Here is a 57246-nt window from a genome sequence, read left to right as displayed (position 1 = left end):
GCCCCCCTCGTACCGGGAATTCCTCAAGGTCAGCGACGGGTGGCGGCACGCCGGCGGATTCGTGTGGCTGCTCGCCGGGACCGAGGCCGCGCGCTGGCACGAGAACGAGTCCGGCCTCGCCGACATCCTCGGCGAGTACCTCGACGACGACGCCACCCCCGAGGAGCGGGACGAGGTGGAGATCTGGCACCGCGGCCTGCAACTGGACGTGGAGTCCGACGCCACCCACGTCCTGATGGACCCCGAGGACGTGGACGAGCACGGCGAGTGGGCCGTGTACACGTGGGCGAGCTGGCGCGCCGCACCGCCCGAGCGGCACCCGAACTTCCTGGAGTTCATGCGGGAGATGCACCGCGAGTTCCACAGCCTGCGGGCAGACCCGGGCGAAGACGAGCCGGAGTTCACCAACGACACCACCCGGGAGCTGGACGCCCTGGTCGAACAGGCCCGCCGGGACGCGCTGCGCGGCGAGTGGGAGCAGTCCCTCCGAGCCCTGGACGAGGCCGCCAGGTACGGCAGGCCGCGAGCCACCGGACTGGGCGACCAGTTGCGCCACCTGCTCGGGCAGACCCACACGGCGTACTTCGAGGGCCTGGCGACGGACCCGCGCTACGCCCCCGAACTGCTCCCCCCGCTGACGGCCGAGCACGCCGCCCACTCCCACGGGGACGACTCCGTGCTCTCCTTCCACCTGCGCGGCGCCTCCGACGACCTGATGGCGCACGCCCGCACCACACTGGAGCAGGTACGCCGCGGCACCTACCGCTACACGCCGCCCGGCCCCTTCGGCGAGGCCGTCGAACAGGCCCGGGACCTGGCCCGCTGGGCCGACACCGACACCGCCTGGCGCACCCTGCTGGACGCCCTGCCCGTGTGGCAGCCCCTGGGCCCCGACCACCTGGCCCCCCTCGGCTGGCTGGCCGACCCCCTCCTCGGGCCCCTGCTCACCCCCGAGCGCGGCCGCGAACTCCTCTCCACCCCGAGAGGCGGGCACCCGGCAGCACCCCCGCCCGCGACTCCCGCCCTCAACCCACCCGGCCTCACCTGGCTCGCCGAGCCCGACCCCTTCAGCGACCGCACCTCATACCGCTTCGTCCTGCTGGAAGGCGTCGAGCCGCACGACGTCCCCGCCCGCCTCGCCGACGCCCCCGACACGCCCCTCAACGCCCCCATGACCCTCTGGGAGGCGCAAAGCAGCCTGCGGCACAACCGCACCGAGTCCTCCTCCTACGACGACAAGGCCCTCATGGCGGTAGGCCGAGCCGGCCCCCACTGGTCCTTCGCCTTCGACGACGACCCCGCCCCCTTCGACGCCCAGCGTTTCGTCTCCCCCGCCGCCCCCGCCTCCACCGGCACCCGCGCGGTCGTCCTCTGGAGCGGCCTGCGCTCCTGGCACGGCGACCCCTTCTTCCACCTCTCAGTCGCCGAGAACGGCACCGAGCAGTACGCCTTCACCCACCTCAACGGCAGAACGCACCGCACCGGCGACATACCCGACTCCCTGAACCCGACCCGCTTCTTCCCCCACCCCAACCCGGAACCCCTCCTCCTGGAAGCGGTCACCCAGCAGTTCAACGTCACCCTCCCCCACCACGCCCTCACCCACGGCCGCCTCCACACCTTCACCACCCGCTCCTGGACCCGCCCGCCGAGGGACGGCGAGACGTACGCGGTGATACGGCTGGAGTTCGGCGGACCGCAGGGGGACTGAGGACCGGACGGTGGACGGGGCGTGGCCCGGGGCTCAGTCGTCGTCCTCTGCCCCGACCGCTGCGAGGAGCCGCTCGGCGATGTCGTCGCGGCACAGCCGCCGGTGAGAACGAAGGGACCCCGGCGCACGCCACAGCCCCGAGGGGGGAACGAGGGACGCCCTGCCGGTGCAGCGACCCGGCCCGCGTCTCGGCGAGCTCCCGCAGACGTGGCGGGGCCGCAGGCAGTCGTGCCTGCGGCCCCGTTCGGGCGTTGGGGTCAGGACGGGTCGCCGTACTGGAGGCCGCGTCCGTTGGTGCCGACGTACACGCGGCCGTAGGTATCGGGGTCGCCGGTGATGACACCGGTGCCGCCGATACCGCCCCACTGGTGGGCGTCGTCGTTGACGCGGAGCCAGGTGGCGCCCTTGTCGGTGGAGCGGAAGACTCCGGTGACGTCCTTGACCGTACCGATCATGTACATGGCCTGGTAGGAGGCGCCCGGTGCGGCCTTGCCGAAGCCGAGGGCGGAGGCGGACTGCACCGACTTGAGTGTGGTGAAGGTGCGGCCGCCGTCGGTGGAGTGCAGCAGCCCCTTGGCGCCGCCGGCGATCCACAGGTCGCCGGTGCTGCCGGGGACGGCCGTGAGCCGGCCGGTGGGCAGGTTGGTGGCGCGGGCGGTGAAGGTCGCACCGCCGTCGGTGCTGGCGTAGAGCGTGCCGTTGGCCAGTGAGTAGAAGGTCTTGGCCGAGGAGCGGTCGGCGACGACCACGGCATCGGTGCCCAGGCCCCTGACCTTCGACCAGCTCGCCCCCTTGTCGGTCGAGCGGTACGGGGCCTGGCCCGCCTGGGTCCAGACGATCGCGGAGCCGTCCGCCGAGAGCGCGACCCGGCCGGTGTCGGCGCTGCCCACCGGCTCCGACTTGAAGCCGGTCCAGGTGCTGCCGCCGTCGGTGGAGTAGGCACCGTCCTGCTCGCCGCCACGGCCGACGCGGACCATCATCGCGGGCTTGGACTGGGCGAAATCAATGTCGGTGCTGTTGGTCATCATCGGGTTCTTCAGCCGCCCGGCGGGCACCTTCGTCAGGGAGTCGTGGCGGAAACCGCCCAGGTCACCCATGGAGGAGATGACGGTGGCGCCGCCGGGCGGGGCGATCGCGTCCAGCAGCGCGGTCTCCTCCAGCCCTCGGGACCCCACGACCCAGTGGCTGGTGCCGCCGCTGTCGGTGGCGGAGGCGTCCGTGCTGCGCCAGATGCCGCTGCCGGTGCCGTACAGCACGTGCCCGGAGTCGAAGGGGTCGATGGCCAGGGCGGTCATCCAGTGCCCGGTGCCGGTACCGACGTAGGGAGCGGCGGAGGCGTCCCGCTTCGATATCGCGGCCTGTGCCTTCCAGGTCCTGCCGCCGTCGGTGGACCGGTAGATCTCGTCCTCGGGCCACCAGCGGCCGAGGGTGGTGACCATCACCGTGGACGGCTTCCGCGGGTCGACGGCCAGACCGGAGAACCCGTAGTTGCCCTGGGATGGAGAAACGTTTTTCCACGCCCCGTCGGCCGGCGTGTACTTCCACACCGAGCCCGCGGTCACGCCGTTGGGTCCGAGGGTGTTGGTGTACGTCAGGTACAGCGAGCCGTCACCGGAGAGCACGCCGTGCTGCGGCAGCTCGCCGGTGGGCTGACCGGAGACGGCCTGCCAGGTGCCGCCGCCGTCGGTGGAGCGGTAGAGGGAGGTGGACTTGTCGGCGACGCCGACGTAGACCGTCTTGCTTCCGGCCGGGCCGTACGTCACGAAGGAGATGCCCCCGCCGCTGCTCGCCCCGTCCTTGACGGGGAACGAGGAGACCTGACTCCAGGTCACGCCGTGGTCGGTGCTGCGCCACAGGCCGTTCTTGCGGGTGCCCAGCAGCAGGGTGCCGTTCTCCGCGGGGTTGATCGCGAGCCGTTCGCCCGCCCCGCGGCCGTCCTCGTTGGCGCCCAGCTTGAAGGGCAGGTCGGTGCGCTTGAAGGTGCGGCCCCGGTCGGTGGAGCGCAGGATCGCGCCGTTGCCCGCCCAGTCGTTGGTGTAGGTGCCCGTCGCGAGGTAGAGCCGGGCGGGGTCGACGGGGTCGGTCGCCACCGAGTCGATGCCCAGCAGGTTCCAGTCCTTCTCACCGAGCCAGTCGGTCAGCGGGACCCACTGCTTGGCCGCGGTGTCCCAGCGGTAGGCGCCGCCCATGTCGGTGCGCGCGTACAGCAGGCCCTTCTCGCGCGGGTTGAACACCAGCCCGGTGACGTAACCACCCCCCACCACCTGGACGTTCTTCCACACATACGGTCCGGCCGCGGCCGTGCTCTGCGCCCCGCCGGCCCCTCCCGCCTGGGTCGCGCCCATCTTCACCAGCTTCCACTGCTGGTTGGCGGTGCCACTGCCGGGCCACTGGATGATCTTCCCGCCGTCGGCCTTGGAGCCCCCGGAGACATCCAGGACCAGGCCGCTCTTGCGGGAGGTGAAGGTGACGGCGCCGGAACCGCCCACCTCGTCGATCCGCCACTCCTGGGAGGCGGAGGAGCTGTCGGTCTGCTGCTCGGCGGCGGCTGCCCGGGCGGTCGAACCACCCGCTATGCCCAGCACTTTGCCGCTGTTGCGGTTCACCAGCTCGTAGTAGCCGTTCCCGGCGGGCTTCAGCTTCCACTGCTGGTTGGCGGTGCTCTGGTCGGTCCACTGCTGGATACGGGTGCCGTCGGCGGTGGAGAAGGCGTTGACGTCCATCACCTTGCCGCTGTGCACGGAAACCAGCCGGTAGTAGGCACTCCCGTCGACCGTCACGGCGGCCTGCGAGTCCTCCTGCACGAACAGGAAGTACGGTACGACGATGGCCGGAACACCGAGCATCAGACCGGTGGCGGTCCAGCGGCGGCGGTGACGCCCGCGGCGTCTGCCGTTGGTGGGGTTGTTCATGAGGGGGATGTTCTCCTTGCACGCCGTTCACCGGAGGAGAGCCGGCTCCCGGCCCAAGGCCGTCGGCAACAGCACCTCCGGCAGCTCGCGGTCGGTGACGCCGACCGGCTTCCTCGCCTCGGACAAAGTGAGTCGTTCGCCCCCCCGGCGCTGTTGCAGCCGCGCGGTCACCGTGGCCGCCCACCGGACCGCCGAGGTGACGGTCGGCCCGGTGGCGTGGAACCTCGGCTTCACCGTGCTGGTGGCCGAACGCGCCCTACCGTGCCGAGTACCGCGCCCGGATGCACCAGCGGTCGGTGCGCACATCCACCGACGACGGCCACACCGGCGACGCCGAGTACCGGTCCGGTACCCGGGGCGCCACCCAGAGCGGCGAGTACTGCGAACCAGACGGCGTCCGGGGTGAACTTCCGCGGTGGCAGCGTACATGGCGTGGATTACGAGCGCATCGGTGAGCACGGCGAGCGCTCCCCTCCCCGGCCGGCCGGCCCGACGGTGAGGGCGAGCACGTCCGGGCCCTGACGCGCCGCCGTACCGCCGGTCCGCGACGCTGGGTTGCTCACCGTCCGGCCGGTGTTCACCCCGCCGCAACCGGCCCGGCCCACGCCACCCTCGTCGGCGTCGGCTGCCCGGCGCGGGATGCCGCGCACCGGCTCGCCGGCATGCCGCGTCGACGAGCGGGTGGGTCGGGTGGCCAGGACGCGGTGTCCACCGGCGGGCGACGAATCGCGACCCGGTACGAGAAGACCGCGACCATCCACCTGGCCGGACTCCATGGCGCAGGCATCTGCCTCGGGCCGGCCCGTCCGTCGCCTGAAGCACCTCACCCCCGGTGCCCGCCGGGGCACGGCCACCTGGTGTCAGGCACAGGTCGTGGCCCGGCGTCACAGCACGCGTGTGGCCGGTGAACGGCGCGGGTGGAGGGGGCTACAGTCGTGCGAAGCCGTTCCGCGCAGGCCGTCTCGCGCCGTCGGGACCCACCCCCGACGGCGTGAGAGGCGTTCGGCGGTGGGAAGGGGGGATCGTGCAGCCGCTACAACCGGGCGACCCGGACCGCGTGGGCGACTACCGGCTGCTGGGCCGCCTGGGATCGGGCGGGATGGGCGTCGTCTACCTCGGTCGCTCGCCGGGTGGTCGGATGGTCGCGGTCAAGACGATGTTCGGAGGCTTCGCCCGGGACGCCCGCTACCGCGCCCGCTTCCGCCGCGAGGTGGCGGCCGCCCGCACGGTGACCGGCGCGTTCACTGCCCCGCTGCTGGAGGCCGACCCGGAGGCCGAGACGCCGTGGCTCGTCATGGACTACCTGCCGGGGCTGTCCCTGCGCGAGGCGGTCGGGGCCTCCGGCGGGCTGCCTCCGGACACGGTGCGCCTCCTGGCCGCCGCCCTGGCCGAGGCACTGGCCGGCATCCACCGGGCGGGCCTCGCCCACCGGGACCTGAAGCCGGAGAACATCCTGCTGACCGCGGACGGCCCCCGCGTGATCGATTTCGGGATCGCCCGGCTGGAAGACGCCACCGCGATCACCGTTCCCGGCACCGCCCTCGGCACGCCGGGCTTCATGTCGCCGGAGCAGGCCTCGGGTGGTGCCGCCGGACCGGCCGGTGACATGTTCTCGCTCGGCGCCGTGCTGGCGTTCGCGGCGACGGGACAGGAGCCGTTCCGGGCCGAGGACAGGGCGGCCACGCTGGAACGGGTGCGGCAGGCGCGCCCGGCTCTGGGTGGGCTCACGGACCGCGCGTTGCGCGCGCTCGTCACGGACTGCCTGCGCAGGGAGCCGGGGCGGCGCCCGTCCGCCGCCGAGTTGCTGGACCGGCTCGGCGAGCCCGCGGTCTCGGTGCGGGGCACCCGCTGGTTGCCCGCGCCACTGGCGGAAGCGATAGACCGGCGCGTCGCACGCCCCGGATTCCCGCCGTACACGGCGACCTCCATGGGGGCGGCGGCTGTGTTCGGTGTGCCGGAGCAAGGGGCGGCACGGCCGGACGACCCGACCGCGGATCCGGCAGCGGCGACGGCCGCGCCTCCCGGCGGCCCTGGGGTCGCGCCCCCGCGCACCCCGGGCGCGCGCGGGCCGGACCGCCGCAGGCTGCTCTTGACCGCGGTCGCCGTGCCCGTGGTCGCCGGTGCCGCTGGGGTGCTGGGAAGAAAGGCGCTGCCGGCGGGCGACGGGGCGGCCCCTTCCAGTGCCTCCCCTTCCCCTTCCTCGTCCCTGTCCTCCTCCGCCGACTCGACGCCTCAGGCCACGGCCCCACCGCCGAGGGCCGTCACACGCTGGCGGGCCAAGGTCATGCGCTTGGACCAGGCGTTCGGCCGTCCGACCTTGTACCGCGCCGGCGGGGCGGTGCTGGCCGCGCACAGCGGGGACGAGAAAGTCCGCGCCGTGGATCCGCGGACGGGGAAGGAGATGTGGTCGCGCCCCGCCGACGACGGCCTCACGGGCAGGGCCACGGTCGGCCCGGACACGGTGTACGCGGTGGACCCACGCGAGGGGGACGTCTCGGTCCTCCGTGCCATCGAGCCGGACTCGGGCGACACCCGGTGGACGTACCGCCCGCCGTTCAGCGGCTTCGTGTGGGGGCTGGCGGCCACCGGATCCTTGGTCTACGCCATCGCTGGCGGCGGGATCAGGGCGATGGACGCGAAGGACGGGCGGCCGCGGTGGACCGTCCCGTCCAGGGCGATGACGATCACCGCGGGCCGCGGCCTCGTGGTGACGGTGGACGAGCGGCTGCTGACCGCGCTCGACGCGCGCAGCGGCCGCACGAGGTGGACGCGCAAGGCCAAGGACCCCGCCCAGTACCCCATGATCGGCGACGACATGGTCTTCTACCGCGACACCTTCGGGACCCTGTTCGCGATCCGCGCCGACGACGGGAAGCCCGCCTGGCACACGTTCATCGACTACCGCAGCTCCGTGCGCCGCTCGGGAGGCGGGCTGCTCTACGTGGACCACGTGGACGGCGACGTCCGCGCGCTCCGCACCGGGACGGGCACGCGGGTGTGGTCACGCCGGGTCGGCGAGGCGACCACGCTCGGCCTGTCCGACGGCACGCTGTGGGTCGGCGGCAGCGACCGGACGGTGTACGCGCTCGACGCCGCCGACGGCCGCGTGCTGTGGACCCACGGCGCCGACGCGACCGGCTCCACCGGTGGTGCGGAGTCCGACGTCAGCGCCGGTTCCGGGGCGCTGGCCGTCGACGGGCTGGTGCTCATCGGCTCGTGGGACGGGCACGTCGAGGCCGTCAGCCCGCCCGCCCTGCCGAACGGAGGCCCGCGTGCATCCTCTTGAGCGGGGCGACCCCCGCGCTGTCGGGTCCCACCGGATCCTGGCGCGCATCGGCACGGGCGGCACGGCCGTCGTCTACCTGGGACGCTCCAGGGGCGGACGGGTGGTGGCGGTCAAGGTGCTGCACGCCGAACTCGCCCGCGAACCTGAGCACCGCGACCGTTTCCGGCGTGAGGCGGCGGCCACCCGGGCGGCGGGCGGTGTGCACAGCCCGCCGTTCCTCGACGCGGATCCGGACGCCGACGTGCCCTGGATGGCCACCGCGTTCCTGCCGTCGATCTCGCTGCGCGATGCGGTGGAGAGGTTCGGCCCGCTGCCCCCCGCCTCGGTGCGGCGACTGGCCGCGTGGCTCGCGGAGGCACTCGCCGCGCTCCACCGCGCCGGGATCGTCCACCTGGACGTCAAACCGGCGAACGTGCTGCTGACCGCCGACGGGCCACGGCTGATCGACTTCGGCATCGCGGCGGGCACACTGCCCGCCGGGTCCGCGGGTTCCTGGGGGTTCATGTCACCGGAGCAGGTGGCGGGCCACGCGGGCCCGCCGAGCGACATCTACTCGCTCGGCGCGACGCTGGAGTACGCCCACGGCGGGCAGGGGTGCGGCGACGAGACGCTGAGCGCGCTGATCGCGGCCTGCCGGGAGCCCGACGCGACGGCCCGGCCGACCGCCGCCGAGTTGACCGCGTGTCTGGTCCCGGCGGCGCGGGACGCGGAACCGCCCGGCGCCGCCTGGCTCCCACCGCCCGTCATGGCGGCCATCGACCTGGAGGCGAGCGCGTCGGACAACCCCCCGACGCCCCCGCCCCCGCTCCCGACGCCGCGGCGGCGCCTGCTGCTCACCGGGGGCGCCGCCGTCCTGGCCGCGGCCACGGGCGTGACCGCCGTCCTGGCCGCGACCTCGGACGGGGGGCAGCCGGCCGAGGACGAGCGGCCGCCCGAGTCGGAGTCGGCCCCCTCCCGGGCGACTGCGGGTGCCGCGCCCGCGGCCTCCGCCTCCGCTCCATCGCCCTCCGCCCCCACTCCATCGCCCTCTCCCACGGCGGAGCCCGCCGTGCTGAGGCTCGTGGTCACCGGCGACGGCGGCCCGCTCACGTCGCTGGACTACGCGGTGAACGGTGAGTTCACCCGGCTGAAGAACGTGGCCCTGCCCTGGCGGACGACCGTGGAGGTGCCGCGGGAGCGGGGAGGCGTCGACTGGCGCGTCCGTCTCACGATCGCCTCGGGCAAGGTGAGGATTCGGGTGTACCTGGACGGGTCCAGGCTCAGGGACGAGCGGTATCCCAGCGCGACGATGCCTTTCTTCTCGTACCCCTCCGACGTGGACACGGGCGGCGCCACAACCTTCCCGGGACCCCTCCCCGGCGCGGGCGGCTAGCGTTGTCGGCGCCGGTCGCGTAGCGAGGGTGGGCAACGGGGGAGAGCCGGGAGAGCAGGAGAACATCCCGTCATGGCGATGGAGACGAGCAAGGTCGACTTCCTGCCGAAGGGAATCGGCAGCCTCAGCCGGGGGCTTCCCCCGGCCCAGCCGGGCACCCTCTTCGTGCTGGGGACGAACGGCGGCCTCAGGGTGGCGCCGGATGCCGACTTCCGGGTGCTGTTCGGGCGCAACGCGCCGGACGTCCACGTCTGCGTCGGCGCGGGCGACACCTATGTCAGCCGGAGGCACGGGCTGATCACGCGGGAGTCCTCGCGCTGGGTGCTGCGCAACACCGGTACCCTGCCCGTCCGTTTCCCCGGCTCACGGCTGTTGCTCGGTGGGCACCGGGCGGAGCTGCCGACGGGATACACGCCGCTGTTCATCGTCGCTCCCCGGCAGGAGCACCTCCTGGAGGTCCGGATCGCCGCGCCGGAGCCGTCACCGACCGTGCGGACCGCGCAGGACCCGGAGGGGGAAACGCGTGAAGGCGACGCGCGAAAGCTGAACGAGCAGGAGAGGCTGGTGCTCGTCTGCCTCGCCCAGCGCTACCTGCGCAACGACTTCCAGCCGCAGCCACTGACCTGGGCCCAGCTCGCCTTCGAACTCGGTCGGCTGCGGCCGGGCGAGGCTTGGACTCCCAAGCGGGCCGCTCACGTCGTCGACAAGGTGCGCAGGCGGCTCAGCAGGGATCACGGCGTTCCCGGGCTCCTTGAGGAGGAGATCCCCCCGCCGATCGGGAACGCGCTCAACCACAATCTGATCACCGATCTGCTGGTCACCACGACGATCACCACGGACGACCTGTGCATGCTGGGGGAGTGATCCCCCGGCCTCGCGGATCACTTGGTGATCCACATCGCCAGCAGGACAAGCAGGCCGACGACCACCGCCGCGATGACCAGGAGGCATCCGCAGCCCGCCAGTTGCTGCCCGCGTGTGAGTTCCAGTGTGTCGACTCCCGGGCGGGGGGCGGGCGGCGGCGGAGAGGGTGGACGGGCCGACGCGAGCATGTCCAGGACGGGATTCAGGTGACCGGGCGGAGTGCCCCGCAGGCTGCCGTCCGGGTTGACCAGATCGGGAAAGAGCTCCCTCAGCAAGGCAACGGCATCCGGCCCGGCGACGAGCGTGCCGATGTCCGCCGGTCCCCGTTCCTCGTGGGACAACCGGGGGGTGCCGCAGGCACGGCAGGCGGTGTCCTCACCGGTGTTGCGCGCCACGCATCTGCGGCAGTGCCAGACCACCACCTTGACCGGCCCGCCCGAGGCGCTCCCACTCCCGCTCGTGCCGTGCGACGGCGGCTTCTTCGGAGGAGGGGCGGGCTCCGGCTCCGGTCTCGGCTTCGGGGGAGAGGGCTTGGGAGTCACGGTCCTCGGCGTGTCGCAGATGTCGCACAGTCGGTTCCCGGCGCCGTTGAACGTGTCGCACGCCGAGCACCGCCACGTCGGCGGGGGCGCGGCGTCTCCCTCTCCCTCCCCTCCCAGGGCTTTCCGGCTCACGATTCCGCCCCGGCGAGTCGTTCCAGGACGGAGGCGAGGAGGGCTTCCGTCGCCGGGGAGGCGGGAGCGTTGAGCCAGTCGGGGTGATCGCGCGGTACGCGGCCGGGAGGCGGTGGCCAGGACACATGCGTGATGCGATGCTCGCGTGCCAGCTCCGCGACGAACCGCCTGGCCGCCTCCGCCCGGTCCACGGCGACCGTCATACGGACGGCGACGAGGCCGCTGCCGCCACCCGGCCGCGTGGGGAGGAAGCCGAACTCCAGGCTGAGGCTGCCGTCACCGCCCACCGGGCGCGCGGTCACCGAGACGCACCGCCCGGCCGGCAGCGAGAGGAACCCGTCGGTGCCCCGGGGACCCCAGGAGAAGAGCAGCCGCTGCCCGGCGGCGGTCAGCAGGACGTCCACACCTTGAAATCTGAGCGTCGGCCTCACAGGCTGTTCGCGATCGTCTCGATGATCTCGTCCATCTCGAACTCCTCCAGGCCCTCTCCCGCCCTGGAGGGGAAGTGGAGGGTGAGGTCCCATTCCTCCCCGATGGCTTCCTTCCAGGGCTCCTCCTCCGGCGCGAACAGGACGAGCCGCTTGGCCGACTGCTCCATGACCGCGGTCTGGCTGCGCGCGTAGCCCCACTGCTCGAAGAGGGCGTCCATGCTGCGCGGAATGTTCGGCGGGTAGTTCTGCGCGGAGGCGCCCACCGTGCCGAGCGGGTGCGCGGGCGCGTCCGTGAACATCACGACGACGTGGCGCCGCCGGTCGAGGCCCCTCTCCCACGGGGAGTTGATCGCCAGGGCCAGCGCCTCAAGGCCGGACTCGGGAACGTCACCGCCCCCCCTCGCCTTGAGGCCGCGGACGAACTGCTCGAACTCCGCCGCCTGCTGGGGAAGCAGCAGGAAGTCCGTCTGCTCGATCGCGGTGGCCGGGTCGTCGCCGAAGTCCCGGAAGGCGATCACCCGCAGCCGCAGTTGGCTGATCGCCTTGCCCTTGCTCGCCATCATCGTGTCGAGCCGCTGGTGGAACTGGAGGGAACTCTTCTTCACGGTCTCCAGCACGGGGGTCATGCTCGCCGTGGTGTCGATGCACATGACGATGTCCACGGCGTACCGCAGATTTCCCTGGTACTTCTCGATGCTTCCGCTCACGGTCCTTTTCCTCGTCTCCGGTGATTCGGCTGTCCGACTAAGCGGTGGAAGGGGTGTCCGAACGGTCGGCGGGCCGGCCACCGAGGTTGATGCGGACTCTGGACCTCCGCGACGCCTCGGCCGCCACGTCCGCCTCGGTGTCCGCCGGTCGAGCGGACTCGGGACCGCTGGGCAGGTTGATCCGGAGGCGGCTCCCGACGCGCCCACCGCTCCCTCCGGCGTCCTCGGCTTCGCGCTTCGGGCGCGGCTTGACCAGGGCGCAGACCTGAGGGTCCTGGAGCGCCGCCAGGAAGGTGGCCACGGTGGGACGGGCACCCGGATCGGGCGCCGTCATGGCTCGCACCAGGTTCCGGACCGAGGGATCCAGCCGCTCGTCGACCACCAGCGGATCGCCCGCGATGACGGCGTCCGCCGGAGAACCGAAGCGGGCGTCGTACCCGGGCAGCGAGCCGGTCAGGTAATAGTGGGTCATCAGGCCCAGCGCGAAGATGTCCACGGCCGTGGTCAGGTCCCGGCCCTCGACGGACTCGTCGCCCTGCACATAGCGCCGCCATTCCGGCGCCCCGTACAGCGAGTCTCCCGCGACCTCCTCCCGCCCCGGGGGGTTCCCGGCCAGGTATGAGTCGTCGAAATCGATGAGCTTCGCCGTGTGGAACGCCGCCTTCTTCCGTTTCTGCACCAAGACGTTGGCCGGCTTCAGATCGCCGTGCACCACGTCGATGGTGTGCAGCAGTCGCAGGCTGGTCCCCAGCGTCTTCAGCAGCACCGACTTCCGGCGGGGGTCGAGCGACTGCGGCCGGTCCAGGCTGGTGATGTCGATCCGTTCGGTCACCTTGTAGTAGGTGCTGCCCTCGTGGAAGAAGTCGGTCGCGAGGACGAGGTTGCCCGCGCCGGGAGCGTCCGGCCGCAGCAGTCGCATGATGCTGTTGTGTCGGTCCTCGAAGTCACGGCACGCCTCCAGCCGGACCCGCCGACTCGCCGCGCTGCCGGAGCCCTCACGGGGGCGTTTGGGTTCGAGGAAGCGTTTGAGGAAGTACTCCCTGCCGTCCCTTTCGGCGAAGGCCCACATGCATTTGCCGCCGCCGGCGTTGGTCGGCTCGGTGACGACCCGGTAGCCGCCGATCACGTCGCCCGTCTTCACTCGCGCACCTCCGGCAGCGGCGGCATGCACTTCTCGTACTCGGCCCGGTAGGACCGCCAAGTCCCCTCCTGCCAGCGGCGCAGGCTGTCCTGGCCGTCTTCTCCGCCGGGCGGCGGAGCGCTGTCCACGTACTCCCGCAGCACGGTCCCGTGTCGCTCGCGGAAGACGTCCCGCAGCCGGCGGAAGTCCGCGAAGCCCAGTGCCACCAGGGAAAGGGAGGCGTCGTCGCCCGTGTAACCTTCCACCGCCGACCGCAGGCGCTCCGCCCACTCGGCCATGTCACCGGCTGTCACCAGCGTCTCGAGCAGCACGTACTCGAAGTGGGCGGGCGTGAGCACGTAGCCGAAGAAGCCGTCCGTGGCGGACAGCAGCACGCAGGGCAGCGGGAACTCGCCGCGCCCGTGCGCCGGCTGCGCGGAGATGGTGAACGGCCGGTCGGCGCATATCACGTTCGTCATCGGCGGATCCTGCCGGAGCTGGGCGAGCGCGTCGTCCTCGTGGGTGTGGTCCCGGGTGAGCGCGTGCAGCCCGCTCGCGGGCAGCAGGGCGTAAGAACGGGAGTCACCCGCCCACAGGGCCTGCCACCGGACGAGACCCTCATCCTCCGCGCGCCCCCCGCTCTCGCCGCCGAAGCGGTACCGGACCGCCGCCAAGGTGGTGGGCAGGGCACGCCGCATGGAACCGACGATCTTGCTTCGGACCGTCGGCAGTGCCGCGCGCTGCGTGTGGCGGAGATGGTCGGCCAGCCGTTCCGGAGTGTCTGGTTCCGCGGACTCGACCACGCGGCGGAACCAGCGTTCGGTACCCAGCCGGGCCACTCGCGCGCCGACCCAGGCGCCCGTGCGCGTCTCGCCGTCCGGCCCGAGCCAGGCAGGCGCGGCCCCGGAGCCGCCCGAGCCGTCGAACACGGCCAGCAGCCCTTCGCCGGTGGGCCGGTGGTGGATGACGAGCGGTTCGGCGTCCTCGCCGTGGCCGGGTCGGCGTTCGGTCCACACGGTGAGTGCCCGGAGTCGGCCGGCGCCGCCCGGCCAGGTCAGATGGGAGGCCCGGGCCAACTGGGAGGACCGGGCCCGGTCGGCGGCGGCGCGCCCCGGCACGTTGACGGCCTTCGGGGGAATCGTCACGGCCGGTCACCGCCCCCACTGCCGTGGCCTTCGGTGTACCGGTGCCCGCCGCCCCGGGGCGCGGCCCCGCGCACCCTGCTGGCCCGGCGGCGGGCCGCGCCGGGCTCCGGGGCGGGGACGGCCGGTTCGTCCGTGCGCGCCACGACTTCGCCCCGCAGCACCCGGGGCTCCCCGGGCCCGGTCACCCCATCCGGCCCGGTCACCCCATCCGGCCCGGTCACCACGTTCAGGCCCGCCGCCGCGTCACGCTCCGCCGCCGCGTCCCGCCTCGTCGCCGTCTCCGCCCCGGCAGCGTCGGCTCCGGCGTACCGTCGGCCGCGCACCCGGCTGCGCCGAGGGCGGTCGAGGCGCTCCTCACCACCGTCGTCCAGCCGCAGTTCGACCCGGGGGTCGCGCAGCCGGACGGCCGGGTCCCCGGTGAAGGCCCGCAGCGCGGCGCCCATGGCCTTCTCGGCCTCGTGGAGCCGTCCGGCGCCGTAATGCCGCGCCACCTCGCCCAGCACCGCGCGGGCCGGGCCGTACACCGTACTGCCGATGTCACGGATGCCGCGGACCACCACCGCTGCCGGGTCGACGACCCGGCACGTCAGGGTGGCGCGGCAGCGGAAGAAACAGTCCGCGTCCTTGCTCTCCAGCCGAAGGGGAAGGACCAGCCGGTGCTCCGCCGTGTCCACCAGGTATATCCCCCGGTACACGCCGAGCCGCACGTCCGGCACGCGTTCCCCGGACCGGACCGTCAGCGCCGGACCCGCGTCCGGGACCAGCACCAGCGTCCTTCCGGGCGGCGGTGGCCGCAGCGGATCCAGCAGGCGTGACCCCGGTAACGACTGACCACGGACCACGGGGTCGTACGTCAGTTGCTCCGCCGCCATCCCCGTTCCTCCCCACGGCGCCCGACGGCCGGCCCGTCCCCGCCGGCCTGCTCACCCTTGAGTAGCACGGCCTGCTCGGGACCCCTCCCGAGCAGACCGAAGGGGGAACTGGTGTGCGGCCGGCGCCGATACGCCGCCCGCGACCGAACTGTTCGCCGTCGCAGACGTGAACGTCAGCCGACGGCCTCGCGGCCCCTTCGCCTCACAGCGCGATCAGGTGCACTCGGTCGCCGCAGAGCTTGGCGGTGATCGCCGACGTGGGGGACTGGTCAGGTAACCCCCGCGATGGCGGCATGGCCGCTCACCCGACAGCAGAGGCATGGCGCGGTATGGCAACAAAAGGCCCCGGGCTTTTGTCCTGGTCCTGGGACTTCTCCATGGAACGGGTGACGGGAATCGAACCCGCGCTCCGAGCTTGGGAATCGACGGCGCCCTGAGATCGATATGGGACCTGACCAAGGAGAAATGCCGTCGGAGGGCACACTGCGAAGGTGCGTGGAGTGCCCCCTGTTGACCGTGGTTGACCAGGCTGAAGGGCACGGTTGGGGCACGACCGGCGCGTGCGCCATCTGTCCGGGTGCTGCCTCGACCAACGGGAAGCGGCATCAGTGCGACGGAGATCCCTCAAAAGAGTGGGAACACCGACATCCGGAGCCCGATGGTTAACGCACACTCGGTCGTCCGCTGGTGGACCGGATCAAGAGGGCCGAGAACCACCACCTGAAGGAGCTGCGGCCGGGCTCCTCCGGGGACAGCGAGATCCGCGTCCTCTTCGCGTTCGATCCGATCCGCCGGGCGGTGCTGCTGGTGGCTGGTGACAAGGCCGGCAACTGGAGAGGGTGGTACGACGCCAACGTCCCGCTCGCGGAGTGGCGCTACCGCGAGCATCTGGCTGACTTGGGCATCAGGGAGTACGAATGAGCACGGTGAGCTGGAGCGAGACCAAGCGCAAGGCCCGTGAGCGTCGTGAGGTCGCCGGTCTACCCGTGAGGTCGGAGCAGGAGAAGCGGGCGGCAATGGAGCGGCTCGTGGCAGAGTTGCGCGCTCACAAGCTCGCGGAGATCCGACAGGACCAACCGCTCACACAGCGGCAGGTGGCCGCATCGATGGGTGTCTCGCCGCCGCGCGTGTCGGCGATTGAACACGGTGATATCGACCGCGCCGAGGTGGCGACCTTGCGCTCCTATGTGGAAGCCCTCGGTGGTCGCCTGCGTATCGTCGCGGACTCCGGAGACGCCGAGTGCACGGTCGCCTGAGAGGTAGCAACCCTCCTGGCCAAACTGCTCACGCCCGGGCCATCCGCCGTGCCTTTCATTGGAGCGGCGTGGAAATCGAACCCGCGCTCTGAGTCTGGGATCGCAGATGTTCGGCCGATCACTGTATTGCTGAACTGCGCATACAGTGCATCCAAGCGGGCTGAAGGTGTTATTCGCACCTGTGTCGCTCTCGGTTTTCCGATGTTATGGGCGCACTGCGGACGCGAGCGGGACGTTGCAGCCGGGGTCGGGGCGTGGGTGCGGTGACTCTGCATCCGTGGGAGCCTTCCGCGACCATCGGTCACTTTCTGGCATTGAGAGCATGCACACCGTGGCGGCGAGGGGTCGGAGAGCGCAAAATGTCGCATCTGTGGTACAGACTCTGATCTTCGTAGCGGGCAGCCTGGGGCCTGAGGTGAGGAAAGTGCTGACGCGGTGCATCGCCATAGGGCTCGGGGCCGTTGTCATCGTGGGCATCGTGCGGATATTGCTTCGACAGGTTCGGGGACTGTTGGCGGACTTTGGTGATGTCCGCTGTGTTTGGCGTGATGTGCGGAGATTCGTTCAGGATCGAGATCCCGTACCTACTCACTGGTGTGCCAGACGTGCCTGCGCAGATCGCTGCGCGGCCCGTTGGCGAGCTCCCCCCAGATGTGCATGGAGTAGTCATGCCAGGTTGAGGGGTTGCTTGGCTGCATTTGCCCTGCGTGCCCTGTCGGCAGCGAGCGGTTGCCGCTGGATTCGACGCCGAGGTGCAGACCGAGAGGGAGAAGGCCGCTGAGAAGTCCAGGGCTCACGCATCTGGTGCGGATCTGGTGCGCGACGCCTAATGCGGTCTGGACAACAAAAAGGCCCCGGGTCATTGACCTGGGGCTTTTGCATGGAGCGGGTGACGGGAATCGAACCCGCGCTCTGAGCTTGGGAATTACCGGCGCTTTGGCGGCTGAACAGCATCTGACCTGGGAGTATCTCCTCTGCCAGGGGCACGTGCATGGGGCGTGCTGACTCCGCCGATGACCGCTGCTGTCCGCACTGGAGGGCACGGATGGGGCACGACAGCACGGTAGGCGATCCCCATGGGACGGAATTGGGCCTGGCCGGGGCCCTAATCGTCTTCTTCCACGACCGCTTCGAGAAGTCGCTCGGCGATGTCGTCGGCCCAGACCTGAGCCCACTGACGAACTTCCAGGATCTGATCCTCGCCGAGCCCGTAGGCGGCGAACTCGACGTCGTCGATCCATTCAGCGCCCTCGAGGCGGGCCTGAAGGTCGGAGAGGTCAAAGGTGTCGCGGGCGTGCCGTCGGCCGAGCTCCTCCAGCTCGACCGGGCTCCAGCGGCCGGCGGCGGCGTGCACGTCGACGAGGTCACGGGCGAGGCCGCGGTCGGCGAGCGCGCGGACCTTGGTGCCGACGACGTCCTCCAGGGAGAGCACCAGGCCGTGTTCCGTCTGCACGGGCGGGCGCCAGATGGTCTCCTTCAGGATGTCGACCTCGCACTCGCCACCGCTGCCGGGGTCGGTCACGATCAACCGCGCGGACAGCGGATCGGTCTCCACGGCCCGCACCAGCCAGCCATGTTCCTCCAGCCCTCTGCGCACGGTGTCGGCGATGTCCTCCATCCGCTCGGGATTCTCCGTGGCGACGTCCAGGTCCTGGCTGAGCCGGTCGACCAGCCCGTGGGCCTGTACGGCATAGCCGCCCGTGAGAACGAGCGGATACACGTCCCCCACGGCGAGCAGATCCTCGAGGAGCCGTCGGTGCAGGTCGGTGAGCCTCACGCGGTCGCCCGGGTCGGGTGAGCCAGCTCGCTGAAGGCGTTCTCCCAGGTGTCGCGGATGTCGCGGCTGACCAAGGTGCGGAGCACAGGCCACAGAGTGATCAGCAGATCGTGGTTGAGGTAGTGCGCCAGGTCCTCACGCACGCCCTCGGCCAGAAGGATCCGGTAGAAGCTCATCCGCAGCCGGGGCTGGTCGAGGTCGAACTGGGTCAGCCCTGACCAGGCCAGATGGAGAGGGAGCCGGACGGTGCCGTGGGCAGGTCCGACCAACTCCGAAAGATCGGCGGGGAGCCGCCTCGCGAACCTGGCGCGACGGAGCTCGGAGACGGTGGGCGTAGCCATGGGGGGATTATCCCGTACCTCACTCTCCTGGGGACGCCGAGTGACGCGGGGAGACAAGCCATGCCGGCCTCGGCAGGGCCGCCGCCGGGCCGGGGGCCACGGCGCGGGCGGAGCGGCGGGCCGCTGAAAAGCCGGATGACGAGGTATCTGGTGCGGATCTGGTGCGCGACGCTCAATGCGGTCTAGACAACAAAAAGGGCCCGGGTCATTGACCTGAGCCTTTTCTTTGGAGCGGGTGACGGGAATCGAACCCGCGCTCTGAGCTTGGGAATCAAGGGCGCCTTGGTGGCTGAACAGCACCTGACCTAGGCATATCCTCCGCCGGAGACAGATGGAAGGGGCATGCTGACTCCGCCGTTGACCGCTGCTGTCCGCACTGGAGGGCACGGATGGGGCACGACATCGCGGTAGACGATCCACATGGGATGGAACCAGGCTCCGCAGTCTTGCCTGGCCGAGGAGTGTCCTGCCGCAGTGACGCAGTTGCCCGTACTCGCCGGCGGTTGCCTGCCGGGGCCCTCAGTCGTCTTCTTCCGCGACCGCTTCGAGGAGTCGCTCGGCGATGTCGTCGGTCCAGACTTGAGCCCACTGACGAACTTCCAGGATCTGATTCTCGCCGAGCCCGTAGGCGGCGAACTCAATGTCGTCGATCCATTCGGCGCCCTCGAGGCGGGCCTGAAGGTCGGAGAGGTCAAAGGTGTCGCGGGCGTGCCGTCGGCCGAGTTCCTACAGCTCGACCGGGCTTCAGTGGCTGGCGGCGGCGTGTACGTCGATGAGGTCACGGGCGAGGCCGCGGTCGGCGAGCGCGCGGACCTTGGTGCCGACGACGTCCTCCAGGGAGAGCACCGGACCGTGTTCCGTCTGCACGGGCGGGCGCCAGATGGTCTCCTTCAGGATGTCGACCTCGCACTCGCCACCGCTGCTGGGGTCGGTCAGGATCAACTTGGAATAGGAGGCTTCAGGTTCCACCGGGCGGGCCCTCGTCACCCTGATTGTCTGCGGTTCACCACAGCATCGGGCACGCTTGCGGCATCAGGGCAAGCGTTCCACAGCGTGCAGAGCGGGTGGTGTGGAGAGGCTCTGGGCGGGAGTTGCCACGGATGAGAGATCGAGGGCCCGTAAGCTGCTGGCGCCTCGGGCAGCACCCGCCTGCTTGCGCGAGCCCAGAGCGTGTCTTCAATCTTGAGGCCACCCCATAATGGCTGGTTGAAGCCACGGAGTACAGCCCGACTCAGCGTCACCACCTCTTCGTATCCCAAGCAACTTGGATAGGGCTGCTGCGTTGATGACAGCCCGAGCGCGATCGTGCCACTGCTTGCCCTCGACACCGAGCGGTGCAGCGACAACATCATCTATCAGGTGGTGCAAAGTGGCAGCTGTCCCATTCAAGTGGGCCGTTCTGTGAAGTGTAATACAGGCAGGAGAGCATCAGTGCCGTGTTATCTGCGGCATGCCCAAAGGGAATGTTGTCCTGGTTGTCCTCGTAGAATGAGAAGTCGACTTTGCCGTCGGGGTGGAGTGTAGTGAAATCGATACCGAGTAGCTTGCAAATGTAGAGAAACTCCTCACTTTCCTTCCTCTTCCCTGAGAGGTATTCGTGCAGTCGGGCGCAGACTTCGAGCATGGAGCGACCCTTTTCGGTGACTTGGAGTAAGCCGTAGTATTTATCCTCTTCGCGCGAGAGGATCCCTGTTAGCTCGAGCCTGAGAATTTCTTCTTTCAGGCTCGGAATTCCGATTCCGTAGCGCTTTGATGCTCTTGTATAGTTGCCCAGATACTCGTCTCTGCTGAGCTGGGCGAGTAGCCAAACAGGCAGGCCGAGGCGCCCCGATATGGTGAAGTTGCGGACGTCCTGAGAGGTGATACCGCCCAAGGCAACTCTCATGAGTAGGTCGCGGTACACGTCATTGCGTAGCCCAGCTCGCACCACCGTTCGAGCTTTTTCGTCGTCAGCATCAAAGTCTGCCGGGACCCAAAATATCCGTAGCTTTGAGAGGTTTTGCCGCAGAGGTGATCGCCTGTAGTCCTGGATGATTTCTTCCACGCGCCCGCGGATTGCAACTGCATCTCGGGCGATATAGACCGCCGCAGTGGACTCGTCATCCGTCAGGAGAGTTCGAAGATCCTTATCGATGCCATCTCGATCATGTTTCCATAGCGTCTGACCCGAAACGGCGCGGGTCCAATTCTTCGTCAGGTCACACGAAAAGTCGAACTTCTTACGGCCGGATTCCCGGCAGCCGAAGAGTTGTGCGTTGGCGGACTCCTCCATGATGTTGAGCGCGGTTTCGGAGAGGAACGTGTGCTCAACAGACTCGGCCATATTTTCCTCGCAAGACCAGTGAGACGACTTGCGGGGACGCTAGCAGAGACCTCTGACATCGGGACTGGAAGGTGGTTCCGGAGCCGACCACCTCAGCCACGACGTGATCCTTCTCTGGGGTGATGGGGGCGGAGTCCGGTGAAGTTGACCGGGGCGCGGGGCCCGGTAGGGGCAGGGGCGATCAGGAGACGGTCCCATGCATAGGTGAGGTCACCGGCTGGTCTTCGACGCCGTAAGGGGCAGGGGTGATCACCGTGGCGACTGCGTCGCCCCCGAACAAGATCGACAACGCTGCCGAGCTCCAGCATGCCATCCTGGAGTACGACTCGCCACGCTGGCACCAGCGGCCGCTCGCGTTCGCCGTCCTCGGGACCAGGATGCTGATGTGAAGCGTGTGAGTGGCAGCTGCATGATCGACTCCTGCTTCCACTGCGATCACAAGGGCCTGTGCGAAACGGAAAAGGGGGCCGTGGTCCAGTGTGTTCCCGGCCCCGTCATTCCTCCACAGGTCGGATCGCCGGATACGTCGGCCGACGTCCGACCTGCTTCCCGTGGCGACCGCTAGTGCTCTCCGTGGCCCATCCGATGAGCCAGGTGCGCACGGTGTCTCGGCCGGGGATGCATCGGTCGGGTTCGTCCTCGGTCGGGCTGGTCCGGAACGAAGCCGGGTTACTGCGCGACCTGTGCGATGCGGCGGGCAGGCGTGTTGTCTGCCTTGTCAGTGCCACCAGCCGCCGCTCGGCCGAAGACTCAAGCCTCAGCGCGAGCGTGCACCAATCAAAGGTCCGCTCTCTCCTGCCCTCTTGAGTAACGGCCCGAGTTGCGATCAGCTTTCACTGACCGCGCTGACGGGGAGCTGAAGCTGGCCTTTGCCAGTCCTTCCGGAGGGGAAGCAATGGCGATCAAGGTGCTGTGGGTTTCGTCCGTGCAGGACGAGTTGATCAACAAGGCCGTGGCGCTGGGCGATCGATACACCAGGACATTAGGGCTGATGAAGCCCCCTGCGTACCGGCAGGCGGCGGAGGATGGAGGGCTTGTGGCCGCCCTGGAGGCCGATGAGGTAATCGGGTATGCGCTGCTCGGACTACCGAAGAGAAGCGCACACGTGCGCCTTGCGCATCTGTGTGTCGCAGAGGAGCGGCGCGGCAGAGGTGTGGCTCGGCTGCTGGTGGAAGCGATCAAGAAACGGTATCCGCAGCGGCTCGGCATCAGGGCCAAATGCCGGCGGGACTATGGCCTCAGCAGTATGTGGAGGAGTCTTGGTTTCGTTCCGCGCGGTGAGGTGCGGGGACGTGGCCGTGACGGCGAGATCCTCGACGGGTGGTGGCTGGACCTTGGGCACCCCGATCTGTTCGCAGAGGCGGAAAGCGACGCGCTGCTGCTGGTGACGGTGGACCACGCTGTCTTTGCGGACTTGCGCGGCCTTGCCGAGACGAGCCACGCGGAGGAATCTCGCGCACTGGAAGCTGGCTGGATGACTGATCTCGTCGAACTGGCCTACACCCCGCAGCTGGTCCACCAGATCCGGGACGTCCCGGACACGGCCGAGCGTCAGCATCAGCGGGCGGCCCTGCACGGCCTGCGCCAGCTCACCCCTGACCCTGCTGTCGTGGCCGAGCGAAGCAGCGCATTGCTGGAGGCGGCTACGCGCACGCTCGCCGACCTGACCGTCGACGCAGAGCTACGTCGTTGCCTGCGGTATGTGGCGGAGACTTCGTGTGCCGGGCTTTACGTTCTCGCGACTCGCGACCCGCTGCTGACCAGCCTCGCCGACGTGGCCTGGGAGGTCGCCCGAGTCCGCGTGGTCTCGCCATCCACGGTGACGATGCATGTGGATGAGCTCCGGCAGGCCCAGGTTTACCGCCCCGCCGACCTGCTCGGCACGGACTTCCAGGTCAGCGAGATGCCACCAGGTGCGGAAGACGAACTGGTTGCCTTCTTCCACCAGTCGGGCAGCGATGACGGCTCGGCCTTCGCGGCACGCCTCCGGTCCCTTGGCGATGGCATGGTCGCATGGCGCCGTGAGCTGCTACGGGATGGGCAAGGCCACCCGGTCGCCCTCTACGCGTGGGCACTGGACGGGCGAACCCTGATCGTCCCGATCCTCCGCACCGCCGGTCATCCGCTGGAAGCGTCACTCGCCAGGCAGCTCCTCTTCATGCTCAAGCGCCATGGAAGGGACTGCGGGGCCGAGATTCTTCGGATCAGTGATCCGTACCCCTCCGCGGTCGCCAGGGCTGCGGCGGGGGACGACGGGTTCTTCGAGCATGACGGGCAACTCGTGGCTCTCCTGGTGAACGTGTGCGGCACGGCGGCCGAGGTCGAGGCCGTGGCCGGTGGGCTTGCCCGCGAGTTGGCCGTGGAGGCGCCCTCCCTCCACGCTGGAATGCCGGCCGAGGTGACCTCCCTGGTGGAGCGAGCTTGGTGGCCGGCGAAAGTCATCGACTCCGAACTGCCGTCCTTCCTGGTGCCGATCGAGCCCCGCTGGTCCACCGAGCTGTTCAACGTCCCCGCCATGCTGCTGCCGCGCAGCGACGTCCTCGGCATCAGCAGGGAGCACGTCTACTACCGCTCCTCTGGGCACCGCGGCGAGAGCGTTCCCGCCCGCCTGCTCTGGTACGTCAGCAGGGGCGGGGCCGGTGTGGAGGGCCAGATGGTGGTGGGTGGTTCGCGGCTCGACGAAGTACTCGTCGACACACCCGACACCCTCTTCTCGAGATTCGAACACCTGGGCGTATATGGTCGGGCTGAGGTACGCGCAGCCGCTGACGCCTCGGGCCGTGCCATGGCATTGAGGTTCTCGGACACCGAGATTTTCCCCAAGCCGGTCACGCTGCGGCGATTGACCTCCCTGGCCAAGGGGCTGGGACTACCGTTGTCGCTGATCTCGCTGTCGAAGATCAGTAACGAACTGTTCCAGGCGGTCTACAAAGAGGGGCACCGAACGACGTGAACGAGCCGGAACGCGCGATGCTGCTGTCCGTCCACCCGCGCTTCGCCGCCGCGATCCTGGATGGCAGCAAGACGGTGGAGGTCCGCCGCCAGCGCGTCGCCGCTCCTCCCGGGACACCCGTTGTGCTCTACGCGACCGCGCCCACCATGGCCCTCGTGGGCATGGCGCGCATCGCCGCAGTCCACGTCGCCTCTCCCAAGGAGGTCTGGTCAGCGCATCGAGCCCGGACGGGGATCACCCGTCGCGAGTACGACGCCTACATGAGCGGCGCGGCTCAGGCGAGTGGCCTCACGCTGGAGGACCCGGTGTCCTTCGTGGAACCGGTGCCGCTCAGCGCGCTGCGGGCCGCCGGAGCTTTCCGCCCTCCTCAGAGTTACCGCTACATGAAGAGCGATGATCTGCGGCAACTTGCCGCGGCGCGGCCTGTGGTGGGCACTGCTCTTCGCGAGGCACTGAGAGACCTGGTGCCCGCGTAGTGCGTGAGGCTGTAGTCCTCGGGGCTTGCCTTCTCCAGCCGTTTGCTTCCCCAGGGCGTGATCAATCGAAGAATAAGGTGGCCCACGGATGGGCGGGCACAACACCGCCATGGTGGGAACACGCGCCTTGTCGCCCGATGGAGGTGGAAGGCCAACCGTCACGGCAGTGAGCGGCCGAGGGCATCTCCACCCGGGTCACCTCGGTGGGCGCCTGCTCTATGTGAGCAGCATCGGTGATGAAGTCGTCACTGAAACACTCCCGGTGTCCGAGAACGACCTGAGCGGCCTTTCCAGCAAGGCCCCGTTTCTTGGAGTAAGCCGTCGATATGTCCAGCTCGGTGGCGGACACGGCATAAGGATCACCGAGGTCGTCGGGGAGTGCGTTCCCAAGCTGCAGGATGCTGACGTTTGGGTCAGCTGCGTACACCAAGGGAACGTGGACGGCGCGGGCCTTATCGCTCAGCGACAGGGCCCTGTCCCGGTGTAGCTGGCATGTGGCCTCTCGGCGCCCCTCCTCCCAGGCGTCCCAAGCGCAGGCGCCCAGGCTGGCCAGCAGTGTCAGGGCGATGAGAGTAAGGCATGCGTGGATTGTCCGCAGCTCGCGCTCTGCGCGCTGCCTTGCCCGTTCGGACAGCGCCCTCGCCTCTTCTGCGGCGGCTATATGCTCAGCCTCAGTGGCGTGGTATCGACAGCCTCGACCTATCTCCTGGGGCAGCTTGCACGGAGTCCCCTTTTTGGTTGGGCGCCCGCAGCGCAGGGCTGCCCTGCGCTTCCGAGAGGGACTGTATCTAGGCGGCATGCCTCGCATTGTGAACCACTGGTGCGCTGTCTGGGCAGATCGGACGAGGCAGGTCTTGGCATGCTCCAGCTGTTCGCTACGGCGGGCAAAAGCGACTCAGCTGTCGGCGGTCGTGTCGAGAGACACGACCGCCGATGTGTCGTTCCTGGTGTCAGGCGGCCTCGCGGCCCCTGCGGGTGCGGTGGTGGAAGATCTCGTTGAACGTGTCGCGGGCGCCGGTGGGGTCGATGTAGTGCATGGCCAGCAGGGCGGCGATGACGGCGCCGACGAGGTCGTTCTGGACCTCGGCCCAACTGTGGTCGTCGTCGCAGGTGGTGAGGCCCTTCAGGCCGTGCAGGGCGTGCATGGCCTCTCCGGCCTCCTCGGCGACCTTGCCGACCTGGAGGGCCTTGAGTTCCTCCGGCGGGAGGTGGGCGCCGGCCTTTCGGCAGACGGCGGAAAGCTTTTCGATGTCGTCCCACAGGTCGTTCATTACGGATCTCCCATCCGTGTGGCCGGGCCCTGGTAGGCCCGGCGGCGGGGTCAGGGCTGTGAGGGGCGGCCGAGTTGGCGGACGGTCCAGCCGGCCGTGCGCCAGGTGTCGGCGTTGACGAGGTTGCGGAGGTCCACGAGGAGTGGGGTCGCGGCGAGGGTGGCCAGGAGCCTGGGGTCTGCGTCGCGGAAGTGGGGCCATTCGGTGGCCAGGACGATCAGCTCCGTGTCCTTGACGGACTCCTCCAGGTCCTCGGAGTAGTCGAGCTGGGGGTGGCGCTTGAGGGCGGCGGGGACGGCGTGGGGGTCGTGGACGGTGACCTTGGCGCCGCGCTGGTGGAGGAGAGTGGCGAGGGTGAGGGCGGGGGATTCGCGGACGTCGTTGGTGCCTGCTTTGAAGGAGGCGCCCCAGACGGTGATCCTCACGCCGGTGACGGGGCGGCCGAGGGTGTCCTCGATGAGGGCGAGGGCGGCGGCGGGGCGGGACTCGTTGACCTGCTCGGCCGCGCGGAGGAGGGTGGCGGCCTCGCGGGCGCCGAGGGTCTGGGCGGAGGCGGTGAAGGCGCGGACGTCCTTGGGGAGGCAGCCGCCGCCGTAGCCGGGGCCGGCGTTCAGGCCGCCGCGGCCGATGCGGGGGTCGACGCCGATCGCCTCGGTGAGCTGCTGGATGTCGGCCCCGGCGGCGGCGCACATGTCGGCGACGCCGTTGATGAAGGAGATCTTCAGACCGAGGTAGGCGTTGGCGGCGCCCTTGATGAGTTCGGCGGTGGCAGGGGTGGTTACGAAGAGGGGGATCTGGTCGCGGAGGAGTGGGGCGTAGACCTCGCGGACGACGTTCTCGGCGTGCTGGGAGGAGACGCCGGCGACGATGCGGTCGGGGCGGAGGCTGTCCTCGACGGCGTGGCCTTCGCGGAGGAATTCGGGGTTCCAGACGACCTCGACGTCCGTTCCGGCGGGGGCGAGGCGTGCGAGGAGGGCGGCGAGGTCGCGGCTGGTGCCGACGGTGACGGTGGACTTGCCGATGATGACGCAGGGGCGGGTCAGGTGCGGGGCGAGGGCGCGGGCGGCGCCGAAGACCTGGCCGGTGTCGTAGCTGCGGCCGTCGGCGTCGATGGGGGTGCCCACCGCGAGGAAGTGGACATAGGCGAACTCGGCGGTCTCGGCGAGGCTGGTGGTGAAGCGGAGCCGCCCGGAGGCGGTGTGGGTGGCCAGCAGTTCGGGCAGCCCGTCCTCGTAGATGGGGCACTCGCCTGCGTTGAGCCGGTCGATCTTGGCCTGGTCGAGGTCCACGCCGATGACCTCGTGGCCGATCTCGGCCATCGCCGCAGCGTGCGGGATGCCCAGGTGGCCGCAGCCGATGACGGATACGCGCATGGTGCCGACGTTCCTTTCCCTCTGCCTCCGCCCGGACGCCCGGGCCGGTCACGGCGCACGCTAGCGTCCGGCCGCCGACCGGCCCTCATCGTGCAGGTGGCTCAGCGCGTCCGTTGGGCGAGAAGGGTGACGAGTTCCGGCAGGCCCTTACCGGCCGGCTTCCGGCAGACGAGGTCACCGTCCTGCGGACCCTCGAGGGGGTAGGGCATGAACGTGCCGTTGTTCCAGAACCCCTCGGGGTCGAGGTAGACGATGCGCATACCGCGCTCGCGGGCGCGGGCCTGCACCTTGCGGCGGTCGGCGTGGAGGCCGATGACGAGGAGGGCCTTCGCGCCGTCGGCGAACTCCACGTCGGGCACCATCTGGTCGTACCGGCGCACGAAGCACTCGTCGAGTCCGGCGCGGGCCGCGAGGACGTCGAAGTTGTGCGTGATGACCGGGCCGACCATGTGACCGGCGTCGTGGAGGGTCTTGAGGGCGTGCATGGCCGGGGTGGGGTCGGCGAGGAAGCAGGACCGGAACATCTCGGTGAGTTCGTCTGCCTTCTCCTCCGGTTCGGTCAGGACCTCGTGGAGCAGCGGGTCGGTGGCCGGGAGGAGGGTGAAGCGGTGCTCGCGCGGGTCGTCGTCCTGGCGGTCGGTGACCCGATAGATCTCGTGCAGGCGGTGCAGGGGCGGGATGTCGGCCTCCACGGACGTGCCGCAGCCGATCTCCGCCTGGAACGGGAGGTGGTCGGCCAGGGTGGACAGGTCATGGACCAGGGTGGGCGTGCCGCGGCGGTCCTTCTGCCGGATGCCGGAGGCCAGCACGTTCCAGGGGCGCTGCCGGATGAAGGGCGGGGGCGTGTAGCCGACGGAGGTGATCTGCACGTCGAGGCTGCGGTAGTGCCGGGGGAGGCGGCGGCCGACCGCGATGTCCTGGGGGTGGGTGTTGTGCGGGGTGATCCGGCACCGCAGGTCGCGGCGGGTCCACATGGTGCCGGTGGGCGTCGGCCTCCAGCCACCGGTCACGAGGGCGTCGTGCACCGCCTTTTCGTGCTCGGTGATCTCTCCGGACGGGGCGGACACCGAGTGGTACAGGTACAGGTCGGTGAGGCCGATCGCGGGGGCGGCCGTGGTGGGCACGAGGTCGTAGCGGTAGCGGTAGTGGATGACGCGGCGGCGGGCGTCGTCGTCGCAGGTCCAGCCGGACTGCCTGGCGGTGGCCTTCTCCTGCGTGCGGCGCCAGATGCCCTCCTCGATGTAACGGGGGCGGTCGGCGTCGCCGAAGTGGGCGTTCCACTCCCGGAGCTGCTGGGGGGTGAGCTGGTCGATGACGATGTAGGGGATGTCCACGGTGTCCCTCCCACTGTGGCGGTCAGTCCTGGCGTGGGGTCGGGCCGAGCCGCCAGGTCTCGTTCGTTCGGTCGGTGACGCCCCGGCCGGTGATCGGGAGATGCCCGGTCACCGCCGGGACGGTTTGCTCGTCGAGGAGCTTGGTCGCTCCGGCAGACGGGGCGCGCGGGCCGGCCGTGTGCCGGAGCTAGTCGACGGGACTGCTGACGTCCGGTACGGAGGTGGACGTCGGCCGGTCGGGGAAGAGGAGTTCGGCAGCCTCGCCACGCAGAGCCCATGCCGGTCCGGAGAGGCCGAGGAGGGCAAGGACGGTCACGGTGAGGCCGGTCGCCGAGTCGTTGCGGGACCGGGATTTGGGCGCGTGGGTGGTCGCGCGGTGGCGTCCGGAGGCAGTCACGAGGTGCCGCCGAGGGAGCGGTCCTGCTGGGCGAGGACGCGTTCCGTCTGCGCGTGCAGCCGCTCCAGGTCGGCGGGCGTGAGGATCAACGCGGCGTCGGTGCTGTCGCCGTCCTCGTAGTGCACGCGGACGGGCGTGGACGCCTGTCTCGCGCGGTGGTCGTACACCGCGTCCTGGGCCAGCAGAGTCACGTGGGTTGCCTTGGCCGGCACCGGGCGCAGCGTGCTGCCGTCGGCGGGCGCGGACCACGCGGCGCCCCCGCCGGGCGGGCGGAGGTGATAGGTGGCGGCGCCTTCACCGGGAACGGCGACGACGACACCGACACGGCCGCTCTTGGCCGCGTCGGCGGCCAAGTCGCCCAGCCGCGGGTAGAAGGGAGCCGAAGTTCCCAGCTCGGGCCCCTGCGAGGGGAGATGGGGAGTCGGTCGTCCGGTCATGCTCCGTGACGTTAAGGACACGCCAGGTGCTGAATATGAACCGGAGGAATACGACCCTTATCCGTCCAGGTGGAAGCGGTCGGACATGCGCCGCAGCTTCTCCCGTGTGGCTGCCCGCTCGGCGTAGACGATGCTGCGCAGGGTGGAACGGGCGATGGGGTGGTTGCGGACGAGCTGCGGGGCGATCCGCTCGGCGGTCTCCAACTCGGTGAGGGCCTTGTCCCTGTTGCCATCCCACAGCCAGGCGCGGGCGAGGTCCATGTGGTGATGGCCCTGGCGGGAGTTGGGCAGAGCGGCGATCAGCTCGCGGCTGACGCGGCGGTTCATTGCCAGCGCCTTGCCCTGCTCGCCCAGTTCGAGGGCGACGCTGATCGCGTGGATCTCGACGTTGCCGGGGGAGAACGTCACCGAGTGCCGGTCGTACACCGGAGGGCCGACGTGGGCGGTCATGCGCTCGGCGGCTGCCTTCGCGAGTCCGATGCGGTCCTCCGCTTCCGCGGAACGCCCGCCCCTGGCGGCGGAGACAGCAGCGCGGAGCTGGAGCGCCCCCCACGCCCGGACGGCCAGCGGTTCGCCCTGGTCGTACTCGTGCTGAACGCTGCTGATGGCCTTGTCCGACAGGACGATCGCGTCGTCCCAGTCGGCGCTGGCCCACATGTCCCACACCCGCATCCAGTCGGCGACAGCGGCCATCACGGGGTCACCGGACAGCCGCGCGGACCAAGCGGCCCGCTCGCACGACATGGCGATCAGCTCCGGGTGCCCGAGGGCGTGAGCGGCGGTGTGGGCGAACTTGCAGCACACCGCGTACACCGCGTACGCCTCTTCCCGCTCGTGGCCGGTCGAGACCTCGGCGAGGGCCCGTGCCTCGCGGAACAGGTCGGGCAGCACCTGGAGGATCGCCACGTTCGCCGCCGCGTCCCGCAGCCGGTGCAGCCGGGTCATTTCCCGCCACAGGTGCGCCGAGGAGCGCGGGGTGCCGTCGAAGACGGGGGCGAGGTCGTAACGGCGCAGCTCACGGAGGATGGAGGAGGCGGCGACCTGCCACCGGTTGTCCTCCGGCTTGCTGCTGTACGGACGTCCGATCAGGTCATTCGGGTGAACGTGCAGCTCAGCCGCCAGGAGGTTCAGCAGGCCCACGCGGTCGAGCTCGATCAGGCCGCGTTCCATTTTCGACACCCAGCCCTGCGACTTCCCCAGGGCAGCGGCGAGGTCGGCCTGGGGCATCCCGAGCCGCAGGCGGGCCCGGCGGGCGCGGCGGCCGATCTCCTCGGCTTCTTCGAGCATCAGCACTTCCCCTACCTGTAGGCGGGCCGGGTCGGCGGAAGCGTTCGGCAGGGCGGCAGTGCGGCTCTGTCCGTTCGGGGCTTCGCCACCAGAACGGTACCCATGCCGGAGGGGGTGAGGGCGAGCCCTGCCGAAGTGGATGTTCGGCAGGACTCGCCCGTCAGCCCCGTCGGGTCAGCGTCGTTGTCCGCGTGCTTCTGTGGGGACGGGCTGGCTCGGGGTGGCGACGGGAGCCTGTCGGCGCTGGCCCGCGACTGCGGCTGCCTGTGCCGTTCGCGCCTGCGCCGCCCGAGCGCGGGCGCTCGGAGCCGGGCGGGTGGCAAGACGGCGGACGCGCCAGGTGAGGACTTGGGCGACGGAGTGGGCGTCGTTCAGTGACCGCTGGCGGGCGGCCTGCTGGAGCAGCTGCTCGGGTCGGTGGCTGGCCTCCTCCGCTTCGGCGAGCACGGTCGCGAGCGCGTCCCACCCGGGATCGGCGAGGACGCGCTCCGCGAGTTCGGGGATGCCGACACGGAGCTGGTCGGCGTGCCGTTCCACCGTGCGTGCCGACGGTTTGCGCTGGGCCAGGGCGGACAGGGGCGCGACGGCTGCTTGCTGGTAGGCGGCCTGGAGGTGGACCAAGGTCTCGCGAGCAGCCGCGACCTGCTGGTCATGGCAGCGCAGCTCGTGCCAGCGAGCTGCGGCGATCACGACGAGGAGCGCGGCGTCGAGGAACATGGCCAGCAGCGCTCCGCCGTCGCCCGTCGGCGTCGTGCCCACGGCGCGGACCGCGCCTCGCAGGGCACGGGCGTGGTGGTGCTCAGCGCGCACGCGCGAGCGAGTGGCGCGTTCGAAGGTGAGCGCCGCTTGGCGGAGGTGAGGGCGGAGTTCCTTGGGGGTGAGGACGGGGAGGGCGTCGAGGGCCTCGCCGAACGCGGCGAGGTGGGCTTGCGCCGCTGCGTCGTCGCCCTGGTCGAGGAGGGCGGGGATGCGCTCGGCGGCTGCGGTGGCCTGGTGCCAGGGGTTCCGCCTGCGCGGGGCGTTCGGCTCGTGTTGGTACTGCGGCTCGGTGGCGGCGAGTCGTTCGCGGATCTTGGGGAACGACAGGTCCGGGGCGAGGGCCGAGCCGGAGAACCACACCGGCTGGTCGGCGGCGTTGGTGTCGTCGGCCAGGGCGACCTTGTACCCCTTGATGTCGCCGGAGGGGAAGCGGAGGATCTCCACCAGGATGCCCGTGCCGGACAGCAGGTGGATGAAGTCCTCCGGGCTGGTGGATACGGCGACCGCGGCGCGGACGGTGGTGCGCAGACGTTCGCGCGCGGTGAGCCGGTGGCCGGCACGGTGCGCCTTCTCCTTCTCGGCGCGGGTGGGGCGCTTGGCGGCGGTGCGGTCGCCGCGTATCACCTCGCGCAGCCCGTACTTCTTCTCGATGGCGGCGAGTTCCTTGTCCGCGGTCAGGTAGTCGTTCCAGTGGCGCGCGACGCGGAGGTCACTTCGCACGGTGGTCGCGGCGATGTGGATGTGGTCGTCGGCGTGGCGGACGGCTACCCATCGGCAGCCGTCGGGGTCGCCGTCGCGTGCGATGCCGGTGGCATGGACGACCCGGCGGGCGATGGCCGCCCACTCGTCGTCGCTGAGAACGCGGTCTTCCGGAGCGGCGCGCACCGAGCAGTGCCAGACGTGCTTATCGGGCGCGCGGCCCTTCCGCCGGACCTGCTTGACGTGCAGGTCCAAGTCTTGGGCGAGGCGCTTCTTCGCGGTGTCGAAGTCTCGGGCGCGGCCGGGGTCGGGGGCGAAGCCGTCCCAGGAAGCGACGAGGTGCGGGTCGGTGTGGTCCTTGGCCTTCTCCGTGTCGAACAGGTAGCGGATCAGGCCGGTGGTGCTCTTGCCGCCGCTGATGCTGGCGATCACTCAGGCCGCCTTGCTGTTGACCGCGCTGTTCGTGGCCGCCGCGATGGAGGTGACGGCGGCGCCGACAACTTCCATGAGCTGGCCGGTCTGCGCGAGCAGGGCGTTGTCCCCAGGGTGTGGATGACCTCCGGCGTTCAGGCGGTGGGCGATCTGGTTGACGTTGCCGCCGATCTTGGCGACCTGGGTGCGGAGGGCGTTCAGCTCGTCGATGTAGTCGTCCAGCTTGGTGCGCTGGCCGGGCAGGGCGACGTCGCCTGCGAGGTGGGCCATGATGACCGCGCCGACGAAGTGGGAGACGGCGATGTTGAGGGCGCGGGCCTCGGCGCGGATGGCGGCATCCTCTTCTCGGCTGAAGCGGGTGGTGATGCGCTCGTTGCGCTGGACGGCATCGCGGCGGCGACGGCGGGCGACGCGATGCAGGGCGGCTTCGTCGGCGGCGCGCGGAAGCGGGTCGGCGGGAGCGGCGATGCCGTTCTGGTCGGGCGTTCCCTGACGCCCGAACGCCTCCGCCACCCCCGGGGCGGAGGCATCGACGTGGGGCCGGCCATTAGTCGGTCCAACGTCATACCTTGCTCCGCTGGTGGCTGGCGCTGTGACGCGTTCCTGCCGCTGAGAGGGTATTTCGTGGTGCGAGTCGTGCATGTCTGGTTCTCCGGTGAGCTGTTCGATGCGGGGGAGGGTGGTGGCCCGTATGGAGGCACGGGACGGCGGAGACGGAACCGGCAGGGGAGCGTGGTCCCGTGACCAAGTCCCTGGGCGGTCCCGGGGCCCGCGTAGCCGTCCCGCCCAGACCCCGGGGTGCCGCCACTTGCGACCAGTAAGGCGTTGACCTGGGAGGACTTCCGGTCAGCAGTCCGTTTCCGGCGTGGTCCCCTCGTACGGTCCGGTGCGCAAGGCAGCCATGACCTTGGTCAGCCGGTCTTCGCTGACGCTATGACCGGCGGTGCGTATGGTCTGGCGGACCGTGGCCCGGGTGGGCCTTTCGTGCGCACGGAACAGCGGGCGGACGAGGTGGACGAGGTCCTCCAGATCAGCGCTGGGCGGTCGGCCGATGCGGCGGGACGGGACGGTGGCGTCGGCTCCGGTCCCACGGTCGCCGGCCCCCGGGGGCTCCTTACGGAGCTCCAGTTCGGAAGGGGACGGCTCGGCGAGCAGCGGTGTGTCCGCCTCTCCTGGGCCGCTGAAGGCCTGGCGTCCGATGAGGATGTGGAGGTGGACCGCACCCGCCAGAGCAAGAGGGGCCGCTGTGGAGAGCACGCCGACGGTGGCGTCGCCGAGGTGCAGACCGGAGGCCGGGGGCCCCTCGTTGAGGCGGATGGCGTGGAGGGCGTTGGCCCAGACGCTCGCGGCGGTCGCTGTGCCGAAGAGCGCCCACACGTAGAGCCGAGCGCGGAAGGGTGCGGTGCGCAGGACGAGGAGCGCGCGGACGCCGTAGGCGATGAACCCGTCGATCACCAGCGGGAACAGGTAGGTGAGCACGCCGCGAACGTGGATGGCGGAGGCCACCTGGCGCAGTGCGTCGTACGAGAGCGCGCACGCTGCGGCGCCGAGAGCGGCGATCGCGGCGTGGTCCCAGCCGGTGACGCGGTGGGCGGTGGCCGGACGGGGGCTGCTGGGGAGGGTACGTGTTGCTGTCACTGAGGGCGGTTCCATGTGTGGCTTGTGACGTGTGGGCCGGGTGGCGGAGAACCCGTCCCACACGTCCCCTGCCTGGTCAGGGCAGGTACGAGTGGCGCGGTGATGTCGAGTCGACCCGTCACGGTCACCTGACTCGTCCCGGGGCTCACCTGCACGGATACGGGTGGGACGGGTCGAGACGGGTGACGCTTCGCTCCGGGCGAGGGCGCGGAGTGCCTGGGGACGGTCTTCGGCCGGGCGCGAGCGCCTCGGGCGGGGACGGGTCGACTCGTATGGACTCCGCACCCGTCCCCGCGCTGACGTGCGCGGGGACGGGTGGGACGAATGGCGACGGGTCAGGCTCTGCTGTCTCCGCCGGACTCGGCGGGTCCCGGCGTGGCGGCTGGTGGCGGGCAGTACCGGGTCCAGGCGTCGAGGAACCGGTGGCGCGCGAACCCCTTGGCCTGTCCCTCGCCGGGAAAGCGGTGGTTCGCCGAGCTGATGCCGTAGTCCTTCAGCAGAAGCTGGAGGCCGCGCGGGGTGAGCCCCTGGGCGCTGTACTCCGCCCAGGGGGCCTCTGGGTCGGCGTTGAGCCGTTCGATGAGGTGGCTGGTGCGCACGACGGGCGGGTCACCGATGTCGGCGAAGACGCGCCGGATGTCGAGCAGGATGCGGGTCTTCAGCCCCTCATCCGCGTCTCGGCCGGACTCATGCGCGTTCATGGTGCGGCAGGCTGCGCGAACGAGGGCCGGCCACTCGCCTCCCGCCAGGTCGGCGACGGCGACCAGTGGCTCCCATGTGTCCGCGGCGCGGTCCTCGACCGGCATCTGCGGCTCCATGTTCACCGCCTCCGCGTGCAGCGGGCGGAGCCAGGCGGCGAGACGGTCCCGCAGGGCGTGCAGGCCCGGGGTGTCCCGGCTGGTGCGGAACGCTGCCACGCGCTCGCCGGACGCCCGGCGGCGCATCCGGATGACCACCGACCGGTCCATGATGGTGTCGGGCAGGTCCCCGATGCCCGCGAGCGCGGCCATGGCGAAGGTGGGGAACGCGACCGGCGTGTGTTCGGGGCCGGTGACCCGCAGGGTGGGCCGGTTGCGCTGGTGTCCCGCGTTCAGCAGGCCGCGCAGGTCCTCGTTGCGCTCTGCCGCCTTGGCCGTGCTGAACAGCGTGTCGGCCTCGTCCACCAGGAGGGTGGGCGGGTCGTCCGCGGTGATCGAGCGGAAGATCGCCGCCGGGCTGGCGTTGACCGTGATCAGCGGCGCGTGCACGGTCTCGGTCACCACGTCGAGCAGCCGCGACTTCCCGCACCGCTTGGCCGGGCCGACCACCGCGAGACGCGGGGCGTGCTGCCACGCGGGCTGGGCGTGCGTGGCAGCCACCCACAGCGTCACGGCGGTGAGGGCTTCCTCGCTCGGCAGGACCACGAAGTGCTCGATCTGCGCGCGCAGCTCCGTCAGCACCTGGTCACCCTCCGAGGCGGAGGGCGCGTCTGGTGCGGATCGATGGTCGGGGGCGGACACCCGGGCCGGGCGGTCAGCGGTGGCCGGCTCCCTGCCCTGGGCGGGGACTCCCTGGCCGGGGATGGCGACGGGCGGCCAGGCGGCGGTGGAGGGAGCGTCGGCGGACGGTGGACTGTCCGCCGTCTGAGTTGAGCGTGGCGTGTTCGGACGCGGGTCGTCCATAATGGGGGTGCTCCTCTGCTCGCGGGCCATACGGGACGGCAATCCCGGCCTCGCGGGTCGATCGCTAGGGATGGCGGTTGAGAGGTTTGCGCTTGAGCCCCCCGGTGTTGGCGCACCGGGGGCTTTGTCGTGTCGGAAGGGCTCTCCTGCGGTCTTCGGTTGTCCGGTGGTGACCATGGTGCCACACACTCTGCGGTTCGCAGAACTGCTTTGCCAATCGCAGAACGCATGCTAGCGTAGGGGTAATGCGAATCGCAGAGCGTTTCTACCTACGGAAGGAGGTGGGGGTGGAAGGCAAAGAGGCCCCGGAAGGCATGCTGCTCAGCAGCGAGGAGAACGCCGCTGTACGGATCAAGCTGGAGCGCGAGGCCCGCGGCTGGAGCACCAATGCGCTGTCGGACCGCTTGAACGAGGCCGGCTACGAGATGAACCCGTCCGCGGTGTGGCGGATCGAGAACCGCAAGCGCCGCATCAACCTGGACGAGGCGATCGGCTTCGCCCAGATCTTCAGCATCCCCTTGCGCAACCTCGTCGGCCCGCCGCAGCTTGCCGCGCAGCGCCGGGCCACGGAACTGATCGACGAGGTCGTCAACGCCTTCCGGGAGACGCAGCGCGCCAACGCTGCCTTCTCCAGAGCCCGCGTCGCGCTCGACCGCTACCTCGCTCAGCACCCCGAGCTGAGAGAGGAAGCCGAGTTCATGGTCTCCGAAGCCATCGGCGAGGAGGCCAGGAACTGGACCGAGGACATCTACGGGCCGCCGCCCGCTGAGCGCCCCGGCACGGACCAGCCCGGTCCCGCCGACAGGGCGTAATCCCACTCTTCCTCTCCCCGTCCCAGGGCCTGCGAGCCCCGTGGGACGGGCACGCCGCCATCCCAGCGATCGACCGGCGGGCCGGTGTTGCCGCACTGCGCCCGCCAGAACAGGAACCCCCTTGCGCCGCCCGGCGATACCCCCTGCCCCCGTACCGGTCCCGCGCGCCGCAAAGGAGGTGATCAAACGCGACCGCCTCCTCACCGTGGACGAGGCCGCCGAGCGCCTGGGCACCGGCGCGCGCTTCGTCCGGCGCCTCATCCAGGAACGCCGCATCCGGTACGTCAAGCTGGGCCAGCCGGTACGCATCCCCGAGAGCGCCCTGGACGCGTACATAGAGGAGCGCACCGTTCTCACCCTGCGCGAGGCTCGCGCCGCCCGCTACGGGAGGGCAGCCTGATGGCAGGACGCAAGCCCCAGCGCCGCCGTGAGTTCGGAACGGTCCGGCAACTGCCCTCCGGCAGGTGGCAGGCCCGCTACTGGGCACCCGACGGCAGCCGCCGGACCGCGCCGGAGACCTTCGAGAGCAAGACCGACGCCCAGACCTGGCTCACCCTCACCAAGGCCGACATCGAGCGCAAGCACTGGGTGGACCCGGACGCGGGCGCGGTGAACTTCGAGGCGTACGCCCTGACGTGGGTCGAGGAGCGCGGGCTCGCCGCCACGACCGACGAGCTCTACCGCAGGCTCCTGAGCCTGCACATCCTGCCGACCTTCGGCGCCATGGACCTGGACGAGATCACCCCGCCCGGCGTGCGCTCGTGGCGGGCCGAGCGGCTGAAGGTGACCGGCGCGACAACAGTCGCCAAGTCCTACCGCCTGTTGAAGGCCATCCTGGAGACGGCAGCCGACGACGAACTGATCCGGCGCAACCCCTGCCGGATCAAGGGAGCCGGCAGCGAGAAGGCCAAGGAGCGGCCCACGGCCTCCGTCGAACAGGTCGATGCGCTCGCCGACGCCATGGGCCCGCGCTGGCGGTTGATGGTGTACTTCGCCGCCTACGGGCCGATGCGCCCCGAGGAGCAGGGCGCCCTGCGTCGGTCCGACGTGACGCTCGAACCCCTCGCCGTCAGGATCCGCGCGGCGGCACCCGAGCTGACCACCGGGCGCCGTGTCGAGGGCGACACCAAGTCGGAGGCCGGCACTCGCACCATCCATCTGCCCGGCTTCCTGTACATCGAGGTGAAGCGCCACCTCGACTGGTTCGCGGAGAAGGGTCCCGGTGGCCTGTTGTTCGTCGGGGAGAAGGGAGCACCCTTTCGCCGCTCCACCTTCGGCCGCAAGTGGCGCCGGGCACGGGCGAAGGTCGGCCTGCCGGACGACTTCCGCTTCTACGACCTCCGCCACACCGGACACACGCTGTCCACCCAGTCCGGCGCCACGCTCAAGGACACGATGGTCCGCGCCGGGCAGTCCTCGGAGAAGGCGGCACTGATCTACCAGCACTCCGATGACGAGCGGCAGCGCGAGGTGGCGGTCGGGATCGATGCCCGGGTCCGCGAGCAGCGACGGCGAGTTGCTGAGCCCGAAAGCGCCCAAGGGGCATGACGACAGTGCGCCGGGGCGGTTGCCGCCCCGGCGCACGAACGATCTGCCGCACGACCAGCAGGGTTTCTTGATTTCCGACCTCAGATGAGGAAGGATTTCCGGAAGTTATCTGTAGGTCAGGGAGGGGATCGGGTATGGCCATGGTGCACGTCGAGGGCCCTCGCGCTCGCGGCAGGCTCGCTGAGCTGGGACTGGCGGTCGAAGAGATCGAGGACGTGCTGCGGCGCGCGGAAGCGGAGCGGAACTTCTGCACCCAGCTCGACCCGCTCTCCCTGCCCGGCAACATCTTCTGGGGGAGGACCATCCGGTACCTGCGCGAGACCTACATCCCCAAGGGATGGCGCAGTGCGAACCCGAGCAACGTCCCGCTTCTCCTCTCCCCGACCGAGGGCTTCGCCATCACCGCTTCGAGCGGCAGCAGGGAGACCGGTTTCGCCGCGCTCACGCCTTCCACTCGCTACTCGAAGGGTTCCGCCGTCATCCGCAGGGTGGAAACGAACCGGCAGCTGATGCTTCCGCCCTACGAGGTCGAGCCCGAACCCCAGGGTGTCGGCGACGGCATTCCGACCTGGTTCTTGCTCTACCAGCACGTGAACACGGAGACGGGAACGCGGCTGTACGCGGAGCTGTCGATGCCCGACAACGCCGGCAGCCGTGGCAAGATCGACAGCTGGCACGAGAGGATCATGCTGCCCTTCATCGACTTCGAAGGCTTCACTCCGTTCCCGGACGAAGACGAGGGCGAGGGCGGCATCGACATTCCCATCGAGCGCCTGGGCTGACTCGTCCCCCATCCCCGACCTATTGGCACGCTCCCATGACCACCGCATCCCGGCTCGTTCTGGCGCGCAAGCGCCGGGGGCTCACCGTCACTCGTCTCGGCCAGATGACTGGCCTCACCGCACGCCGGTTGTCGGACTACGAAAGCGGGCGGGCATCCCTGAGCCCTCGCTCCCTTTCGGTCATCGCCGAGGCGCTGAGGTTCCCCGAGTCGTTCTTCGGTGCCGAGGAGGTCGCGGAGCTGCCCGCGGAGTCGGTCAGCTTTCGGGCACCCAGCAAGATGACGGCCGCGCAGCGGGATGTCGCCCTGAGCAGCGGCCGTCTTGCCCGCCTCCTCCAGGACTGGATAGCTGATCGGTTCAAGTTGCCGACTCCGGACCTGCCGACTCTTACGTCGTTCAGCCGCTGGGGTGACGGTAGCCAGGTTCCGCACACCGGCGAAGCCGGAGGGGAGCATTGCTCGGCCGAGCGCGCGGCGGAGCTTGTCCGGGCGCGCTGGGGCCTGGGCGTGGCTCCCATCTCCAACGTGGTTCACCTCCTGGAGGCCCACGGCGTACGGGTGTTCTCACTGCCCCAGGACTGCTCGGAGGTCGACGCCTTCTCCTTCTGGGACAGGGGCATTCCCTTCGTCATGCTGAGCACTGAGAAGACCGCGGAGCGAGGTCGGTTCGACGCTGCTCATGAGCTGGGTCATCTCGTTCTGCACGGCGAGGAGCAGGTACCGCACGGTCCCCAGGCCGAGGGCGAGGCGCACAGGTTCGCCGCTGCTCTGTTGATGCCGGCTGCCGACGTGCTCGCACACGCGCCCCGCAACGCCAGTACCAGCTGGATCCTCCAGGCCAAGCGACGGTGGAAGGTCGCCGCGATGGCACTCGCTCACCGTCTGCATGAGTTGAACCTCACAACCGAATGGCAGTACCGGACCCACTGCGTCGAGCTGAGCCGACTCGGGTATCGCAAGGACGAGCCCCACAGCCGCCTGGGCCGCGAGAGCTCGCAGGTTCTCGGGAAGGTCTTCGCCGCCCTCCGGGCCGAAGGCGTCCGGCTGGCAGATGTCGCCGACGACCTTCGATGGTGGCCCGCAGACCTGAATGACCTGATCTTCGAACTCGTCGTCACGGCTCAAGGCGGTGGCGGCGGTGACAACGGCCGTGCAGCGCCGACCACGGGCCGTCCCCGGTTGTCTGTGGTGCGCTGAGGCCACCCTTCATGGACACGATGAGGTACTGGCAGCGTTGCGGTGATGCAGCTCACGAAAAGCGCGTCTCATTCATCGGGATTGCGCGCCGCCGCACCAAATGATTGGTGCGGTGGCGTGCCCCGTGCGGGCGGCATTCCGACGAGTTGGGGCACGCGGAGGGCACGCGAGTCATTAAGAGGTATAGACAACAAATGAGGCCCGGGTCATTGACCTGGGCCTTTTCTTTGGAGCGGGTGACGGGAATCGAACCCGCGCTCTGAGCTTGGGAAGCTCATGTTCTACCATTAAACTACACCCGCGTAAGTCGCCGGAGAACCGCGACTGACGTCCCACACTGTACCCCATCTCCCGCCCCCGTCGCACCGATCGGGGGCGCTAGTCTGTGGGGTCCGCGGGGGCGGAGTGGCTTGTGGGATGTGTCCGGTGGATCCCTTAATGTGGCGTTCGCTGTTTTTGCGGGGAACGTCCAGGGGAGAGGCCAATGGAACGTGTCGTGGTCCGCTGTGCCGACGGGCACCTGTTCAGCACCAGCGCCTTCCCGATGCAGAACCTCGGGCCGGGGCGGCTCGGGCCGGGGCGGTTGTTGCGGTGTCCGCGGTGCGGGCGGTTGCGGAGTGCGGTTCCGGCGCGGCTGCGGCTGGTGGGGGACGAGCGGCGCTGAGCGGGGCGCGCGCGTCCGGCCCGGGTGGGTCGGGCGCGCGTGCGCGAAGTAGGCTCGGGGCGTGCTTCTCTCAGACAAGGACATCCGGACCGAAATCGATATGGGTCGGGTGAGAATCGACCCCTTCGATCCGCAGATGGTGCAGCCTTCGAGCATCGACGTTCGGCTGGACCGGTACTTCCGGGTGTTCGAGAACCACAGGTACCCGCACATCGACCCCGCCGTGGAGCAGCCGGACCTCACCCGGCTCGTGGAGCCGCTGGGGGACGAGCCGTTCATCCTGCATCCGGGGGAGTTCGTGCTCGCCTCGACGTACGAGGTGATCACCCTGCCGGAGGACATCGCGTCCCGGCTGGAGGGGAAGAGCTCGCTGGGGCGGTTGGGGCTGCTGACGCACTCGACCGCGGGGTTCATCGACCCGGGGTTCTCGGGGCACGTGACGCTGGAGCTGTCCAACGTGGCCACGCTGCCGATCAAGCTGTGGCCGGGGATGAAGATCGGGCAACTGTGCATGTTCCGGCTGACGTCCGCCGCGGAGTTCCCGTACGGGTCCGAGCGGTACGGGTCCCGGTACCAGGGGCAGCGGGGGCCGACGCCCTCCCGGTCGTACATGAACTTCCACCGCACGCAGGTCTGAGGGGGCGGGCGGACGCATGGGCGAGGAGCGGGAGACGCTGACGTACCCCCTGTTCGGGCAGGCGGTGCGGGAGCTGGCGGTGCGGATCGCGGAGGACGGGTACCGGCCGGACATCATCCTGTCCATCGCGCGCGGCGGGCTCTTCGTCGCGGGCGGGCTGGGGTACGCGCTCGACGTGAAGAACCTGCACGTGATGAACGTGCGGTTCTACGAGGGGGTCGGGCAGACGCTGGAGATGCCGGTGATGATGCCGCCGGTGCCGAACGTGGTGGACTTCTCGGAGAAGCGGGTGCTGGTCGCGGACGACGTGGCCGACACGGGGATGACGCTCAAGCTCGTCCACGACTTCTGCCAGGGGCACGTGGCCGAGGTGCGGTGCGCGGTGGTCTACGAGAAGCCGCAGTCGCTGGTGAAGTGCGAGTACGTGTGGAAGCGCACCGACAAGTGGATCGACTTCCCGTGGTCGGTCGAGCCGCCGCTGGTGTAGCGGGCCGGGCGGACGGGGGCGCGGGCCGGGTCAGGCCCGCTTCGGGGTGGTGACGGCGGTCAGTTCGGTGCCGTCGCCGCCCAGGGTCAGCTCCGTGGTGAGGGACGCCAGTTCGTCCAGGCCGTGCAGGTGGGTGCCGCCGCAGGACAGGGACGCGGTGCCCTCCGGGAGCGCGCAGGTCCAGCGGCGGTGGGCGGTCAGCTCGGGGCCCGGGGTCTCGACGCGGACGGGGGCGGCGGCCGCGAGCCACGCCGCGAGGCGCTCGTTCACCTCGGCCGCCACGGCGGGCAGGGCCTCGGCCAGGCCGTCCGTGGTGAAGCCCTTCTTGCGCAGGGACTTGCCCAGGCGGTAGACGTCCGTGCTCGCGTCATCGCCGATGCGGGAGGACGCCATGGCCAGGGAGTCGAAGTCGGGGCTGCCCAGCGCGTCGGTGCGCACCGGCTTGCGCCAGCGGTCGGCCAGGGCGGCGTTGAGGGCGAGCGCCAGCAGGTGGCAGCCGGTGTGGGCGGCGGAAAGGGCGGCGCGGCGCTCGGCGTCCACGGCGAGCTCGACCTCGGTGCCCAGCAGGGCGGCCGGGTCCTCCTCGACGACGTGCAGGGCGTGCCAGCTCCACTCGGCGTCGCCCCGGCGGACGGGGATGGCGTCGCCGACCAGCAGGCCGTCGCCGTGCTCGGGGTTGGCGGCCGCGGTCAGGCAGTCCACCACGGCCAGGTCCGCCAGGGTGCCGGTGTCGCCGGGCTGGTCGGGCCAGGTGTGGTCCAGGGGGTGGAACGGGGTCAGCTCGGTGACCACGCCGTACCGGCCGTCGGGCAGCGGGTGGACGGCGCGCACGGTGGACCTCTCCCGGGTGGAGCCGGCGGGAAAGGTGACGTGGGTGGTGGAGCTGAGCGGCATGGGTCCGTTCCGGTGGCAGGGGCGGGGTCGGGGGCGGGCTAGCTGAGCAGGGGGAGCTTCAGCAGGATCAGCAGGGCGATCAACTGGATGGAGCAGGCGCCCAGGGCGCGCGGCCAGGGCAGGTCGTGGGACTTGGCGACCATCGTGGTGAGCAGCGCGCCGGCCAGGCCCCAGGTGGCCCAGCCGAGGATCTGCACCAGGCCGTTGTCCGCGGGCAGGAACATCGCGAACAGCAGCCGCGGCGCGTCCGTCATTGACATCAGCAGCATGGACAGGCCGATGGTGGGCGCCCAGGCCCCGTCGCCGCCCAACTGGCGGGCCAGGGCGTTGGTGACGCCGCCGAGCATCAGCGCGCTGATGACCATGGCACAGGCGCTCATCAGCACCCACGGGACGGCGGTGCCGGTGGCGGCGTTGAGTATGTCCTCCCTGGCCTCCTCGAAGCCGAACACGGCGAGGATGCCGTAGAGGAACGTGACGATCAGCGCCGGGCCCCACACCTGGTGGTCCCGCATCTGCCAGAAGGTGCGCTGCGGGTGCAGCGCCAGGCCGCGCAGCAGCTCCTTCCAGTGCAGGCGCGGGCCCGCGGGCGGCGCCGTGGTCTGGCCGGCGCGGTAGGTGGAGACGTGGTCGTCGTCGCCGGGGCCGTAGCCGCCGGCGTACGGGTCCTCGCCGACCGGGAAGGCGCGGGTGTGGCCCGGGTCGTCGCCGGGCCGGCCGTAACCGGCCTGGCCCTGCTGGCCGTAGCCCTGCTGCCCGTACCCGGGCTGGCCGTACCCGGGCTGCCCGTGGCCGGGCCGGCCGAAGTACTCGGGGCCCTCGGGGCCGGGGCCGTGGGGCGGGTGGCCGTGCGGGGTGTGGGGATGGGGTGACGGGGGCCACGGGGCGGCGCCCGGGTCCGGGTAGGGCGGCGGGGCCGGGGGGCCGCCGGGGCGTGCCCGTCCGCCGGGGGAGTTGTGTCCGCGTCCCATTCTGTATCCAGCCACGCTTCGAACGTACCTGCTCCGGCCCGCCAGGACGCCTGCGGGGCGGGGCCGTTCGGGGCATTGCTGCGAATCTGTGACAAGCCCTAAGGGATCCCCGAGGGGCTGCCCCTACCATTCCCCGGATGACAACTGCGATGACGACGGACGCGGGGACGCGCGCGGCGCGCTGGGATGTCACGCTGGTGTTCTTCGTGCACGGGGCGACGTTCGCGAACTGGGTGCCGCGGATCCCGCTGATCAAGGGCGACCTCGGCCTGAGCGACGGGGCGCTGGGCATCGCGCTGCTGGGCGCGCCCATCGGGGTGGTGGCCGCGGTGCGGCTCGCCTCGTGGGCGGTGGGGCGCTTCGGGAGCCGGGCCGTGGTGCGGGCGGCGGCGCTGCCGATGTGCGCGTCGCTGGTGCCGGTGGCGCTCGCCTGGAACCTGGGCTCGCTGATGGCGGCGCTGCTGCTGGTCGGCCTCGCGCTCGGGATGGTGGACGTCGCGATGAACGCGCAGGGCGTGGTGGTCGAACGCGAGTACGGGCGGCCGATCATGTCGGGGCTGCACGGGGCGTACAGCGTGGGCTCGCTGACGGGGGCGCTGACCGGGGCCGCGGCGGCGCACGCGGACGTGCGGCCGGTGGTGCACTTCTCCCTGGCGGCCGCCGTGCTGGGGGCCGCGGTGTGGCTGGGCTCGCGCCGGCTGCTGCCGCGGGACGCGGACCCGGTGGCGGACGGGGACGGCGCGTCCGCGGCGGGCGGGCGGGGGTTCACCGCGGCGGTGCTGGTGCTGGGCGTCGTCGGCCTGTGCTCGTTCGTCGGGGAGGGCGCGGTGGCCGACTGGAGCGCGGTGTACCTGCGGGAGGACCTGGGGGCGTCCGCGGGCGTGGCCGGGCTCGGGTTCGCCGGGTGCGCGGTGGCGATGGCGGCGGGGCGGCTGGCCGGGGACCGGCTCGTGGCGCGGTTCGGGCCGGTGGCGGTGCTGCGGACGGGGGCCGTGGTGGCGGCGGTCGGGCTCACGGGCGGGCTGCTCGCCGGGACGCAGCCGGTCGCGGTCGCCGGGTTCACGCTGTTCGGGCTCGGCATAGCGCCGGTCGCGCCGATCACGTTCAGCGCCGCGGGGAACCTGCCCGGGGTGGCGTCCGCGACCGCGATCTCCCGGGTCACCGGCATCGGCTACCTCGGGTTCCTCGGCGGCCCCCCGGTGCTCGGCCTGATCGCGGAGGTGGCGGGGCTGCCGTGGGCGCTGGGCATCCCGGCGGCGCTGGCCGCGGTCATGGCGCTGCTCGGCGGGGCGGTGCGGACGGGGGCGGGGCCGGGTCCGGGTCCGGCGGACGCCGCGGCGGCGCCCGAGCCGGGCGGCGCGGGCGCCACCGGGGACCGGCGGCACTGAGCGGGCGGGCCGGCGCCCGGCGGCCCCGCCCCGGCCGGTCGGCCGGGGTGAGCGGGGCTCAGTGGTTCAGGACCAGCCCGAACCGGTGGCCGTCCGGGGCCACCCCGAAGTCGTCCGGGGCGTGGTACCTGCTGCCGGTGGCGGTGAGCCCGGCCCCGGAGCCGGGCAGCACCCACAGCGCGCCGTCGCCCGCGTTCTCCCGCGGCGCGGACACCGCGAGCTCGTGCTGCCCCTCGCGGGTGGCGTCGTACAGCCGCACCGCGCCGCCGAACTGGTCGTCCGCCTCCGCCGCGCCGCCGATGCCGTCGGTGTCCTGGTGGAACGCCAGCGCGCCCGCGCCCGACAGGCCGTCCGCCCCGCCCCTGAGCACCACCACGCCGCCCGCGTCCGCCAGCGCCCCGACGTCCTCGCCGGGCACCCCGATCGCCGCGTCCTCGTAGCCGTCGCCGTCGGTGTCGCCGACGGACACCGCGGAGCCGAACCGGTCGCCCGCCTCGTCCTGCTCCGGCACCCCCGCGGCGCCCTGGGCGAAGGTGGCGGGCTCCCGCCCGGAGCCGGGCCCGTCCGCGCCGCCGTACCAGACCCGCACCTGCCCGCCGGTGCCCGCGCCGGGCCGCCCCGCCACCAGGTCGTCGTACCCGTCGTTGTCCAGGTCCCCGAGGTCGCCGACGGTGCCCGCGGCCAGGTCGGCGCTCCAGATGGGGCCGCCCGGTCCGCCGAGGAAGACGCCGGTGAACGGGGCGCCGTCCGCGGAGGTGCCGAACACGGCGAGGTCGTCGGCGCCGTCCTCGTTCAGGTCGCCCGCGGCCGCGTCGCCCGCGGTGACGCGCCACAGCGCGGCGGGGCCGCCCGGCCCGGGCAGGGAGCGCACGGACGGCGCGCCCTCGCGGGTGAAGCCGCCGGTGAGCGCGTACACGCGGGTCGCGGTGACCACGGCGACGTCGGCGCGCGAGTCGTTGTCGAAGTCGCCCGCGGCCAGGCCCCGGCCGAACCCGGCGCCGAAGGCGGAGACGGGCTCCACCAGGGTCGTGCCGCCGTCCATGCCCTCGTGGCCGCCCCACACCACCGTCACCATGCCCTGGTTGGAGGGGCTGGCGAAGTCCTCGCCGGGCGAGCCCACGATCAGGTCGGCGTACCCGTCGTTGTCCAGGTCGCCGCTGGTGACGCTGGCGCCGAAGCGGTCCCCCGCCTCGGCGACGCCGGGTATGGCGGCGTCGTCCTGGGACAGCACGGTGCGCCGGGCGGGGTTGAGGCCGCCGCTGGCGCCGTAGGTGATGACGACGACCCCGGCGTTGGCGCGGCCGTTCACGGCGGCGTTGGGGGTGCTCACGGCCACGTCCTGGTAGCCGTCGCCGTTGAAGTCGTCGGTGACCGGCGGACTCGCGGCGTGCGCGCCGGGCTGCCCCCCGGCCAGGGGGAACAGGCACGCGGCCAGGACGGCGGCGGTGGCGGTGAGCGTGGTGGTGCGCAAGTGGTCCTCCCCCTGTGCGGCGCTCCCGGGCGCGGCGCCCCGGGCCTGGTCCCCTCTCCCCCGAGGGCAGCCCCCAAGGTATCCGGCAGGTGACACCCTCGGGCGGGGAACGGTTGTACAGGGGTTGCCTCTTGGGAGTGAACGGGGAGCCGCGCGCCGTCCGGCCGGTACCGTGCGGACCGGACGCCGGGACGGGCGCGAGGGGCTGCCCCGCCCCGCCGGGCGGGTGTGCCGAGCCGGAGTGACGGGGGAGTGGGGCCGATGGCGGGGGAGCAGGTCGCCGACTTCTGGTTCGACCCGTCGTGCCCGTACACCTGGGTCACCTCCCGGTGGCTCGTGGAGGTCACCCGGGTCCGCCCGGTGCGGGTGCGGTGGCGGCTGATGAGCCTGTCGGTGCTCAACGAGGGCCGCGACGACGACCCGGAGGGCGATCCGGAGGGCTGGCTGCGGGTGCCGGTGCGGGTCTGCGCGGCGGTGCTGCGCGAGCACGGGCAGCGGGCGCTGGGGCGGTTCTACGCCGCGCTGTGGGACCCGGCCCTGCGGGAAGGCGACTGGATCGCCGACTTCGAGCGGGCGCTGGCCGCCGCCGGGCTGCCCGCTGACGCGGCGGCCGCCGGGTCGTCCACCGCGTACGACGAGGAGATCCGCGCCTCCCACGCCGAGGGGATCGGCCTGGTGGGCGAGCACGTGGGCACCCCGGTGACCGCCGTCACCGAGGACGGCGTGCGCCGGGCCGCGTTCTTCGGCCCCGTGCTCTCCCGGGTCCCGCGGGGCGAGGAGGCCGGGCGGCTGTGGGACGGGACGCTGCTCGTGGCGGGCGTCCGCGGCTTCCACGAGCTCAAGGGCCGCCCGCACGAGGTGCCCGACCTGGACGGCTGAGCGGGCCCGCGCGGGGGCCGGGAAACCCGGGAAACGCGACGCCGCGCCGCCCCCGGTGCCGGGGACGGCGCGGCGCGGCGGGGGGCCGTCAGCCGGAGCCGACCGCCCCCGCGGGCTCGCCCTCCTGGGCCTCGCCGCCCGGCGCGGACGGCGTGTGCACCGACTCCAGCAGCAACTGGGCGACGTCCACCACCTGGAGGCTCTCCTTGGCGGAGCCGTCGTTCTTCTTGCCGTTCACCGAGTCCGACAGCATCACCAGGCAGAACGGGCACGCGGTGGAGACGATGTCCGGGTTCAGCGACAGCGCCTCGTCCACCCGCTCGTTGTTGATGCGCTTGCCGATGCGCTCCTCCATCCACATCCGCGCGCCGCCCGCGCCGCAGCAGAAGCCGCGCTCGGAGTGGCGGTGCATCTCCTCGTTCCGCAGGCCGGGCACCTTGGCGATGATCTCGCGCGGCGGCGTGTAGACCTTGTTGTGGCGGCCGAGGTAGCACGGGTCGTGGTAGGTGATCAGGCCCTCCACGGGCGTGACCGGCACCAGCTTGCCCTCGTCGATCAGGTGCTGGAGCAACTGCGTGTGGTGGATGACCTCGAAGTGGCCGCCGAGCTGCGGGTACTCGTTGGCGAGCGTGTTGAAGCAGTGCGGGCAGGTGGCGACGATCCTCTTCTGCGCCTTGGGCCTGCGGGTCGCCTCGTCCTCCGGGTCCTCGCCGTACGCCATGTTCAGCATCTCGACGTTCTGCCGCCCCAGCATCTGGAACAGGAACTCGTTGCCCAGGCGCCGCGCCGAGTCACCCGTGCAGGACTCCTCGCCGCCCATGATCGCGAACTTCACGCCCGCGATGTGCAGCAGTTCGGCGAACGCCTTGGTGGTCTTCTTCGCCCGGTCCTCAAGCGCGCCCGCGCAGCCCACCCAGTACAGGTAGTCGACCTCCGTGAGGTCCTCGACCGTCTTGCCGACGATCGGCACCTCGATGCCCTTCTCCTTCTTGAGCTCCTTGGTCCACTCCAGGCGGGCCTTGGCGTTCATGCCCCAAGGGTTGCCCTTGTTCTCCAGGTTCTTCAGCATCGTCCCGGCCTCGGACGGGAACGACGACTCGATCATCACCTGGTACCGGCGCATGTCCACGATGTGGTCGATGTGCTCGATGTCCACCGGGCACTGCTCGACGCAGGCGCCGCAGGTGGTGCACGACCACAGCACGTCCGGGTCGATGACGCCGCCCAGGCCGTTCGCGTCCTCCGCCGTCCCGATCAGCGGCCGCTCGGCCTCGGCGAGCGCGGCGGCGGGGACGGAGGCGAGCTGCTCCTCGGTGGCCCTCTCGTTGCCCTCCGCGTCCTTGCCGCCGCCCGCGAGCAGGTACGGCGCCTTGGCGTACGCGTGGTCCCGCAGCGACATGATCAGCAGCTTCGGCGACAGCGGCTTGCCGGTGTTCCACGCCGGGCACTGCGACTGGCAGCGGCCGCACTCGGTGCAGGTGGAGAAGTCCAGCAGGCCCTTCCAGGAGAAGTGCTCGACCTGGGAGACGCCGAACTGCTGGTCCTCCTCGTCGCCCTCCCCCTCCATCAGCGCCTCGAAGTCCACCGGGGTGCCGCCGCTGGTCATCGGGCGCAGGGCGCCGAGCGCGTTCGCGCCGCTGTCCTCGCGCTTGAACCAGATGTTGAAGAACGCCAGGAACCGGTGCCAGGCCACGCCCATGCTCGCGTTCAGGCCCAGGGTGATCGCCCAGACCATCGTCGTCGCGATCTTGATCATGGCGAAGAGGTAGACGAGGTTCTGGAGCGCGCCGGTGCTCAACCCGTCGAACGCCTCGACCAGCGGGTAGGTCACGAAGTACGCGGCCTCGTAGTGCTCCACTCCCGCGAGGGCGCCCTCCAGGGCGCGCAGGGTGAGGATGCAGCCGCCGATGATCAGGATGACGTACTCGACGAAGTACGCCTGCCACATCGTGGACCCGGCGAACCGGGACTTGCGGCCCGCGCGCGTCGGCAGGTTCAGCAGGCGGACGGTGATCAGGGTGAGGATGCCGAGGGTGGTCATCGCCCCGATGAACTCGACGTACATCTCGTACGGGGTCCAGTGGCCGACGACCGGCACCACCCAGTCCGCCTCGAACAACTGCCCGTAGGCGTTGACCAGGGTCAGGGCGAGGGTGAGGAAGCCGATCGCGACGAACCAGTGGGCGACGCCGACGATGCCCCAGCGGTTCATCCGGGTGTGGCCGAGGAACTCCTTGACCAGCGTCCAGGTGCGCTGCGCCGGTTCGCCCGTGCGGGTGCCGTCCGGCTGGCCCAGCCGGATGAAGCGGTAGATGTACCCGACCGTGCGAGCGATGAGCGCAACGCCGACCGCGGTGAGGACCAGCGAGACGACGATGGCTGCGAGTTGCATGGTGGCTCCTCGGGCCTGCGGTTCGGTGACTGCTTGGGGTGCTGGGGGTGTTGGGGGCTGGAGGTACTGGGGTGCTGGGGGTGCGGCCGGTGGGGCCGCTCCGGAGGGCGGCTGCCCGCCGGGCGGCCAGCGGAACTACTTGCGGGTAACTTTTTCGGTCTGCGCAGAGATTACCCAGGAAACCGCGCCGTCCGCACCCGCGCGAGCCGGTGATCTGTGTCGCTGTGTCCGGCGGCGGGGGCTTCGCGGGGACGGGGCGCGGCGGTGCGCGGTGGCGGGCGGGGGTGCGGCGCGGTAGTGGCTGTGGGGCGTTCGGGGGTACGGCGGGGGTCCGGCGTGTTCCGGACAGGGCACCCCGGGCCCGGCGGCGGCGCCCCGTTCCGCCGTCCGGCCTCCCGTCCGACCGGAACGTCGTCGCCCCTCCACGCGTTGTATGAAGCAGTCACAAGGAGAAGACTTGAGCCAGCCAGACTCAGCTCTGTTGACGCTGGGCGTCCGTTTGGTGCAGTCTTGAGTCTGTTCCGCTCAAGGTATCTGGAGGATCAGCAATGGCTCGTGCGGTCGGCATCGACCTGGGTACGACGAACTCCGTCGTCAGCGTGCTGGAGGGTGGTGAGCCCACCGTCATCACCAACGCCGAGGGCGCCAGGACCACGCCGTCCGTCGTCGCCTTCGCCAAGAACGGCGAGGTGCTGGTCGGCGAGGTCGCCAAGCGCCAGGCGGTGACCAACGTCGAGCGCACCATCCGCTCCGTCAAGCGTCACATGGGCACCGACTGGAAGGTCGGGATCGACGGCAAGGACTTCACGCCGCAGCAGATCAGCGCCTTCATCCTCCAGAAGCTGAAGCGGGACGCCGAGGCGTACCTGGGGGAGAAGGTCACCGACGCGGTGATCACCGTTCCGGCGTACTTCAACGACGCCGAGCGCCAGGCCACCAAGGAGGCCGGTGAGATCGCGGGCCTGAACGTCCTGCGCATCGTGAACGAGCCCACGGCCGCCGCGCTCGCCTACGGCCTGGAGAAGGACGACCAGACCATCCTCGTCTTCGACCTCGGCGGCGGCACCTTCGACGTGTCCCTGCTGGAGATCGGCGACGGCGTGGTCGAGGTGAAGGCCACCAACGGCGACAACCACCTCGGCGGCGACGACTGGGACCAGCGGGTCGTCGACTACCTGGTCAAGCAGTTCGCCAACGGCCACGGCGTCGACCTGTCCAAGGACAAGATGGCGCTCCAGCGCCTGCGCGAGGCCGCCGAGAAGGCGAAGATCGAGCTGTCCTCGTCCAGCGAGACGATGATCAACCTGCCCTACATCACGGCCTCCGCCGAGGGCCCGCTGCACCTGGACGAGAAGCTCACCCGCGCCCAGTTCCAGCAGCTCACCGCGGACCTGCTGGAGCGCTGCAAGATCCCGTTCAACAACGTGATCAAGGACGCGGGCATCCAGTTGTCCGAGATCGACCACGTGGTCCTGGTCGGCGGCTCCACCCGCATGCCGGCCGTCGCCGAGCTGGTCAAGCAGCTCACCGGCGGCAAGGAGCCCAACAAGGGAGTGAACCCCGACGAGGTCGTCGCCATCGGCGCGTCCCTCCAGGCGGGCGTGCTCAAGGGCGAGGTCAAGGACGTCCTGCTGCTCGACGTCACCCCGCTGTCCCTCGGCATCGAGACCAAGGGCGGCATCATGACCAAGCTCATCGAGCGCAACACCACGATCCCCACCAAACGCTCGGAGATCTTCACCACCGCCGAGGACAACCAGCCGTCGGTGCAGATCCAGGTCTACCAGGGCGAGCGCGAGATCGCCGCGTACAACAAGAAGCTCGGCATGTTCGAGCTCACCGGCCTGCCGCCCGCCCCCCGCGGCGTCCCCCAGATCGAGGTCACCTTCGACATCGACGCCAACGGCATCATGCACGTCTCCGCCAAGGACCTCGGTACCGGCAAGGAGCAGCGGATGACCGTCACCGGCGGCTCGGCGCTGCCCAAGGACGACATCGAGCGCATGATGCGCGAGGCCGAGCAGTACGCCGAGGAGGACCACAAGCGCCGCGAGGCCGCGGAGACCCGCAACCAGGCCGAGCAGCTCATCTACACCACCGAGAAGTTCATCAAGGACAACGAGGACAAGGTCCCCGGCGACACCAAGTCCGAGGTCGAGGCCGCGATCGCGGACCTGAGGGAGAAGCTGAAGGGCGAGGACACCGCGGCGATCCGCGAGGCCACCGAGAAGGTCGCCGCGACCAGCCAGAAGCTCGGCTCCGCGCTGTACGCCTCCGCCCAGGAGGCCGCCGCCTCCGGTGACGACGCCGGTGCCGCCGGCGCGACCGGCGCCCAGGGCAAGGCGGACGAGGACGTCGTCGAGGCCGAGATCGTGGACGACGAGAAGCCGAAGGACGGTGCCGCGTGACGGAGGAGACTCAGGGCCAGGGCTTCGGCCGGGAACCTGACGTCGCCCCGGAGCCGGCCGCCGAGGAGGCGACCGCGCAGGCCGCGGGCTCCGCCGAGCAGGCGGAGCCGGCGGCTCCGGGGGCCCGGGACGAGCAGAAGGCGCTCGAGGAGCAGCTCGAGCAGGTGCGCCGCCAGTTGGCGGAGCGCACCGGGGACCTCCAGCGCCTCCAGGCCGAGTACCAGAACTACCGCAAGCGCGTGGAGCGGGACCGGATCGCCGTCCGGGAGGTCGCGATCGCCAACGCCCTGACCGAGCTGCTGCCGGTGATCGACGACATCGGCCGGGCCCGGGAGCACGGCGAGCTGGTCGGCGGCTTCAAGTCCGTCGCCGAGTCGCTGGAGACCGTCGTCGCCAAGATGGGCCTCCAGCAGTTCGGCAAGGAGGGCGAGCCGTTCGACCCGCTGGTGCACGAGGCGCTGATGCACAGCTACTCGCCCGACGTCACCGAGACGACGTGCGTGCAGATTCTCCAGCCGGGGTACCGCATCGGTGAGCGGACGATCCGCCCGGCCCGCGTGGCGGTGGCCGAGCCGCAGCCGGGCAGCCAGCCCGGCGAGCGGCCCGCGGCGGAGGACGGTGCCGGTGGCGATGAGGAGAGCGGTGGCCCCGAGCAGGGCTGACGTGGAGAATGCCGCTCACGGTGAGCGGAAGGAGGGACGCCGATGAGTACGAAGGACTTCGTCGAGAAGGACTACTACAAGATCCTCGGCGTCCCGAAGGACGCCACCGAGGCGGAGATCAAGAAGGCGTACCGGAAGCTCGCCCGCGAGTTCCACCCGGACGCCAACAAGGGTGACACCGGGGCCGAGGAGCGCTTCAAGGAGATCTCCGAGGCCAACGACGTGCTCTCCGACCCCAAGCGGCGCAAGGAGTACGACGAGGCGCGCACCCTGTTCGGGAACGGCGGCTTCCGCCAGGGCGGGGCCGCCGGATCCGGGCCCGGCGGGTTCGGCTTCGACCTCGGCGACCTGTTCGGCGGTACGACGAGCGGCGGGGCCGGCGGCTTCGGCGGCGGGCTCGGGGACGTGTTCGGCGGCCTGTTCGGCCGCGGGGCCGGCACCCGGGCCCAGCCCAGGCGGGGCGCCGACATCGAGTCCGAGGTGACGCTCAGCTTCACCGAGGCGGTGCACGGCGCCACCGTACCTCTGCCCTTGAGCAGCAAGGCGCCCTGCAAGGCGTGCGCGGGAACGGGTGACAAAAACGGTACGCCACGGGTCTGCCCGACCTGTCTGGGCACCGGCCAGGTCTCCCGTTCCCAGGGCGGCGGCTTCGCCCTGTCCGACCCGTGCCGGGACTGCCGGGGTCGCGGGCTCATAGCCCAGGACCCGTGCGAGGTGTGCCGGGGCAGCGGGCGCGCCACCAGCTCCCGCACCATTCAGGTGCGGATCCCGGCCGGGGTCAGCGACGGCCAGCGGATCCGGCTGCGCGGCAAGGGCGCCCCCGGGGAGACCGGCGGCCCCGCCGGGGACCTGTACGTGAAGGTGCACGTCGGCGAGCATTCGTTGTTCGGGCGCAAGGGCGGCGACCTCACCGTCACCGTCCCGGTCACCTTCCCCGAGGCCGTGCTCGGCGCCGAGATCAGGGTGCCGACGCTGGACGGCACGACCGTCACCGTGAAACTGCCCCCGGGCACGGCGAACGGCAGCACGCTCGGGGTGCGCGGCAAGGGCGCCGTGAACAAGGACGGGTCGCGCGGGCGCCTCCTGGTCACCTTCAAGGTCGTCGTGCCCAAGAACCTCAGCGACGAGGCGCGCCAGGCGCTGGAGGCGTATCGCGAGGCGACGGCGGATGAGGATGTGCGAGCAGAGCTGTTGAAGGCCGCGAAGGGAGCATGAGATGCAAGGAGGTCTGCCCGGTGGGGGGCTGCCCGGCGGCTCGCCGGCCTCCGGGGTGCGGGGCAACGGAAGGGCCAGGAGCGCCGGTCCCTACGAGCTGACGGACGAGAGCCCGGTGTACGTCATCTCGGTCGCCGCCCAGTTGTCCGGGCTGCACCCGCAGACCCTGCGCCAGTACGACCGGCTGGGCCTGGTCTCCCCGGACCGCGCCGCCGGCCGGGGACGCCGTTACTCGGCGCGCGACATCGAGCAACTGCGCGAGGTGCAGCGGCTGTCGCAGGACGAGGGGATCAACCTCGCCGGCATCAAGCGGATCATCGAGCTCCAGAACGAGGTCGAGGCGCTGCGGGCGCAGGTCGCGGAGATGCAGTCGGCGCTGAACGACGCGTCCGCGGCGATCCAGCAGCGCGAGGCCGCCGTCCACGCCTCCTACCGGCGGGACCTGGTGCCGTACGCGCAGATGCAGCAGTCCAGCGCGCTGGTGGTGTGGCGCCCGAAGAACCCCGGGCGCAGGGCGCAGCCGTCGGAGTAGGCCCCTCGCCGCTCACGAGGGGAACCAGGGGTCCGGACGTCCGGGCCCCTTTTCCGTTCCTCCGCGGCCGGGCCCTCACCCCCGCCCGAGGGCCCGCTCCACCGCGATCTCGATGACCACCCGCTCCGGGTTGGGCGACGGCACCCGGTACCGCTCGGCGTACCGCCGCTCCGCCTCGGCCACGGCCTCCGGCTCGCTCCTGACCACGGCCGTCCCCTCGAGCGTCGCCCACCGCCCCCGGTCCACCTGGCACACGGCGACCCGCGCCCGCCCGGGCGCCGCCGCGGCGACGTTCCGCGCCTTCACGCTGCGCCGGTTGGTGATGATCCTGGCGACCCCGGCCTCCGGGGCGAACGTCACCCCCACGGGGACCACGTGCGGGCTCCCGTCGGGGCGGAGGGTGGTGAGGGTGCACAGGTGGTACTCCCGCCAGAAGGCGAGGTAGGCGTCGTCGAGGGTGCCGCGCAGGCTCCAACTGTTGTCCACAGCCTGTGGACACTACTGGACGGGCGGCCGGGGCCTCGCGCTCGTCCACAGGTTGTGGACGGTCGCCCGCCCGCGCCCGCTCGGCGGGCGGGCGCGGGCGGTCCGGTGCGGAGCGCCGGGCGCACGCCGCTTCGTCTCCGACGTGGGCATAAGGGCTCCGCCGTGGTGGGGAAGAACTACAGCAAGGGGAAGGGGAGGAGAAAGCGGCGCCCGACCCGGGGGAGGCCGGGCGCCGCGCCGCCGTCCCCCAGGTGGCCGCCGGCACCGGGGAGTTGACCGGACGTCATGGCGGCCGGGCGAGGCCCCGCGTGCGGGCTGAGCCCGCCTCGATCGCGCCGCCCGTCCCGGTCGAGAGCCGGGGGGAAGGGGCGAGCGGTCCCTAAAATCGGTCATGTGGCTGAGGTCTTGGCGAAGGACGGGGCGTGGACCTTCGACGGTGAGACGCTGCGCCTGGTGCCCGGCCGCAGGCGGGGGGTGCACCGGCTGCGGCGGGAGCTGGGGGAGATAGCGGTGCCGCTGCGGGCCGTGGCCGGGGTGACGTTCGAGCCGGGGCGCAGGGGCGGGCGGCTGCGGCTGCGGCTGAGGGACGGCGCCGACCCGTTCACCCAGGCCGTCGGCGGGTGGCTCAGCGAGCAGGCCGACCCCTACCAGCTCGGTGTCGAGGGGGGCCGCACCGGCGCCGCCGAGTACTTCGTCGACGAGGTGCGCAACGCCCTGCTGCTCGACCAGGTGCCGGACGGGCCCTGCGACCGGTACCTGCTGCCCGGTCCGCCGGTGCCGCTGGTGGCCGCGGCCCTGGACGGGTCGGTCGCCTTCGACGGGGCCGAGGTGCGCCTGGAGTGGAAGTGGCTGGCCGAGGAGCGCAAGTCCTCGGCCGGGGCGCGCCGGATAGCCCTGGCGGACCTGGTCGGGGTGGAGTGGCACCCGGCGGTCGGGCTCACCTTCGGCTTCCTGCGGTTCCGGTGCGCGGACGGCGACGCCGGGCTGTCGCCGGAGGACGACCCCAACTGCCTGGTGCTGTTCGGCACCCAGGAGGAGGTCGGCAAGACGGCGATGGTGGCGGCGGCGGTCACGGCGCGGCTGCCCCACCCGTCGGCGGCGGGCGCCAGGGACGCCGTGCCGGACCCCGCCGCGGAGCGGGGCGCGGTGGCGGCGGCGGAGACGGTGGGGGCGGACACGGCGGGGGCGCCGGGGGCGGGCGAGGACCACGACGCGCTGCTGCGGCGGCTGTGGGAACTGGCCCAGTTGCACGAGCGGGGCGTGCTCACGTATGACGAGTTCACGGCGGCGAAACAGGCGGTGCTGCGGCGGTTCTAGCGGCTGGCCGCGGCCGGGAGCGGGCTTCGTGGCGCGGCCACACAGTGGCCGAGCAACAAGGAAATATGTTTTTCGGCCATCCTCCGTATGGGCGAACGACCCTCGGCGCCGTGGCCGTTCGTCCCCGGGCCGGGCAGACTTCCCGTGTTTCTCCGGGAAGGGGGCGGCATGGGGCTCCGGGCCAACCCGACGCAGCGGCAGCGGCGATTAGGGGCGGAACTGCGCAGGCTCCGGGAGGTCTCCGGGCTTTCCGCCACCGAGGCGGGGGCTTTCGCGGGCCTCGGGCGGGCGCACATGAGCCATATCGAGATGGGGCGCACCGCCATTCCCGAGGAAAAGCTGCGCGCGCTGTGCCGGGCTTACGGCTGCCGGAACGCCGCGCTCGTGGAGGCGCTCGTCGAGATGGGCCGGGCCACCGGCCGCGGCTGGTGGTCGCAGTACCGGGACCTGTTCGACGACGCCATCCGCGACGTGGCCGAACTGGAGTCCGGCACCCGGCGCATCCGGTGCTTCCAGACCCTGCTGGTCCCGGGGCTGCTCCAGACCCCGGCGTACATGCGTGCGGTCTTCCGCGGGGTGCAGCGGCAGGCGGTGCCGGACCTGGTGGACGCCTACGCCGAGTTCCGGCGGCGGCGGCAGGAGGTGCTCTTCCCCGGGGGAGGCGCCGGGGAAGGGCCGCCGGTGTTCCACGCGGTGATCCACGAGGCGGCGTTCCACATGCGTTTCGCGAGCGCCGACGTCGTGCGGGAGCAGATCGCCCACCTGCTGGAGGTCTCCCGGCTGCCGCACCTCAGGATCCAGGTGCTTCCTTTTCGCGCCGACTCCTTTCCGATCGGATTCTGCGCGCCTTTCGTGCTTTTCGAGGGTCCGGTTCCCGAGTTGGACACCGTTTTCCTCGAGCACCCCGCGCCCTCGCGTTTCGTCGGGGATCCGGTGCGGCTCACCCAGTACACGCACGCTTTCGCGAGTCTGGCCGCGACCGCGCTTCCCGCGGTTG

Annotated in this window: 48 protein-coding genes, 1 tRNA gene and 2 pseudogenes (2 of these 51 only partly in view); 24 read left to right on the top strand and 27 right to left on the bottom strand. The window is 71.0% G+C overall.

Features of this window, described 5'->3' with window-relative positions; translation table 11 throughout:
- On the top strand, window positions 1-1711 hold the 3' portion of the coding sequence (locus tag ACYVO2_RS07875) for an SMI1/KNR4 family protein (RefSeq protein WP_461006888.1). The gene continues 191 nt to the left of window position 1, outside the view; the window shows 1711 of its 1902 coding nt (coding positions 192-1902); the start codon falls outside the window, past its left edge; it ends in the stop codon at window positions 1709-1711.
- A gap of 257 nt (window positions 1712-1968) precedes the next feature.
- On the opposite strand, the gene ACYVO2_RS07870 is transcribed toward ACYVO2_RS07875, so the two are convergent.
- Window positions 1969-4623, bottom strand: a complete 2655-nt coding sequence (locus ACYVO2_RS07870; RefSeq protein WP_461006887.1) for an RICIN domain-containing protein — start codon at window positions 4621-4623, stop codon at window positions 1969-1971.
- Between the two features lie 1024 nt (window positions 4624-5647).
- Here ACYVO2_RS07870 and ACYVO2_RS07865 point away from each other — a divergent pair.
- The 3 genes from ACYVO2_RS07865 (at window position 5648) to ACYVO2_RS07855 (ending at window position 10145) form a co-directional block, all read left to right on the top strand.
- Window positions 5648-7909 carry a serine/threonine-protein kinase gene (locus ACYVO2_RS07865; protein ID WP_461006886.1) on the top strand — a complete coding sequence of 754 codons (2262 nt, stop codon included), beginning with the start codon at window positions 5648-5650 and terminating at the stop codon, window positions 7907-7909.
- Window positions 7896-9281: a serine/threonine-protein kinase gene (locus ACYVO2_RS07860; RefSeq protein ID WP_461006885.1), complete on the top strand. Its 1386-nt coding sequence runs from the start codon at window positions 7896-7898 to the stop codon at window positions 9279-9281. Before ACYVO2_RS07865 ends, ACYVO2_RS07860 begins: the two co-directional genes overlap by 14 nt.
- A 72-nt stretch (window positions 9282-9353) precedes the next feature.
- Window positions 9354-10145, top strand: coding sequence for an FHA domain-containing protein (locus ACYVO2_RS07855; protein ID WP_461006884.1), 792 nt, complete (start codon window positions 9354-9356; stop codon window positions 10143-10145).
- A 17-nt stretch (window positions 10146-10162) separates the two neighbouring features.
- Here ACYVO2_RS07855 and ACYVO2_RS07850 read toward each other — a convergent pair whose 3' ends face one another.
- The 6 genes from ACYVO2_RS07850 to ACYVO2_RS07825 form a co-directional block, all read right to left on the bottom strand.
- A complete protein-coding gene (locus ACYVO2_RS07850; protein WP_461006883.1) occupies window positions 10163-10540 on the bottom strand; it encodes a hypothetical protein in 378 nt (125 codons plus the stop codon).
- A gap of 275 nt (window positions 10541-10815) precedes the next feature.
- Window positions 10816-11223, bottom strand: coding sequence for a hypothetical protein (locus ACYVO2_RS07845; RefSeq protein ID WP_461006882.1), 408 nt, complete (start codon window positions 11221-11223; stop codon window positions 10816-10818).
- Between the two features lie 23 nt (window positions 11224-11246).
- Window positions 11247-11957: a vWA domain-containing protein gene (locus tag ACYVO2_RS07840; protein ID WP_461006881.1), complete on the bottom strand. Its 711-nt coding sequence runs from the start codon at window positions 11955-11957 to the stop codon at window positions 11247-11249.
- A 37-nt stretch (window positions 11958-11994) separates the two neighbouring features.
- Window positions 11995-13098 carry a protein kinase domain-containing protein gene (locus ACYVO2_RS07835; protein ID WP_461006880.1) on the bottom strand — a complete coding sequence of 368 codons (1104 nt, stop codon included), beginning with the start codon at window positions 13096-13098 and terminating at the stop codon, window positions 11995-11997.
- The gene (locus ACYVO2_RS07830; RefSeq protein ID WP_461006879.1) at window positions 13095-14222 is read right to left on the bottom strand and encodes a serine/threonine protein phosphatase; all 1128 of its coding nucleotides are present in this window, start codon (window positions 14220-14222) and stop codon (window positions 13095-13097) included. Before ACYVO2_RS07830 ends, ACYVO2_RS07835 begins: the two co-directional genes overlap by 4 nt.
- Window positions 14219-15094 (bottom strand): hypothetical protein, encoded by an 876-nt coding sequence (locus ACYVO2_RS07825; protein WP_461006878.1) that lies wholly within the window; start codon window positions 15092-15094, stop codon window positions 14219-14221. The genes ACYVO2_RS07830 and ACYVO2_RS07825 overlap by 4 nt, the downstream gene beginning before the upstream one ends.
- A gap of 672 nt (window positions 15095-15766) precedes the next feature.
- Here ACYVO2_RS07825 and ACYVO2_RS07820 point away from each other — a divergent pair.
- Window positions 15767-16015 (top strand): annotated as a pseudogene (locus ACYVO2_RS07820) (type II toxin-antitoxin system RelE/ParE family toxin); the annotation flags it as partial.
- Window positions 16012-16350, top strand: coding sequence for an XRE family transcriptional regulator (locus tag ACYVO2_RS07815; protein ID WP_461006877.1), 339 nt, complete (start codon window positions 16012-16014; stop codon window positions 16348-16350). The pseudogene ACYVO2_RS07820 and the gene ACYVO2_RS07815, both read left to right, overlap by 4 nt.
- 1105 nt (window positions 16351-17455) lie before the next feature.
- Here ACYVO2_RS07815 and ACYVO2_RS07810 read toward each other — a convergent pair.
- The 4 genes and pseudogenes from ACYVO2_RS07810 to ACYVO2_RS07795 all read right to left on the bottom strand — a co-directional run bounded on the left by ACYVO2_RS07810 (window position 17456) and on the right by ACYVO2_RS07795 (window position 20791).
- The gene (locus ACYVO2_RS07810; RefSeq protein WP_461006876.1) at window positions 17456-18127 is read right to left on the bottom strand and encodes a nucleotidyl transferase AbiEii/AbiGii toxin family protein; all 672 of its coding nucleotides are present in this window, start codon (window positions 18125-18127) and stop codon (window positions 17456-17458) included.
- Window positions 18124-18468, bottom strand: a complete 345-nt coding sequence (locus ACYVO2_RS07805; RefSeq protein WP_461006875.1) for a transcriptional regulator — start codon at window positions 18466-18468, stop codon at window positions 18124-18126. Before ACYVO2_RS07805 ends, ACYVO2_RS07810 begins: the two co-directional genes overlap by 4 nt.
- A 519-nt stretch (window positions 18469-18987) precedes the next feature.
- Window positions 18988-19410, bottom strand: a pseudogene (locus ACYVO2_RS07800) (nucleotidyl transferase AbiEii/AbiGii toxin family protein); the annotation flags it as partial.
- Window positions 19411-19816: 406 nt separating this feature from the next.
- Window positions 19817-20791 carry a hypothetical protein gene (locus tag ACYVO2_RS07795; protein WP_461006874.1) on the bottom strand — a complete coding sequence of 325 codons (975 nt, stop codon included), beginning with the start codon at window positions 20789-20791 and terminating at the stop codon, window positions 19817-19819.
- A 254-nt stretch (window positions 20792-21045) separates the two neighbouring features.
- Here ACYVO2_RS07795 and ACYVO2_RS07790 point away from each other — a divergent pair, with 254 nt between their 5' ends.
- The 3 genes from ACYVO2_RS07790 (at window position 21046) to ACYVO2_RS07780 (ending at window position 24220) form a co-directional block, all read left to right on the top strand.
- Complete coding sequence (locus ACYVO2_RS07790) at window positions 21046-21180, top strand: hypothetical protein (protein ID WP_461006873.1); 135 nt, start codon at window positions 21046-21048, stop codon at window positions 21178-21180.
- A gap of 506 nt (window positions 21181-21686) precedes the next feature.
- On the top strand, window positions 21687-23744 hold the full coding sequence (locus ACYVO2_RS07785; RefSeq protein WP_461006872.1) for a GNAT family N-acetyltransferase: 2058 nt from the start codon (window positions 21687-21689) through the stop codon (window positions 23742-23744).
- A complete protein-coding gene (locus ACYVO2_RS07780; RefSeq protein ID WP_461006871.1) occupies window positions 23741-24220 on the top strand; it encodes an ASCH domain-containing protein in 480 nt (159 codons plus the stop codon). Before ACYVO2_RS07785 ends, ACYVO2_RS07780 begins: the two co-directional genes overlap by 4 nt.
- 61 nt (window positions 24221-24281) lie before the next feature.
- On the opposite strand, the gene ACYVO2_RS07775 is transcribed toward ACYVO2_RS07780, so the two are convergent.
- From ACYVO2_RS07775 to ACYVO2_RS07730, 10 genes are all read right to left on the bottom strand, one after another.
- Window positions 24282-24647, bottom strand: coding sequence for a DUF3761 domain-containing protein (locus tag ACYVO2_RS07775; protein ID WP_461006870.1), 366 nt, complete (start codon window positions 24645-24647; stop codon window positions 24282-24284).
- A gap of 523 nt (window positions 24648-25170) precedes the next feature.
- A complete protein-coding gene (locus ACYVO2_RS07770; protein WP_461006869.1) occupies window positions 25171-25491 on the bottom strand; it encodes a MazG-like family protein in 321 nt (106 codons plus the stop codon).
- Window positions 25492-25541: 50 nt separating this feature from the next.
- Complete coding sequence (locus tag ACYVO2_RS07765) at window positions 25542-26864, bottom strand: UDP-glucose dehydrogenase family protein (RefSeq protein ID WP_461006868.1); 1323 nt, start codon at window positions 26862-26864, stop codon at window positions 25542-25544.
- Window positions 26865-26965: 101 nt separating this feature from the next.
- Window positions 26966-28198: a hypothetical protein gene (locus ACYVO2_RS07760; protein WP_461006867.1), complete on the bottom strand. Its 1233-nt coding sequence runs from the start codon at window positions 28196-28198 to the stop codon at window positions 26966-26968.
- A 393-nt stretch (window positions 28199-28591) separates the two neighbouring features.
- On the bottom strand, window positions 28592-29032 hold the full coding sequence (locus ACYVO2_RS07755; protein WP_461006866.1) for a hypothetical protein: 441 nt from the start codon (window positions 29030-29032) through the stop codon (window positions 28592-28594).
- A 57-nt stretch (window positions 29033-29089) separates the two neighbouring features.
- Window positions 29090-30319: a helix-turn-helix domain-containing protein gene (locus ACYVO2_RS07750; protein ID WP_461006865.1), complete on the bottom strand. Its 1230-nt coding sequence runs from the start codon at window positions 30317-30319 to the stop codon at window positions 29090-29092.
- A 174-nt stretch (window positions 30320-30493) separates the two neighbouring features.
- Entirely contained in the window at window positions 30494-32209 is a 1716-nt protein-coding gene (locus tag ACYVO2_RS07745; protein WP_461006864.1) for a relaxase/mobilization nuclease domain-containing protein, read from the bottom strand.
- On the bottom strand, window positions 32210-32722 hold the full coding sequence (locus tag ACYVO2_RS07740) for a plasmid mobilization protein (RefSeq protein ID WP_461006863.1): 513 nt from the start codon (window positions 32720-32722) through the stop codon (window positions 32210-32212).
- Window positions 32723-33055: 333 nt separating this feature from the next.
- Window positions 33056-33847 (bottom strand): DUF2637 domain-containing protein, encoded by a 792-nt coding sequence (locus ACYVO2_RS07735; protein ID WP_461006862.1) that lies wholly within the window; start codon window positions 33845-33847, stop codon window positions 33056-33058.
- A gap of 335 nt (window positions 33848-34182) precedes the next feature.
- Complete coding sequence (locus ACYVO2_RS07730; RefSeq protein WP_461006861.1) at window positions 34183-35508, bottom strand: DUF3631 domain-containing protein; 1326 nt, start codon at window positions 35506-35508, stop codon at window positions 34183-34185.
- Between the two features lie 245 nt (window positions 35509-35753).
- On the opposite strand from ACYVO2_RS07730, the gene ACYVO2_RS07725 reads away from it, so the two are divergent.
- The 5 genes from ACYVO2_RS07725 (at window position 35754) to ACYVO2_RS07705 (ending at window position 39846) form a co-directional block, all read left to right on the top strand.
- A complete protein-coding gene (locus ACYVO2_RS07725; protein ID WP_461006860.1) occupies window positions 35754-36320 on the top strand; it encodes a helix-turn-helix domain-containing protein in 567 nt (188 codons plus the stop codon).
- Between the two features lie 178 nt (window positions 36321-36498).
- A complete protein-coding gene (locus ACYVO2_RS07720; RefSeq protein ID WP_461006859.1) occupies window positions 36499-36720 on the top strand; it encodes a helix-turn-helix domain-containing protein in 222 nt (73 codons plus the stop codon).
- Window positions 36720-37868 carry a tyrosine-type recombinase/integrase gene (locus tag ACYVO2_RS07715; protein ID WP_461006858.1) on the top strand — a complete coding sequence of 383 codons (1149 nt, stop codon included), beginning with the start codon at window positions 36720-36722 and terminating at the stop codon, window positions 37866-37868. Before ACYVO2_RS07720 ends, ACYVO2_RS07715 begins: the two co-directional genes overlap by 1 nt.
- Before the next feature lie 134 nt (window positions 37869-38002).
- A complete protein-coding gene (locus ACYVO2_RS07710) occupies window positions 38003-38650 on the top strand; it encodes a hypothetical protein (protein WP_461006857.1) in 648 nt (215 codons plus the stop codon).
- A 35-nt stretch (window positions 38651-38685) separates the two neighbouring features.
- Window positions 38686-39846 carry a helix-turn-helix domain-containing protein gene (locus tag ACYVO2_RS07705; protein WP_461006856.1) on the top strand — a complete coding sequence of 387 codons (1161 nt, stop codon included), beginning with the start codon at window positions 38686-38688 and terminating at the stop codon, window positions 39844-39846.
- A gap of 228 nt (window positions 39847-40074) precedes the next feature.
- Here the strand turns inward: ACYVO2_RS07705 and ACYVO2_RS07700 are convergent.
- Window positions 40075-40148: transfer RNA gene (locus ACYVO2_RS07700), tRNA-Gly, on the bottom strand.
- Window positions 40149-40571: 423 nt separating this feature from the next.
- Between ACYVO2_RS07700 and dcd the strand changes: the two genes are divergently transcribed.
- Window positions 40572-41147 carry a dCTP deaminase gene (dcd, locus tag ACYVO2_RS07695; protein ID WP_461006855.1) on the top strand — a complete coding sequence of 192 codons (576 nt, stop codon included), beginning with the start codon at window positions 40572-40574 and terminating at the stop codon, window positions 41145-41147.
- Between the two features lie 16 nt (window positions 41148-41163).
- The gene (locus ACYVO2_RS07690; protein ID WP_461006854.1) at window positions 41164-41634 is read left to right on the top strand and encodes a phosphoribosyltransferase; all 471 of its coding nucleotides are present in this window, start codon (window positions 41164-41166) and stop codon (window positions 41632-41634) included.
- A 30-nt stretch (window positions 41635-41664) separates the two neighbouring features.
- On the opposite strand, the gene ACYVO2_RS07685 is transcribed toward ACYVO2_RS07690, so the two are convergent.
- A complete protein-coding gene (locus tag ACYVO2_RS07685; protein WP_461006853.1) occupies window positions 41665-42528 on the bottom strand; it encodes an alanyl-tRNA editing protein in 864 nt (287 codons plus the stop codon).
- A gap of 38 nt (window positions 42529-42566) precedes the next feature.
- Window positions 42567-43514 (bottom strand): Yip1 family protein, encoded by a 948-nt coding sequence (locus tag ACYVO2_RS07680; RefSeq protein ID WP_461006852.1) that lies wholly within the window; start codon window positions 43512-43514, stop codon window positions 42567-42569.
- Window positions 43515-43636: 122 nt separating this feature from the next.
- Between ACYVO2_RS07680 and ACYVO2_RS07675 the strand changes: the two genes are divergently transcribed.
- Window positions 43637-44887: an MFS transporter gene (locus ACYVO2_RS07675; RefSeq protein WP_461006851.1), complete on the top strand. Its 1251-nt coding sequence runs from the start codon at window positions 43637-43639 to the stop codon at window positions 44885-44887.
- Window positions 44888-44945: 58 nt separating this feature from the next.
- On the opposite strand, the gene ACYVO2_RS07670 is transcribed toward ACYVO2_RS07675, so the two are convergent.
- Window positions 44946-46358 carry an FG-GAP and VCBS repeat-containing protein gene (locus tag ACYVO2_RS07670; protein WP_461006850.1) on the bottom strand — a complete coding sequence of 471 codons (1413 nt, stop codon included), beginning with the start codon at window positions 46356-46358 and terminating at the stop codon, window positions 44946-44948.
- 261 nt (window positions 46359-46619) lie between these two features.
- Here ACYVO2_RS07670 and ACYVO2_RS07665 point away from each other — a divergent pair, with 261 nt between their 5' ends.
- Window positions 46620-47237, top strand: coding sequence for a mycothiol-dependent nitroreductase Rv2466c family protein (locus ACYVO2_RS07665; RefSeq protein ID WP_461006849.1), 618 nt, complete (start codon window positions 46620-46622; stop codon window positions 47235-47237).
- 88 nt (window positions 47238-47325) lie between these two features.
- On the opposite strand, the gene ACYVO2_RS07660 is transcribed toward ACYVO2_RS07665, so the two are convergent.
- On the bottom strand, window positions 47326-49629 hold the full coding sequence (locus ACYVO2_RS07660; protein ID WP_461006848.1) for a (Fe-S)-binding protein: 2304 nt from the start codon (window positions 49627-49629) through the stop codon (window positions 47326-47328).
- A gap of 548 nt (window positions 49630-50177) precedes the next feature.
- On the opposite strand from ACYVO2_RS07660, the gene dnaK reads away from it, so the two are divergent.
- The 4 genes from dnaK to ACYVO2_RS07640 are packed head-to-tail and all read left to right on the top strand — an operon-like array spanning window position 50178 to window position 54446.
- The gene (gene dnaK / locus ACYVO2_RS07655) at window positions 50178-52037 is read left to right on the top strand and encodes a molecular chaperone DnaK (protein ID WP_461006847.1); all 1860 of its coding nucleotides are present in this window, start codon (window positions 50178-50180) and stop codon (window positions 52035-52037) included.
- Window positions 52034-52699 carry a nucleotide exchange factor GrpE gene (gene grpE, locus ACYVO2_RS07650; RefSeq protein WP_461006846.1) on the top strand — a complete coding sequence of 222 codons (666 nt, stop codon included), beginning with the start codon at window positions 52034-52036 and terminating at the stop codon, window positions 52697-52699. The genes dnaK and grpE overlap by 4 nt, the downstream gene beginning before the upstream one ends.
- Window positions 52700-52741: 42 nt before the next feature.
- Complete coding sequence (gene dnaJ, locus ACYVO2_RS07645) at window positions 52742-53914, top strand: molecular chaperone DnaJ (protein WP_461006845.1); 1173 nt, start codon at window positions 52742-52744, stop codon at window positions 53912-53914.
- A gap of 1 nt (window position 53915) precedes the next feature.
- Window positions 53916-54446: a heat shock protein transcriptional repressor HspR gene (locus ACYVO2_RS07640; protein ID WP_461006844.1), complete on the top strand. Its 531-nt coding sequence runs from the start codon at window positions 53916-53918 to the stop codon at window positions 54444-54446.
- Window positions 54447-54521: 75 nt separating this feature from the next.
- On the opposite strand, the gene ACYVO2_RS07635 is transcribed toward ACYVO2_RS07640, so the two are convergent.
- On the bottom strand, window positions 54522-54932 hold the full coding sequence (locus tag ACYVO2_RS07635; RefSeq protein WP_461006843.1) for a pyridoxamine 5'-phosphate oxidase family protein: 411 nt from the start codon (window positions 54930-54932) through the stop codon (window positions 54522-54524).
- Between the two features lie 393 nt (window positions 54933-55325).
- Here ACYVO2_RS07635 and ACYVO2_RS07630 point away from each other — a divergent pair, with 393 nt between their 5' ends.
- Together ACYVO2_RS07630 and ACYVO2_RS07625 are read left to right on the top strand one after the other, a co-directional pair.
- Window positions 55326-56249, top strand: coding sequence for a DUF4429 domain-containing protein (locus ACYVO2_RS07630; RefSeq protein ID WP_461006842.1), 924 nt, complete (start codon window positions 55326-55328; stop codon window positions 56247-56249).
- Window positions 56250-56417: 168 nt separating this feature from the next.
- Window positions 56418-57246, top strand: the 5' portion of a protein-coding gene (locus ACYVO2_RS07625) for a helix-turn-helix domain-containing protein (RefSeq protein WP_461006841.1). 77 nt of this gene lie beyond the right edge of the window; the window shows 829 of its 906 coding nt (coding positions 1-829); it begins with the start codon at window positions 56418-56420; the stop codon falls past the right edge of the window.

Source organism: Streptomyces capparidis (assembly GCF_054782095.1).
Note: the sequence above shows the minus strand (reverse complement) of the source record. Positions and strands in the feature narration are given on the sequence as shown.

Excerpts from the sequence above, each read along its gene's own strand:
- ACYVO2_RS07870 (WP_461006887.1), bottom strand. The coding sequence starts at position 4,623 with ATGAACAACCCCACCAACGGCAGACGCCGCGGGCGTCACCGCCGCCGC.
- ACYVO2_RS07855 (WP_461006884.1), top strand. The coding sequence starts at position 9,354 with ATGGCGATGGAGACGAGCAAGGTCGACTTCCTGCCGAAGGGAATCGGC.
- ACYVO2_RS07825 (WP_461006878.1), bottom strand. The coding sequence starts at position 15,094 with ATGGCGGCGGAGCAACTGACGTACGACCCCGTGGTCCGTGGTCAGTCG.
- ACYVO2_RS07815 (WP_461006877.1), top strand. The coding sequence starts at position 16,012 with ATGAGCACGGTGAGCTGGAGCGAGACCAAGCGCAAGGCCCGTGAGCGT.
- ACYVO2_RS07805 (WP_461006875.1), bottom strand. The coding sequence starts at position 18,468 with ATGGCTACGCCCACCGTCTCCGAGCTCCGTCGCGCCAGGTTCGCGAGG.
- ACYVO2_RS07795 (WP_461006874.1), bottom strand. The coding sequence starts at position 20,791 with ATGGCCGAGTCTGTTGAGCACACGTTCCTCTCCGAAACCGCGCTCAAC.
- ACYVO2_RS07785 (WP_461006872.1), top strand. The coding sequence starts at position 21,687 with ATGGCGATCAAGGTGCTGTGGGTTTCGTCCGTGCAGGACGAGTTGATC.
- ACYVO2_RS07770 (WP_461006869.1), bottom strand. The coding sequence starts at position 25,491 with ATGAACGACCTGTGGGACGACATCGAAAAGCTTTCCGCCGTCTGCCGA.
- ACYVO2_RS07765 (WP_461006868.1), bottom strand. The coding sequence starts at position 26,864 with ATGCGCGTATCCGTCATCGGCTGCGGCCACCTGGGCATCCCGCACGCT.
- ACYVO2_RS07755 (WP_461006866.1), bottom strand. The coding sequence starts at position 29,032 with ATGACCGGACGACCGACTCCCCATCTCCCCTCGCAGGGGCCCGAGCTG.
- ACYVO2_RS07750 (WP_461006865.1), bottom strand. The coding sequence starts at position 30,319 with ATGCTCGAAGAAGCCGAGGAGATCGGCCGCCGCGCCCGCCGGGCCCGC.
- ACYVO2_RS07730 (WP_461006861.1), bottom strand. The coding sequence starts at position 35,508 with ATGGACGACCCGCGTCCGAACACGCCACGCTCAACTCAGACGGCGGAC.
- ACYVO2_RS07725 (WP_461006860.1), top strand. The coding sequence starts at position 35,754 with ATGCGAATCGCAGAGCGTTTCTACCTACGGAAGGAGGTGGGGGTGGAA.
- ACYVO2_RS07715 (WP_461006858.1), top strand. The coding sequence starts at position 36,720 with ATGGCAGGACGCAAGCCCCAGCGCCGCCGTGAGTTCGGAACGGTCCGG.
- ACYVO2_RS07710 (WP_461006857.1), top strand. The coding sequence starts at position 38,003 with ATGGCCATGGTGCACGTCGAGGGCCCTCGCGCTCGCGGCAGGCTCGCT.
- ACYVO2_RS07705 (WP_461006856.1), top strand. The coding sequence starts at position 38,686 with ATGACCACCGCATCCCGGCTCGTTCTGGCGCGCAAGCGCCGGGGGCTC.
- ACYVO2_RS07690 (WP_461006854.1), top strand. The coding sequence starts at position 41,164 with ATGGGCGAGGAGCGGGAGACGCTGACGTACCCCCTGTTCGGGCAGGCG.
- ACYVO2_RS07685 (WP_461006853.1), bottom strand. The coding sequence starts at position 42,528 with ATGCCGCTCAGCTCCACCACCCACGTCACCTTTCCCGCCGGCTCCACC.
- ACYVO2_RS07675 (WP_461006851.1), top strand. The coding sequence starts at position 43,637 with ATGACAACTGCGATGACGACGGACGCGGGGACGCGCGCGGCGCGCTGG.
- ACYVO2_RS07665 (WP_461006849.1), top strand. The coding sequence starts at position 46,620 with ATGGCGGGGGAGCAGGTCGCCGACTTCTGGTTCGACCCGTCGTGCCCG.
- ACYVO2_RS07660 (WP_461006848.1), bottom strand. The coding sequence starts at position 49,629 with ATGCAACTCGCAGCCATCGTCGTCTCGCTGGTCCTCACCGCGGTCGGC.
- dnaK (WP_461006847.1), top strand. The coding sequence starts at position 50,178 with ATGGCTCGTGCGGTCGGCATCGACCTGGGTACGACGAACTCCGTCGTC.
- dnaJ (WP_461006845.1), top strand. The coding sequence starts at position 52,742 with ATGAGTACGAAGGACTTCGTCGAGAAGGACTACTACAAGATCCTCGGC.
- ACYVO2_RS07640 (WP_461006844.1), top strand. The coding sequence starts at position 53,916 with ATGCAAGGAGGTCTGCCCGGTGGGGGGCTGCCCGGCGGCTCGCCGGCC.